Annotated in this window: 51 protein-coding genes and 1 pseudogene (2 of these 52 cut by a window edge); 20 read left to right on the forward strand and 32 right to left on the reverse strand. The window is 71.8% G+C overall.

The window, feature by feature from the left end:
- A protein-coding gene (locus tag AB0J12_RS25700; RefSeq protein ID WP_363266742.1) for a hypothetical protein crosses the window boundary here: on the reverse strand, nucleotides 1-92 show its start. The gene continues 136 nt to the left of window position 1, outside the view; only the first 92 of its 228 coding nucleotides appear in the window; its start codon is at nucleotides 90-92; the stop codon falls past the left edge of the window.
- Between the two features lie 284 nt (nucleotides 93-376).
- Between AB0J12_RS25700 and AB0J12_RS25705 the strand changes: the two genes are divergently transcribed.
- From AB0J12_RS25705 to AB0J12_RS25720, 4 genes are all read left to right on the forward strand, one after another.
- Nucleotides 377-811, forward strand: coding sequence for an ATP-binding protein (locus AB0J12_RS25705; protein ID WP_363266743.1), 435 nt, complete (start codon nucleotides 377-379; stop codon nucleotides 809-811).
- A 205-nt stretch (nucleotides 812-1016) separates the two neighbouring features.
- Entirely contained in the window at nucleotides 1017-1868 is an 852-nt protein-coding gene (locus tag AB0J12_RS25710) for a SigB/SigF/SigG family RNA polymerase sigma factor (protein ID WP_363266744.1), read from the forward strand.
- Between the two features lie 197 nt (nucleotides 1869-2065).
- Nucleotides 2066-2899 carry a DUF1206 domain-containing protein gene (locus AB0J12_RS25715; protein WP_363266745.1) on the forward strand — a complete coding sequence of 278 codons (834 nt, stop codon included), beginning with the start codon at nucleotides 2066-2068 and terminating at the stop codon, nucleotides 2897-2899.
- A 28-nt stretch (nucleotides 2900-2927) separates the two neighbouring features.
- A complete protein-coding gene (locus AB0J12_RS25720; protein ID WP_363266746.1) occupies nucleotides 2928-3359 on the forward strand; it encodes a hypothetical protein in 432 nt (143 codons plus the stop codon).
- A 73-nt stretch (nucleotides 3360-3432) separates the two neighbouring features.
- On the opposite strand, the gene AB0J12_RS25725 is transcribed toward AB0J12_RS25720, so the two are convergent.
- The 11 genes from AB0J12_RS25725 to AB0J12_RS25775 form a co-directional block, all read right to left on the reverse strand.
- Nucleotides 3433-5691 (reverse strand): FUSC family protein, encoded by a 2259-nt coding sequence (locus AB0J12_RS25725; protein ID WP_363266747.1) that lies wholly within the window; start codon nucleotides 5689-5691, stop codon nucleotides 3433-3435.
- An 80-nt stretch (nucleotides 5692-5771) separates the two neighbouring features.
- Nucleotides 5772-7145, reverse strand: a complete 1374-nt coding sequence (locus AB0J12_RS25730; RefSeq protein WP_363266748.1) for an NAD(P)/FAD-dependent oxidoreductase — start codon at nucleotides 7143-7145, stop codon at nucleotides 5772-5774.
- 234 nt (nucleotides 7146-7379) lie between these two features.
- Entirely contained in the window at nucleotides 7380-9110 is a 1731-nt protein-coding gene (locus tag AB0J12_RS25735) for a SpoIIE family protein phosphatase (RefSeq protein WP_363266749.1), read from the reverse strand.
- Nucleotides 9107-10165 carry an ATP-binding SpoIIE family protein phosphatase gene (locus tag AB0J12_RS25740; RefSeq protein WP_363266751.1) on the reverse strand — a complete coding sequence of 353 codons (1059 nt, stop codon included), beginning with the start codon at nucleotides 10163-10165 and terminating at the stop codon, nucleotides 9107-9109. The genes AB0J12_RS25735 and AB0J12_RS25740 overlap by 4 nt, the downstream gene beginning before the upstream one ends.
- Nucleotides 10165-10605: an anti-sigma regulatory factor gene (locus tag AB0J12_RS25745; RefSeq protein ID WP_363266752.1), complete on the reverse strand. Its 441-nt coding sequence runs from the start codon at nucleotides 10603-10605 to the stop codon at nucleotides 10165-10167. The genes AB0J12_RS25740 and AB0J12_RS25745 overlap by 1 nt, the downstream gene beginning before the upstream one ends.
- Entirely contained in the window at nucleotides 10605-11009 is a 405-nt protein-coding gene (locus AB0J12_RS25750) for an STAS domain-containing protein (RefSeq protein WP_363266753.1), read from the reverse strand. The genes AB0J12_RS25745 and AB0J12_RS25750 overlap by 1 nt, the downstream gene beginning before the upstream one ends.
- Nucleotides 11006-11905, reverse strand: a complete 900-nt coding sequence (locus AB0J12_RS25755) for an STAS domain-containing protein (protein WP_363266754.1) — start codon at nucleotides 11903-11905, stop codon at nucleotides 11006-11008. The genes AB0J12_RS25750 and AB0J12_RS25755 overlap by 4 nt, the downstream gene beginning before the upstream one ends.
- 322 nt (nucleotides 11906-12227) lie before the next feature.
- Nucleotides 12228-12638 (reverse strand): STAS domain-containing protein, encoded by a 411-nt coding sequence (locus tag AB0J12_RS25760; RefSeq protein ID WP_363266755.1) that lies wholly within the window; start codon nucleotides 12636-12638, stop codon nucleotides 12228-12230.
- Between the two features lie 162 nt (nucleotides 12639-12800).
- The gene (locus AB0J12_RS25765; RefSeq protein WP_363266756.1) at nucleotides 12801-15254 is read right to left on the reverse strand and encodes a SpoIIE family protein phosphatase; all 2454 of its coding nucleotides are present in this window, start codon (nucleotides 15252-15254) and stop codon (nucleotides 12801-12803) included.
- Nucleotides 15255-15261: 7 nt separating this feature from the next.
- Nucleotides 15262-19530, reverse strand: a complete 4269-nt coding sequence (locus AB0J12_RS25770; RefSeq protein WP_363266757.1) for a HAMP domain-containing protein — start codon at nucleotides 19528-19530, stop codon at nucleotides 15262-15264.
- A 455-nt stretch (nucleotides 19531-19985) separates the two neighbouring features.
- Entirely contained in the window at nucleotides 19986-20420 is a 435-nt protein-coding gene (locus AB0J12_RS25775) for an ATP-binding protein (RefSeq protein WP_363266758.1), read from the reverse strand.
- 212 nt (nucleotides 20421-20632) lie between these two features.
- On the opposite strand from AB0J12_RS25775, the gene AB0J12_RS25780 reads away from it, so the two are divergent.
- The gene (locus AB0J12_RS25780) at nucleotides 20633-20917 is read left to right on the forward strand and encodes a DUF4190 domain-containing protein (RefSeq protein WP_363266759.1); all 285 of its coding nucleotides are present in this window, start codon (nucleotides 20633-20635) and stop codon (nucleotides 20915-20917) included.
- 60 nt (nucleotides 20918-20977) lie between these two features.
- Here the strand turns inward: AB0J12_RS25780 and AB0J12_RS25785 are convergent, their stop codons facing one another.
- A complete protein-coding gene (locus AB0J12_RS25785; protein WP_363266760.1) occupies nucleotides 20978-22873 on the reverse strand; it encodes an AMP-dependent synthetase/ligase in 1896 nt (631 codons plus the stop codon).
- A 161-nt stretch (nucleotides 22874-23034) separates the two neighbouring features.
- Between AB0J12_RS25785 and AB0J12_RS25790 the strand changes: the two genes are divergently transcribed.
- Complete coding sequence (locus AB0J12_RS25790) at nucleotides 23035-23268, forward strand: DUF6480 family protein (protein ID WP_363266762.1); 234 nt, start codon at nucleotides 23035-23037, stop codon at nucleotides 23266-23268.
- Nucleotides 23269-23311: 43 nt separating this feature from the next.
- Here AB0J12_RS25790 and AB0J12_RS25795 read toward each other — a convergent pair whose 3' ends face one another.
- From AB0J12_RS25795 to AB0J12_RS25820, 6 genes are all read right to left on the reverse strand, one after another.
- Nucleotides 23312-24400 carry a glutamate--cysteine ligase gene (locus tag AB0J12_RS25795; RefSeq protein WP_363266763.1) on the reverse strand — a complete coding sequence of 363 codons (1089 nt, stop codon included), beginning with the start codon at nucleotides 24398-24400 and terminating at the stop codon, nucleotides 23312-23314.
- A gap of 61 nt (nucleotides 24401-24461) precedes the next feature.
- Nucleotides 24462-26675, reverse strand: a complete 2214-nt coding sequence (gene glgB / locus AB0J12_RS25800; RefSeq protein WP_363266764.1) for a 1,4-alpha-glucan branching enzyme — start codon at nucleotides 26673-26675, stop codon at nucleotides 24462-24464.
- A gap of 3 nt (nucleotides 26676-26678) precedes the next feature.
- The gene (locus AB0J12_RS25805; protein ID WP_363266765.1) at nucleotides 26679-28067 is read right to left on the reverse strand and encodes a maltokinase; all 1389 of its coding nucleotides are present in this window, start codon (nucleotides 28065-28067) and stop codon (nucleotides 26679-26681) included.
- 25 nt (nucleotides 28068-28092) lie between these two features.
- Nucleotides 28093-29811 (reverse strand): maltose alpha-D-glucosyltransferase, encoded by a 1719-nt coding sequence (gene treS, locus AB0J12_RS25810; protein ID WP_363266766.1) that lies wholly within the window; start codon nucleotides 29809-29811, stop codon nucleotides 28093-28095.
- Nucleotides 29812-29843: 32 nt separating this feature from the next.
- The gene (locus tag AB0J12_RS25815) at nucleotides 29844-31799 is read right to left on the reverse strand and encodes an alpha-1,4-glucan--maltose-1-phosphate maltosyltransferase (RefSeq protein ID WP_363266768.1); all 1956 of its coding nucleotides are present in this window, start codon (nucleotides 31797-31799) and stop codon (nucleotides 29844-29846) included.
- A 72-nt stretch (nucleotides 31800-31871) separates the two neighbouring features.
- Nucleotides 31872-32171 (reverse strand): DUF5133 domain-containing protein, encoded by a 300-nt coding sequence (locus AB0J12_RS25820; protein WP_363266769.1) that lies wholly within the window; start codon nucleotides 32169-32171, stop codon nucleotides 31872-31874.
- A 292-nt stretch (nucleotides 32172-32463) separates the two neighbouring features.
- On the opposite strand from AB0J12_RS25820, the gene AB0J12_RS25825 reads away from it, so the two are divergent.
- Together AB0J12_RS25825 and glgX are read left to right on the forward strand one after the other, a co-directional pair.
- Complete coding sequence (locus AB0J12_RS25825; RefSeq protein ID WP_363266770.1) at nucleotides 32464-32970, forward strand: pep a2; 507 nt, start codon at nucleotides 32464-32466, stop codon at nucleotides 32968-32970.
- Entirely contained in the window at nucleotides 32967-35144 is a 2178-nt protein-coding gene (gene glgX, locus AB0J12_RS25830) for a glycogen debranching protein GlgX (RefSeq protein ID WP_363266771.1), read from the forward strand. Before AB0J12_RS25825 ends, glgX begins: the two co-directional genes overlap by 4 nt.
- 130 nt (nucleotides 35145-35274) lie before the next feature.
- Here the strand turns inward: glgX and AB0J12_RS25835 are convergent, their stop codons facing one another.
- The gene (locus AB0J12_RS25835; RefSeq protein ID WP_363266772.1) at nucleotides 35275-36084 is read right to left on the reverse strand and encodes a VOC family protein; all 810 of its coding nucleotides are present in this window, start codon (nucleotides 36082-36084) and stop codon (nucleotides 35275-35277) included.
- Nucleotides 36085-36213: 129 nt separating this feature from the next.
- On the opposite strand from AB0J12_RS25835, the gene AB0J12_RS25840 reads away from it, so the two are divergent.
- Entirely contained in the window at nucleotides 36214-36549 is a 336-nt protein-coding gene (locus AB0J12_RS25840) for an ANTAR domain-containing protein (RefSeq protein WP_363266773.1), read from the forward strand.
- Nucleotides 36550-36632: 83 nt separating this feature from the next.
- Here the strand turns inward: AB0J12_RS25840 and AB0J12_RS25845 are convergent, their stop codons facing one another.
- Nucleotides 36633-37424 carry an RNA polymerase sigma factor SigF gene (locus tag AB0J12_RS25845; RefSeq protein WP_363266774.1) on the reverse strand — a complete coding sequence of 264 codons (792 nt, stop codon included), beginning with the start codon at nucleotides 37422-37424 and terminating at the stop codon, nucleotides 36633-36635.
- A gap of 283 nt (nucleotides 37425-37707) precedes the next feature.
- On the opposite strand from AB0J12_RS25845, the gene AB0J12_RS25850 reads away from it, so the two are divergent.
- The 4 genes from AB0J12_RS25850 to AB0J12_RS25865 all read left to right on the forward strand — a co-directional run bounded on the left by AB0J12_RS25850 (nucleotide 37708) and on the right by AB0J12_RS25865 (nucleotide 40680).
- Nucleotides 37708-38163 carry a MarR family transcriptional regulator gene (locus AB0J12_RS25850; protein WP_363266803.1) on the forward strand — a complete coding sequence of 152 codons (456 nt, stop codon included), beginning with the start codon at nucleotides 37708-37710 and terminating at the stop codon, nucleotides 38161-38163.
- Entirely contained in the window at nucleotides 38160-39134 is a 975-nt protein-coding gene (locus AB0J12_RS25855) for an ATP-binding cassette domain-containing protein (protein ID WP_363266775.1), read from the forward strand. Before AB0J12_RS25850 ends, AB0J12_RS25855 begins: the two co-directional genes overlap by 4 nt.
- Nucleotides 39094-39942, forward strand: a complete 849-nt coding sequence (locus AB0J12_RS25860; protein ID WP_363266776.1) for an ABC transporter permease — start codon at nucleotides 39094-39096, stop codon at nucleotides 39940-39942. The genes AB0J12_RS25855 and AB0J12_RS25860 overlap by 41 nt, the downstream gene beginning before the upstream one ends.
- Nucleotides 39943-40158: 216 nt before the next feature.
- Nucleotides 40159-40680, forward strand: coding sequence for a hypothetical protein (locus AB0J12_RS25865; RefSeq protein WP_363266777.1), 522 nt, complete (start codon nucleotides 40159-40161; stop codon nucleotides 40678-40680).
- Between the two features lie 39 nt (nucleotides 40681-40719).
- On the opposite strand, the gene hemC is transcribed toward AB0J12_RS25865, so the two are convergent.
- Together hemC and AB0J12_RS25875 are read right to left on the reverse strand one after the other, a co-directional pair.
- Nucleotides 40720-41655 (reverse strand): hydroxymethylbilane synthase, encoded by a 936-nt coding sequence (gene hemC, locus AB0J12_RS25870; protein ID WP_363266778.1) that lies wholly within the window; start codon nucleotides 41653-41655, stop codon nucleotides 40720-40722.
- A 223-nt stretch (nucleotides 41656-41878) separates the two neighbouring features.
- A pseudogene (locus tag AB0J12_RS25875) lies at nucleotides 41879-42067 on the reverse strand (hypothetical protein); the annotation flags it as partial.
- Nucleotides 42068-42210: 143 nt separating this feature from the next.
- Between AB0J12_RS25875 and AB0J12_RS25880 the strand changes: the two are divergent.
- The gene (locus AB0J12_RS25880) at nucleotides 42211-42504 is read left to right on the forward strand and encodes a YciI family protein (protein ID WP_363266779.1); all 294 of its coding nucleotides are present in this window, start codon (nucleotides 42211-42213) and stop codon (nucleotides 42502-42504) included.
- Nucleotides 42505-42528: 24 nt separating this feature from the next.
- On the opposite strand, the gene AB0J12_RS25885 is transcribed toward AB0J12_RS25880, so the two are convergent.
- Together AB0J12_RS25885 and ligD are read right to left on the reverse strand one after the other, a co-directional pair.
- Nucleotides 42529-43296: an NPP1 family protein gene (locus AB0J12_RS25885; RefSeq protein ID WP_363266780.1), complete on the reverse strand. Its 768-nt coding sequence runs from the start codon at nucleotides 43294-43296 to the stop codon at nucleotides 42529-42531.
- A 124-nt stretch (nucleotides 43297-43420) separates the two neighbouring features.
- Nucleotides 43421-44404: a non-homologous end-joining DNA ligase gene (gene ligD, locus AB0J12_RS25890; RefSeq protein ID WP_363266781.1), complete on the reverse strand. Its 984-nt coding sequence runs from the start codon at nucleotides 44402-44404 to the stop codon at nucleotides 43421-43423.
- A gap of 133 nt (nucleotides 44405-44537) precedes the next feature.
- On the opposite strand from ligD, the gene AB0J12_RS25895 reads away from it, so the two are divergent.
- From AB0J12_RS25895 to AB0J12_RS25905, 3 genes are all read left to right on the forward strand, one after another.
- Entirely contained in the window at nucleotides 44538-45044 is a 507-nt protein-coding gene (locus AB0J12_RS25895; protein ID WP_363266782.1) for a MarR family transcriptional regulator, read from the forward strand.
- 141 nt (nucleotides 45045-45185) lie between these two features.
- The gene (locus AB0J12_RS25900; RefSeq protein ID WP_363266783.1) at nucleotides 45186-45560 is read left to right on the forward strand and encodes a MauE/DoxX family redox-associated membrane protein; all 375 of its coding nucleotides are present in this window, start codon (nucleotides 45186-45188) and stop codon (nucleotides 45558-45560) included.
- A complete protein-coding gene (locus AB0J12_RS25905) occupies nucleotides 45557-46024 on the forward strand; it encodes a peroxiredoxin (RefSeq protein WP_363266784.1) in 468 nt (155 codons plus the stop codon). Before AB0J12_RS25900 ends, AB0J12_RS25905 begins: the two co-directional genes overlap by 4 nt.
- A 4-nt stretch (nucleotides 46025-46028) precedes the next feature.
- Here the strand turns inward: AB0J12_RS25905 and AB0J12_RS25910 are convergent, their stop codons facing one another.
- Both AB0J12_RS25910 and AB0J12_RS25915 read right to left on the reverse strand, forming a co-directional pair.
- The gene (locus tag AB0J12_RS25910) at nucleotides 46029-46607 is read right to left on the reverse strand and encodes a DNA polymerase ligase N-terminal domain-containing protein (RefSeq protein WP_363266785.1); all 579 of its coding nucleotides are present in this window, start codon (nucleotides 46605-46607) and stop codon (nucleotides 46029-46031) included.
- 100 nt (nucleotides 46608-46707) lie between these two features.
- Complete coding sequence (locus AB0J12_RS25915; protein ID WP_363266786.1) at nucleotides 46708-47541, reverse strand: aldo/keto reductase; 834 nt, start codon at nucleotides 47539-47541, stop codon at nucleotides 46708-46710.
- A 97-nt stretch (nucleotides 47542-47638) separates the two neighbouring features.
- On the opposite strand from AB0J12_RS25915, the gene AB0J12_RS25920 reads away from it, so the two are divergent.
- Entirely contained in the window at nucleotides 47639-48700 is a 1062-nt protein-coding gene (locus tag AB0J12_RS25920; protein WP_363266804.1) for a LacI family DNA-binding transcriptional regulator, read from the forward strand.
- Here the strand turns inward: AB0J12_RS25920 and AB0J12_RS25925 are convergent.
- Genes AB0J12_RS25925 through AB0J12_RS25940 form a run of 4 tightly spaced genes read right to left on the reverse strand, consistent with a single transcriptional unit; the run spans nucleotide 48663 to nucleotide 53267 of the window.
- Entirely contained in the window at nucleotides 48663-50042 is a 1380-nt protein-coding gene (locus tag AB0J12_RS25925) for a glycoside hydrolase family 32 protein (protein ID WP_363266787.1), read from the reverse strand. The genes AB0J12_RS25920 and AB0J12_RS25925 overlap by 38 nt on opposite strands.
- Entirely contained in the window at nucleotides 50039-50893 is an 855-nt protein-coding gene (locus tag AB0J12_RS25930; RefSeq protein ID WP_363266788.1) for a carbohydrate ABC transporter permease, read from the reverse strand. Before AB0J12_RS25930 ends, AB0J12_RS25925 begins: the two co-directional genes overlap by 4 nt.
- A gap of 14 nt (nucleotides 50894-50907) precedes the next feature.
- On the reverse strand, nucleotides 50908-51861 hold the full coding sequence (locus AB0J12_RS25935) for a sugar ABC transporter permease (RefSeq protein ID WP_363266789.1): 954 nt from the start codon (nucleotides 51859-51861) through the stop codon (nucleotides 50908-50910).
- Nucleotides 51858-53267 carry an extracellular solute-binding protein gene (locus AB0J12_RS25940; protein WP_363266790.1) on the reverse strand — a complete coding sequence of 470 codons (1410 nt, stop codon included), beginning with the start codon at nucleotides 53265-53267 and terminating at the stop codon, nucleotides 51858-51860. The genes AB0J12_RS25935 and AB0J12_RS25940 overlap by 4 nt, the downstream gene beginning before the upstream one ends.
- Before the next feature lie 159 nt (nucleotides 53268-53426).
- On the opposite strand from AB0J12_RS25940, the gene AB0J12_RS25945 reads away from it, so the two are divergent.
- Nucleotides 53427-54968, forward strand: coding sequence for a glycoside hydrolase family 32 protein (locus AB0J12_RS25945; RefSeq protein ID WP_363266791.1), 1542 nt, complete (start codon nucleotides 53427-53429; stop codon nucleotides 54966-54968).
- A gap of 75 nt (nucleotides 54969-55043) precedes the next feature.
- A complete protein-coding gene (locus tag AB0J12_RS25950; protein WP_363266792.1) occupies nucleotides 55044-56018 on the forward strand; it encodes a TauD/TfdA family dioxygenase in 975 nt (324 codons plus the stop codon).
- Nucleotide 56019: 1 nt separating this feature from the next.
- Here the strand turns inward: AB0J12_RS25950 and AB0J12_RS25955 are convergent, their stop codons facing one another.
- A protein-coding gene (locus AB0J12_RS25955) for an LLM class flavin-dependent oxidoreductase (RefSeq protein ID WP_363266805.1) crosses the window boundary here: on the reverse strand, nucleotides 56020-56861 show its 3' portion. 187 nt of this gene lie beyond the right edge of the window; only the last 842 of its 1029 coding nucleotides appear in the window; its start codon lies beyond the right edge, outside the window; it ends in the stop codon at nucleotides 56020-56022.

Below are 56861 nucleotides of genomic sequence, written 5' to 3' on the forward strand. Positions count from 1 at the left end.
CGGGCCTGCCAGCTGCGCGCCTCCTCGGCGGCGCAGGTGCGGGCACGCTGGATCCGTCGCAACAGCTCGTCTGAGTCCACGACATCGGTCATGCCGTCCGACTACCCCGGCCGCACCCGTCAATGACCGGAGCATGCCCGAAACGCCAGGTTTGCCGCGGCCCGGAGAGGTCAGCCGGACTACAGGGGCCCACGCACCCCGCGGACACCGGGGATCCCGGGCGGTACCGCGGCCCCTGCCGACCCGGCCGACCCGGCCGGCTCGACCCGGTCGGCGCGCGCGGCACCGAGCCGTCGGGCCCCCGACCCGCCCGACCCGGCGAACGCGCCGGTCACTTCTTCGAACGCGCCAGGGACCATTGTGAGGGAGCGAGAGGATGAGCGCGGAGTACGGCATCGACCCCCTGGACACGGGGGGCTGCGACCAGTGCGGCGTCTGCTGCCCGGCCGACGTCCGCGCGGCGGTGCGCAGCGCCGTCGACCGGCGCTGCCGGGCCACCGGGGCACACTGCGACGAGGAGTCGCTCTCCGACGCGCTGCTCGTCGCCTCGGAACTGACGTCCAACGCCATCCTGCACGGCGGCGGAGTCACCGACTACGCCGTGGATCTCGTGTCCGGGGGAGTACGGGTTTCCGTGTGCGACCGCAGCCGGCGGCTGCCGGTGACGACGGGACCGCTCGACACCGAGGGGCGGCGCAGGGTCGGCGGCCGTGGCTGGCCGATCGTGTGCCGGCTGTCCCGTGACGTGCACGTCACCGACCTGCCCGCGGGCGGCAAGCGGATCACCGCCGAGGTGCCCGTCTTCCGATGACGTTCCACCGATGACTTCGCGCAGCTCACCTCGACGGCCGTGTTTGCTGCCGAAGAGGAGGGGCACACGCATTTTCGTGCTTCGGACCGGAGGCGCGTCAGCGGGAGCGGTATGGCTGCCCCGGAGCCTGACGGCGAACCGGACGGCACCACCACCCCTCCCGCGGTAAGTCCCTGAGATCACCTGTCAGGAGCGAATCCGCATCATGCTGAGCGACATGTCGACAAGCCGACCTGGCACGGATGTCCGACCCACCACGTCCCCCGGGCGGTCCCACGACGACGCCCCCGACACCGGGGAGGCGTTCGCCCGCCTCGCCGCGCTCGAGGACGGCCCCGAGCGCGACGCCCTGCGAGACGAGCTCGTCACCGCCTGGCTGCCCATGGCCCACCGCATCGCCGGCCGGTTCCGCGACCGCGGCGAGTCGCTGGAGGACCTGCGCCAGGTGGCCGCGCTGGGTCTGGTGAAGGCCATCGACCGCTACGACCCGAGCCGCGGCGCCTTCGAGAGCTACGCCGTGCCGACCATCACCGGCGAGGTCAAGCGGCACTTCCGCGACCGGATGTGGGCGCTCCGCGTGCCCCGCCGGGTGCAGGAGTTGCGCAACAAGGTACGGCTCGCCCGCCGCAACCTCACCCAGAGCCCCGGATCCCCCGAACCCTCCGTCGCCGACATCGCCGCCCACACCGGACTGACCGAGGACGAGGTCAACGCCGGTCTCGAGGCCCTGGACAGCTTCAGCACGCTGTCCCTGGACGCCGAGGTCTCGGCCGACGACGACGGCTACAGCCTCGCGGACACCCTCGGCGCGCCGGACGGCTCCTACGACATCGTCATCGACCGCGAGTCCGCCAAGGAGGGCCTGCGTCATCTGCCGGAACGTGAACGCGCCATCCTCTACATGCGCTTCTTCGAGGACATGACCCAGAGCCGCATCGCCGACTGCCTCGGCATCTCCCAGATGCACGTCTCCCGGCTGATCAGCCGCAGCTGCGCCCGGGTCCGCGAGGAGGCCATGGGCCGCCGTGCGGGCCGCCCGGGCTCCACCTCCGGCTGAGACACCGCCGCACACCCGACGACGCCGTACGCCTTCCAGGCCCCGCAGGGCACCACGCGGGACCTGGGAGGCGTACGGCGTTTCAGGTGCTCAGGTGCTCAGGTGCTCAGGTGCTCAGGTGCCGTCCACCGGGAGGGGACCGGAACCGCGCGGTGTGTTCCCCGCAGGCCGGGGCATCCGGAGTCGGGGAGGCGACGATGAACACATATGCCATGGGGGAAGGCGGCCGCGCAGAGGCCGTACGGATGGCCCGGGGGACGCTCACCGAGGGCGCGGCCCGCGCCGGACTGGCCGCGCGGGGCGTGATCTATCTGCTGGTCGGCGCACTGGCGCTGCAGATCTCCACCGGCGACGGCGGCCACCAGGCCGACCGCGGCGGCGCCCTCGCCGAGCTGTCACGGCAGCCGCTCGGCGCGGTGCTGCTGTGGGCGCTCGGCGTCGGCCTGGCAGGGATGGCGCTGTGGCGGCTGTCGGAGGCCGTCTTCGGCTCGGCCGGCAAGGAGGGCCGCACCGCGAAGAAGCGGCTCCTCGCGATGGTCCGCTGCGTGTTCTACTGCTCCGTCGCCTTCTCCGTGCTGTCCTTCGCGGCCGGATCGGGCGGCGGCGGCTCCAGCGACCGGCAGTCCCGCGACGTCACCGCGCGGGTGCTCGACCTGCCCGCCGGGCAGTGGCTCGTCGGCACCGTCGGAGCCGGGATCGTCGTGGCCGGCGTATGGATCGCCGTCGCGGCCGTCCGGCGCACCTACCGGGACCAGCTGCGGCTGGTGCTGATGCCGCGCTGGGCCCTACGGCTCACCGACATCACCGGGGTGGCGGGCGGAGCCGCGCGCGGCCTCGTCTTCACCGCCGCCGGCGCGTTCGCCGTCCGCGCGGCCGTCGCCTACGACCCCGCACGCGCCAAGGGGCTCGACGACACGCTGCGCTCCTTCGCCGGCACCCCGCTCGGGCCGTGGCTGCTGGCGCTGGTCGCGGCCGGATTCGTGCTGTTCGGTGTGTTCTCCTTCGCTCTCGCACGCTGGCGGCGCGTCTGAGCGGCGCGGGCCGGGGAACACGGGGGACATGGACGACTCAGACCTCCCGCCGGACGAGCGCCCCGTGGACGTCTACCTCGACCTGCTGCGGTTCCGCTTGGACAGTGAGGACTTCCAGCTGCTGCTCAGCGTCGTGGAGCCGGTGCTGCGGGCCATCGACGAGCAGCGCTTCGGAGGTGTGGAGCTGGTGGTGGACTGCGACCGCGCCGAGGGCCTGCCCCAGATGATCCGCGACGAGGCGGCCCTCGTCATCGCGACCGCCGTGACCGGGCGCCTGGACAACCAGGTCGTCGAGATCGACGTGGAGGGCTCGGGCCCGGTCCGCGTGGTCACCGACGCGGCCACCGCCGCCGACCCCACGAGCCTCGGCCGTATCGCCGGCTACCTCCACGAACGCCGCCGCACCGACGAGGAACTGCGCGGCATCGCCGAGGCCAGCGGCCTCCCCAGCGACTTCTGACCCACGGCCCCGCCCGGCCCGCCCCGCGCCTCGCGCCGGTGCCGGGCGGCTCCGCCGGTTTGCGCCGCACCGCCTACTTCGCCGGCTCCGGCTCGGCCCGGGGTGCCCCGAGCGGGCGGGCCAGACCCACCACCGCCTCGTCCAGGCGCTGCAGATGCCGCAGCACGCGGTCGGTGATGCGGCCGTAGCGGGGCGTGCCGGGGTCGCCGGGCTGGAGCAGCGCGGCGAGACTCGGTCCCGTCGCCACCCGCCCGGCCGCCGGATCGTCCAGGACGTGCGCGGCGATCGTGCGGATGTTGTCCAGGATGCGCTGCCCGGCCCCGCGCAGCCGCGGGTCGGCCGCGATCGCGGGATGCGTCGGCAGCAACTCCGCCATCGCCGCCAGCGACCGCGCGTGATAGGCGCACGTCTCCAGCAGCGCCACCACATAGCGCGCGGTGTCGCGCCGCGAGCGCAGCGGCGTGACCGGATGCGTCAGCGGCTGTGTCGCCGCGCTCAGGTCCGCCAGCGCCTGGTCCAGATCGCGCGCCAGGTCGAGCAGTTCCACCTCGGGCCCGCCGCTGAGCTGGTCCACGGCCCGCTCGGTGACATCGGCCAGCCGCTCCAGCACCGTCCCGAGCAGTTCGTCGGTACGCCGCCCGGTGTGCACCGGCAGCACCAGCGCCGCCGCGATCACCCCGCAGGCCGCGCCCAGCGCCGTCTCCTCCACCCGCAGCACCAGCACCGACGCGCTGTAGGTGTGCAGCAGCGTGTAGAGCAGCCCCAGCGCGGCCGTCACGAAGAACGACATCAGCGTGTACGACAGGGGAGCGGTGTAGAACATCGCGAACACCAACAGCAGCACCAGCGCGAACGCCGTCCACGTGTGGTGACCGACCACCCCCGCGAGCGCGATGCCCGCCACCACGCCGAGCACGGTGCCCAGCAGCCGGCGGTAGCCCTTCACCAGGATCTCCCCGGTGGAGGAGGTGTTGATGAAGACGATCCAGCAGGTGAGCACCGCCCAGTACCAGCGCTGGGCCGACAGGAACTCCCCGCCCACGATGGCCAGCGACGACCCCACCGCCACCTGCACCGCCGCCCGCGTGGTGGGCCGCTTCAGCCCGGCGAGCTGCTTCTCCTCGTCGCGCTCGCTCTCCTCAGCGCCGCCGATCGCGGCGTCCTCGGCGTCCAGCTCCTCGCGGGAACGCGTCGTCGCGGGGGAGTCGTCCGACTCGTCCTGCGGCCCGTCCAGGGCGACCCGCAGGCCCATCACGGCACGCGCGGTCTCGCCGATGCCGCGGAAGACGTCCTGGACGGCACTCGCGCCGGGCGGCAGGTTGTCCTCTTCGCGGTAGCCGAGCAGCCGGTTGCGCACCTGCGCGAGCCCGGTGCCGCGGGCCGCAGCGGCCGGCTGGAGCACCAGTATGCGCAGCGCCTGCAGATCACGGCGCAGCGCCCCCGTCGCCTCGTCGCGTACCGGCAGATGACCGCCGGTGGGCAGCGTCGCGCCCGGCAGATGCAGGGTCAGGGTGTCGGCGCGCTCGGCGCTGCGCGCGGTGAGCAGCAGCAGCCCGAGCCGCTCGGCGGCGATCTCCGCGTCCGCGATGCGCCGCTGCACCAGCCGCGCCACCGCCTCGTCGGAGGTGCCCTCCTCCAGGCGCCCCTGGATCATCAGCGCCGTCTCGTGCAGCCGCGCGGTGCCCTCGCGTACTTCCTCGAGCGCCTTGGCGATGTCATCGGGCCCGGCGTCCAGCAACTCCACCTGCGCGGCCAGCAGCTGCGCCAGCCGGGCCCGGAACGCCTGCCGGAGCCGTTCCAGGATCCAGGTGGGCCCCGTCGGCACCACCGCGAACCGCAGCAGCGCACTCGCGGTGAACGCGATGGCGACGACCCCGCACAGTTGCGGCAGCGTCGCCGAGGTGGCACCCACGAACAGCGACAGGAAGTACACCTGGAAGGCGATCAGGCCGAGCGCGGTGCCCCGGTCCCCGAACCGCCGGGCGTACACCGCGCAGAAGATGAGGACGACGAAGAAGACGTCACCGGCGACTCTGAGCGTGGTCAGCCAAGAGCCCAGCGACAGCGACACCAGCGCCACGGGCAGCCCCAGCGCCAGCGTCACCGCCTGCTGCGTGCGCTGCTTCTCCCGGATGGCGAAGGTCGCCACCATCGCGGCGATCGCCCCGGCGACCAGATGCTTCACCGGGGCGCCCAGCAGGCCGAGCACGGCGAGCGTCAGGGCGATCGCACCCGCCGTCCTCAGACCCGCGACCAGCCGCAGCAGCCCCGGGTCGGACGCTGCCAGAGCGTCCCTCAGCCGTGTCCGGCCCGATCGTCCAGCTGCCCTCACGCCGCCGTGTCACTCCGCTCAGAAGGTCGTTGTCTACGGCCTTCAGCATGCCATGACGTGCGGGAACACCGTGCACCGCCTCACTGACCGGGCACCTCGGCCCCTTCCACCCGCTTGCGCACCTGTTCCGGCGTCAGATACGTGTCGGTGTACTCGAAGTCCTTCAGCTTGGCCGGGCGCCGCGCCTGGAAACCGGTGCGGACGAAGTCGTCGCCGGCGAGCGCGTTCAGCGTCCAGTTGGTCAGCACCCGCGTCTTGGCGACACCGGTGCGCAGCGCCGACCAGTGGTAGCCGCGCGCCACGGCCTGGGCGGGCAGGCCCCGCAGTTCGATGCCGAGCGGCTTGGACACCGCGTCCTTGCCGCCGAGGTCGACGACCAGCCCGAGGTCCTTGTGCTCGTACGGCCGCATCGCCTGCCCGCGCAGCGTGGCGATGACGTTGTCGGCCACGACCCTGCCCTGCCGCATCGCGTGCTGCGCGGTCGGCGGGCAGACCGCGTCGCCGCCCTTGGCGAGGTCGGGTACGGCCGCGGAGTCGCCGAGCGCGAACACCCCGTCGTGGCCGGGGAGGTTCATCTCCGGGTTCACGGCCAGGCGCCCGCGCACGGTCTCCGCGCCGAGCGTGGCGATGAGCGGGCTCGCTACCACACCGGCCGTCCAGATCAGGGTGTGCGTGGGCACCACCCGGCCGTCGGTGAAGGTGACCTCGGTCGGTCCGGCCTTCTCGATGGAGACACCGAGCGAGACCTCGATGCCCCGCTTGCGCAGCACCTCCTGCGCACTGCGGCCGAGCTTGTCGCCCAGCTCGGGCATCAGCTTCGGGGCGATGTCGATGAGGTGCCAGCGGATCAGCTTCGGGTCCAGGCGCGGATAGCGCTTGACCGCGTTGCAGGTCAGCAACTGAAGGCAGGCCGCGGTCTCGGTACCGGCGTAGCCGCCGCCGACCACCACGAACTGCAGCCGCGCGGCCCGCTCGGCCGGGTCGTTGCTGGCGTCGGCGAGATCGAGCTGGGAGATGACGTGGTCGCGGATGTAGGCGGCCTCGGCGAGCGTCTTCATCCCGAACGCGTTGTCCGTCAGGCCCGGGATGTCGAACGTGCGTGTCACGCTGCCCGGAGCCAGCACGATGTAGTCGTACGGCTCGTTGACCATCTCGTCGGTGATCGTGCGGATGACGCACACCTTGGACTTCAGGTCCACGCCGATCGCGCCGCCCGGGATGATCCGGGTGCGGTACTTGCGGCTGCGGCGCAGCGACAACGCGATCGACTGCGGCGTCAGTACACCGGAGGCGACCTGGGGAAGCAGCGGCAGATAGAGCTGGTAGGAGAACGGTGTCACCAGGGTGAGATCGGCCTCGCCGGGGGAGAGCATGCGCTCCAGGCGCCGTACGCACTCCACTCCCGCGAAGCCCGCGCCCACCACCAGGATCCTGGGTCGTGTCACGTTGGTCATCCCTTCTGCGGCTCCGGGCGGTTGGATCGACTCGTGTGCGTGTGCCCGCCGGAGCGCTGCTTCGCACCTCATTGATCCCACCGTGTTCGCGGCCACCGCGCCAGTCGGGTGCGGCAGGCAGACGAACCCATGCCGGTCAGTCTGCCCCTTCACGCCGGTGCGGGCGCCCCGTACGCGGGATTGACCGCAGGTCAGGACGGTGAGCGGGAGCCTGGGCAGGACGCGGGCCCGGGATCAGGACGACCCGGCGAGGTGGCAGAGCAGCAGGCACACGTCGTCGTCGCGCTCCGAATCGCTCAGCAGCGGCGGCAGGATGAGGTCGGCCGCGCTCTCCAGGTCCCGTGCCAGCTCGGCGCCGGGGAAATCCCCGAGCGCGTCGGCCAGGCGGCCGATGCCCGGGTCTATGCCGTGGGCGCGCCGCTCCACCAGGCCGTCGGTGTACAGCGCCAGCGTCGAACCGGGCGCCACCGGCACGGCATGATCGGCGATCTCCTGGCGCAGCGGGATGCCGAGCATCGCGCCGGGCTTGTCGTCCAGGATGCGCACCCGCCCGTCCGGGCCGCGCAGCACCGGCGGCGGATGTCCGGCGGCCGCCCACGTCAGCGTCGCCTCGTCCGGGTGGAAACGGGCGATGACGGCGGTCGCGTACAGGTCGGGCTGCAGATGGTGCAGGAACTCGTGCAGCCGGGTCAGCAGCCGGCCGGGGCTGCTGCCGTCCACGGCGTAGGCGCGCAGGGCGGTGCGCAGTTGGCTCATCATCACCGCCGCGTGCAGCCCGTGCCCTGTGACGTCCCCCACGACGGTGATCAGGCTGCCGTCGGGCTGCAGGAACGCGTCGTACCAGTCACCGCCGATGTTCAGCCCGTACGTCGCCGGCAGGTAGCGCGCGGCCAGCCGCAGCCCCGGCGTGGTGGGCAGGTCGGTGAGCAGGGCCCGCTGCAGGGTCTCGGCGATGTCCCGGTTGTGCTCGAAGCGGCGGGCGTTGTCGATGGCCGTGCTGGCCCGCCGGAACAGCTCGATGAGCATCACCGCGTCGTCGGGGTCCCAGCGCTCGCCGGGCGGCGACAGCGTCACCACGCCCAGCGGCGCCCGCCGTGCCGACAGCGGCACGCACAGCAGCGGCCGCAGCGGATCCAGCGCCGACGGCGGCTGGTCGTCTACCCCGGGCAGAGCGCCGGGATGATCGGCGGCGTACTGCGGCCGGCCGGTGCGGGCCGCGATCACCGCGGCCGCCGGATGCGGCACCGTGGGCGCCCCGTCCGCCCGCTCGCCGCGCTCCCCGTCGCCGTCGAACAGCCACACGTCGACGCTGCGGGCGTACTCCGGCACCAGCAGCTGCGGCAGCCGGCGCACGATCTCGTCATGGTTCAGGGAGGCCGTCAGCTCCGCGCTGGCGTCGGCCAGGAAGGTGAGCCGGCGCCGCGCCCGCTCCGCCTCCTGGCGGGCCGCGCGCTCCGCGGCGAACGCCTCGCGCTGGGCCCGCCCGGCGGCGTCCAGCTCCGCGTGCAGCGCCAGCACGCCCTGGTTGGTCTGGTGCAGCTCCTCCCGGTGGAAGGCGACCAGATCCTCCTGCTCGGCGAGCTTGCCGAGCACCAGCGCAGTGTCCTCGTCGGCGCCCAGCAGCGCCTCGGCGAGCAGCTCGGCGTCGTCCGGCGGGTCGCCCACCGCGACGGTGTCCAAGGGCTGCGGGCAGGGCACCGTCGCGCGCCACGGCCCCTCGCCGGCGGCGTCCGTGCCGGGCGTGCGCTCGACGACGGCGTGCAGCAGGCCCTGGGCCGGATCCGGTTCCAGGGTGAGCCGCCAGGTGCCGCCCTTGGTCAGGCACTGCCGCAGCCGTCCGCTGAGCTGCGCGACCAGCCGGGTGCGGTCCAGCACGGACACACCGTGCGCGGCGGCCAGCTCGGCAGCGGCGATCCGGGCGCGGGCGGCGTCGGTGGCGGTGGCGATCTGCCAGGTACGGGTCATGCTCGCTCCGGCGGGTTCGGCGCCAGCACCGCCACGGAGGTGTCGTCCCGCACCGGGCTGGCGCTGCTGCTCGCGTCACGGATCGTCACGGCGGCGAGGACCGCCGGATCGGCTGCGAGCAGCAGCGGGTCGGACGGCGGGACCCAGCGGCTGGGCAGGCCGTCGCTGTGCAGGATCAGCAGCCGGTCGGCGGACCACGGCAGCAGGGTCTCCGTCAGCGTCGTGGGCCGGTGTACGCCCACGATGCCGGGCCGCGACAGCAGCGAACGCCATGTGCCGCCTTCGCGCAGCCGCGCTCCTATGTTGCCGACGCCCGCGAACCGCAGCCGGTTCACGTCCGTCTCCAGCTGGGCCAGCGCCACGGCCGCGCCCCGGGTGCCGGCCAGCTCCGTGTGCAGCCGGCGCAGCAGCTCGGGCGGCGGCAGATGGGCGGAGCGGTGCAGTTCGCGCACGGCCGCGGCGGACGCCCGGGAGGCCTCCGGGCCGTGCCCGAGCCCGTCGGCCAGCATCAGGGTGAGCCGGTCCCCGGCTCGGGCCCACGCCCAGGCGTCACCGGAGAAGTCGGCCCCGGCGAACGGCACGACGACCCCGCCGGACCGCGCCGCCGCGGCCTGCTGCCGGGCGTGTGCGGGCACCACGGGACCGATGCGGACCAGCGCCACCGTGCCGCGGCCCAGCACGCTGTGCAGGCCGAAGTCGTCGGCGATGCGCCGGCAGGTGCCGAGGCCCGCCCCGAGCGAGCGGGTCGTGGAGAACCCGTCGCGCAGCGCCTCGGTCACGTCCGCGATGCCCGGGCCGTGGTCGACGGCCGCGATCTGCACCACGCCCGCCTCCTCGGCGTTGCCCGGCAGGGCGGGCGGGGCGACCACGTCGACCAGGAGCAGCCCGCCCCCGGCGTGCTTGAGCAGGTTGGTGGCCAGCTCGGTGGCCACCAGCGCCACGGCGGCCGTACGCGGCTCGTCCAGCCCGGCGAACGCCGCCGCGCTCTCCGCGGCCACCCGGGCGTCCCGGACCCGCGTCGAGTCCTGCACCGGCACATGCCACACCCGGGCCATCAGATCTCCTCACGCGGCAGCGGCGGCCGGGCCGCCCACGACGTCACGGTGACCGTGGTGCCGGCGCCCGGGGTGGAGTCGATGGCGAACTCGTGCACCAGGCGACGCGCGCCGCCCAGCCCCATCCCGAGGCCGCCCCCGGAGGTGTAGCCGTCGCTGAGCGCCCGCTCCAGGTCCGGGATGCCCGGCCCCTGGTCGGTGAAGGTCAGCCGCATCCCCCGCGCCCGCCCGCTCACCAGGGGCAGGGTGTGCACCTCGCCGCCGCCGCCGTGCACCAGCGTGTTGCGCGCCAGTTCACTCGCGGCGGTCACCAGCTTGGTCTGCTCGACCAGGCCGAAGCCGAGCTGTGCGGCCGCTTGGCGGATGTGCTGGCGCACCCACACCAGGTCCATGTCCGACCGGATCGGCAGACGGGCCTCGATGCCCGCAGCCGTCTCCATCAATTGCTCCCCGGCCGGGGGCCGTTCGGCCCGGTCAGCAGGTCCAGAGCGGCCTGGGTGGTCAGCGCGGTCCGCAGCCCGGGCAGGGTGAGGCCCAGCTCCACCAGCGTGATGGCGACGGCGGGCCGCATCCCAGCTACGACCGTCTGCGCGGCCAGCAGCCGGGCGTTCGCCGCGATCTCCGCCAGCACCCGCCCGAGGAAGGAGTCGACGATCTCCACGCCGGACAGGTCGATGACGACCCCGGCGACCCGGCTGCTCGAGATCGCCTCCGTGATGTCCTGAAGCAACCGCTGGGCCATGCTGTCGTACAGGTCCCCCTGGAGCGTGACCAGGAGGACGTCACCGAGCCGGAGCACCGGCACGTGCCCGGCGCCCATCGGATGCGAAAAGCCCTCGGTCACCGCGGACCCGCACCGCCGGGAGTGGGACCGGTGATGCCGACGCCCAGTTCGTGCAGGGCGTAGGCCAGCGCGTCGGCGAGGGAGGCGCGCGTCTTCACCGAGCCGAGGTCCAGACCGAGGTGGACGATGGTCTGCGCGATGGCCGGGCGGATACCGGAGACGACGCACTCGGCGCCCATCAGGGCGGCCGCCTGCACCGTCTTCATCAGGTGCTGCGCCACCAGCGAGTCCACGGTCGGCACGCCCGTGATGTCCAGGATGGCGAAGCGCGCCTTCTGCTCGACGACCGCCTCCAGCAGCGTCTCCATCACGACCTGGCTGCGGGCGCTGTCCAGGGTGCCGATCAGCGGCACGGCGACCACGCCGTTCCACAGCTGGATGACGGGCGTCGCCACCTCCAGCAGCTGCAGCCGCTGCCGGTCGATCAGCGCCTGCCCCTCCAGGACCGCCGTCTCCATGACGACCAGGCGGAGCGTGCCGAGGAGCACGGCCAGCGCCTCCGAGCACTCCCGCACCCGCTCGGACGGCGCCTCGGCGAGGTCGGCCAGCAGCAGTTCCACGGTGGGCCGGCGCAGCGAGTCCAGTTCGCCGGAGATCTGCCCGGGGGTCAGTCCGGCGCGGGCCCGGGCGGCGCCCATCCGGCCGAGCTGCTCGCGTACGGCGGCGAAACCGGGCGCGTCCAGCGACGCGACGCGCTCGGACGCGGCCACGTCGGCCAGCGCGTCCGCCACCGCCTTGCCCGCCTCCACTGCCTCGTCGCGCGAGACGGTGAACACCGTACGGAACAGCGGCTCGTCGGCCCACCGTTGGGCGATCTGTTCACGGCGGCGGCGCAGGAACGCCGCGACGTCCCGTGCGGGCGAGCCGTGGTCGGCTGACGCTTCGTGCTCCGGCACGTGTGTCACTCCTCAATCTGCGTTGCATCGCTGCGGCCTGCGGAAGGCGCCGAGAGGCGATGTGATCTCTGCCGGTCGCCCACTGTAACCATGCTCGGACGGCCGATGACACCGGGTCGAGGCCATTGAACCCGAGGGCGGAGGGCCCTTGGGAGTGCCGGTACGACACGCGGTGCAGGCGGGAACCGGTGTTCGGGGCCGGGCCGCGCCGCGTGCGTGCACCACGACGACCCCGGTGACGGTGAGACCCGTCCCGGGGTGAGAACGATCACAAGATGATCATGCGCGGACCCGGCCGGCGCCCGTCCGGGTCCGCGCCGCGTCAGGCTCGGGGCGCCTCCGCGTTCTCGGGGTTCTCGGGGTTCTGCGTGCCCCGGTCGATCAGCGCCAGCGCCTCCTGCACCGAATCCGAGATCGGGACGGTGATGCTCACGCCCGTGAGGTCGAGGACACGCCGCACCGCGGGGGTCGGCGCGATGACGTGCACGGTCCCGGGCAGATCGCGGGCCTCCTGGTACACGCGCAGGATGATGTTCATCCCGGAGGAGTCCATGAACGGCACCTCCGACAGGTCCAGCAGGAAGTGCTTGCGGCCGTGGTGCAGCTGGTTGGCCAGATGGGCCTGGAACTCCGTCGCCGTGTCGAGGTCCAGATGCCCCTCGACCACGACCAGGGCGACATCCTCCCGGGGCAGGGTGACCTCGACGGAGAGCGGGTTCTGGGCAAGGGGCACGGGTACCTCCAACAAGAGCGGGCGGCCGGGTCGGGTCGGTGAGGCGGGTGCCGGTGCACCCGCCCGTCAGGGCTGCCGCCCATGGTCGTTTCACTGCCCACCCGCGGTTACCCCCGAACAGCACAGCCATGCCTCCCCGGATCGTGTGGTTCCGCCGCGCGCTCAGGTGACGTGGATGCCCACGATGCACGTGTCGTCGTCCGTGTCCGACCGGCTGTACGTCAGCAGCCGGTCGAGCTGGTGGTCCAGGGCGGCCGGCGCGCTGCGCGCGGTGGAGAGCAGATGGGCCAGCGAGTCCTCCATGGAACGGTCGCGCCGCTCGATCAGACCGTCCGTGAACATCAGCAGCGTGTCCCCCGGGGACAGGGCGACCTCGTCCTCCTCGTACGGCGCCTCCGGCACGGCGCCCAGCAGTATGCCCTTGACCAGCGGCAGGGGACTGGCCTGCGCCGAGCGCACCAGGACGGGCGGCAGATGCCCGGCCCTGGCCCAGCGCAGGGTGCGCCGATGGGGGTCGTACAGGGCGCACACGGCGGTCGCGGTGACGGCGCCGGTCAGATGGTGCGCGACGATGTTGAGCCAGGACAGCAGCTGGCCGGGGCCGGCTCCGGTGACCGCGAGGCCGCGCAGCGCGTTGCGCAGCACCACCATGCTGGTCGCCGCCTCGATGCCGTGCCCGGCCACGTCGCCGACGCACAGCAGCACCAGCCCGGAGGGCAGCACCACGGCGTCGTACCAGTCGCCGCCCACCAGGTGCTCGGTCTCGGCCGGCCGGTAGCGGACGGCGACCTGCAGCCCCTTCACCGCCAGCGGATCGCGCGTGGGCGGCATGATGGCCTGCTGCAACTGCAGCGCCAGCCGGCTGCGCTCACTGGCCTGCTGCTCGGTGTGGGCGAGCTGGTCCCGGGTGGCGGCGAGGGCCACCTCCGTCCAGTGCTGGGAGGAGATGTCCTGGTACGCCCCGCGTACGGCGACGAGCCGGCCGTCGGTGTCCAGCACCGGCTCGGCCACGATGCGCATGTGGCGCGTCACCCCGTCCCGCCGCTGCAACCGGAACGCCGTCGAGGACGGCCGCCGGTGGTGCAGCACGGTCCGCAGGAACCGGCCCAGGGCGACCGAGTCGTCCGGGTGCGCGTGTGCGGGGACTTCCTCCAGGGGGACCGGGGTGGCCGACGGGGAACGCCCGTACAGGTCGAACAGCTGCCCGTTCCAGGTGATCTCGCCGGTGAGCGCGTTCTCCTCGAAGCCGCCGATCCGGCCGAGTCGCTGGGCGTGCTGCAGCAGGCTGGCCAGCCGCGCGGCCTCGTCCTCGATGCGCCAGATGAGCAGGACGCAGGAGCCGTGACGGCTGATGCTGATGTCCGCGACCGCCGACAGCGGCACCTGGTCGACCAGGGCGGTCAGGCTCATCCGCTGGGCCCGGAACGGCTCCCCGGTGGCGTAGACGCGCTCGATCTGCTGGAACAGCTCGCTCTCGCCCGCGGCCATCGGGAACGCCTCCAGCAGCAGCGCACCGCTGACTACCGCCCTCGGCCGGCCCGCAGGATCGAGGAAGCGGCCGTTGACGTGCTGGATGCGGAAGTCGGCCAGCTGCCCCGAGGCGTCCAGATGCGGCACGAGGACCAGCGCCGGGTCGTGCAGCCCGTCGGCCAGGTCGATCAGCTCCGCCGCGTCCGGCAGTAGCCGCGGCTCGCTGTCGCCGACGGTCTCGGGCGGGTAGCTGTGCAGGGTGTGGGCGCACAGCTCGGCCAGTGCCTCCACCTGCCTCACCACTTGCGGCGACACCGGCGCGAGCGGCTCGGGCCAGGCGATCTCCAGTACGCCGAGCACACGTCCCGCGGTACCGGCGGGCAGCGCCACCCGCCCGCCCTCCGGGTACATCCGGCGGCCGATGGTGGGCAGCCCGGTCGCCGCGAGCGACGTCATCCACTGGCCCTCGGGCTCGGTCAGGCCACGCCGGGCCACGGTCGCCACCTCGGGCGGGATGTATCGCCAGCGGGCGGTTTCCGCGGCGGCGAACCCGGCGCTCCCGGCCAGGGTGAGGGACCCGTCCGGGCCGGCCGACCAGATGGCGACGGCCACCGCACCGAGCGGCTGCAGGGCGTGTTGCAGCAGCGACTGGGCGACGGACTGGGTGTCGCCGGCGGCCAGCGCACCGCTCTCCGCGGCCCGCAGCCGCACGGCCGCCGAACCGTCGCCGGCGCCCCCGCCCGTCTCGACGGTGGCGAGGAAGGACTTCGCGACCTCCGACATCCGGTCCCGGGCGGACTGGTTGATGACGTCGACGGCGAACTCCAGCGGCGCCATACGGGCCTGCTCTGCCAGCTCGGTCAGCTGCCGGGCGGCCTCGGCCGGCCCGCACCCGAGGCGCTCCACGAGGATGCCCTTGGCCAGCTCGATGAGGGCGCGGCCCTCCGCCTCCGCCTGCGCGGCCCGCACCTCACGGCGCAGCCGCTCCACGGTCGCCGCGAGCCGTCCCACCGGAGAGTTCGTGGGCACCCCGGCCCACCGGCCGGGCGAGGCGTCCGGGGCGACCGCGGGCGTACCGCCCGCCGCCGGCCCGGTCGTCTGCTGCGCGCCGCCGACCGGACCGGGGGACTCCTGGGAAGAACTCATGCCGCCCTCACCCGGTCAGCCAGCGCCGGACACAGGACATGAGGTCGTCCGTGTCGACGGGTTTGGTGACGTAGTCACTGGCCCCGGCCGCGATGCTCTTCTCCCGGTCGCCGGGCATCGCCTTGGCGGTGACGGCGATGATCGGCAGATCGGCGAACTGGGGCATGCCGCGGATCTCGGCGGTGGCCGCGTAGCCGTCCATCTCCGGCATCATCACGTCCATCAACACCAGCGCGACGTCCGGATGGGCGAGCAGCGTCTCGATGCCCTCGCGGCCGTTCTCGGCGTGCAGCACCCGCAGACCGTGCAGCTCCAGAATGCCGCTGAGCGCGAAGAGGTTGCGGGCGTCGTCGTCGACGACCAGGACCGTGCGGCCGTCCGTGGCCGCGTCGTGCTCCGAGGAGGGCGTCTCCTCCACCCGTACCAGGGGCACCGCCTCTCCGGGTTCCTCGGCCGACAGATGCAGGGTGATCCGTTCGCGCAGCTCGTCCAGTCCGGCCAGGAACTCCAGCGGGCGTCCCTCGGCGCGCGCGGCGAGCACCTTCTCCTGGGCGGCGCCGGGGCGCCGGCTGCCGTGGTGCACCAGCACGGGCACATTGGCGAGCGCCGAGTCGCCGTGCAGCGCGTCCAGGAACCGGATCGCCTCCTCCTCCGGCATGCCCATGTCCAGAACGACGCAGTGGCACGGCTCGGCCGCCAGCGCACCGGCCGCCTCCTGCGCCCCCATCGCCGTGATGACCTCGATGAAGGGCGCCTCGGTGCCGTCGTCCCGGGTGCGCCCCATGTCGGCGATCACACTCTCGGCGACCAGCGTGAGCAGGCCCCGCGGGCGTTCCTCCAGCACGAGCAGGCGGCGCGGCCGCGGCGCGGCGGTGAGCGGCGAGCCGATCGGGACCGGCCGGCCGGTCACCTCCGCGGGCTCCGCGTTCCCGGTGATCTCCGGCCGGCGGGCGGCCCCGAGCGCCTCCTCGAAGTCGGCCCGGGCCACCGGCAGGAACAGGGTGAAGGTGCTGCCGCGGCCCGGTGCGCTGTCCACCGTGACGGCGCCGCCGAGCAGATGGGCGATCTCCCGCGTGATGGACAGTCCGAGTCCGGTCCCGCCGTACTTGCGGCTGGTGGTGCCGTCGGCCTGCTGGAACGCCCCGAAGATGGACTCCAGTTGCTGCTCCGGGATGCCGATGCCGGTGTCCTTCACGCGGAAGGCCACGATCGTGCCGCCCCGGACGACGGGTGCCGGCACCTCGTCGTCGGCCGCCGGTCCGATGCTCAGCTCCACGCTGCCCTGCTCGGTGAACTTCACCGCGTTGGACAGCAGGTTGCGCAGGATCTGCCGCAGCCGGGAGTCGTCGGTGAGCAGGTCGGCGGGCGCACCGGCCGACGTCGTCACATGGAAGTCGAGGCCCTTCTGGGTGGTCAGCGGACGGAAGGTGGCCTCGACGTAGTCGAGCAGCCGCTGCAGCTCGACGCGCTCGGGCGCCACGTCCATCTTGCCGGCCTCCACCTTCGACAGGTCGAGGATGTCGTTGATGAGCTGGAGCAGGTCAGAGCCGGCGGAGTGGATGATCTGCGCGTACTCCACCTGCTTCGCCGTGAGGTTGCGCGAGGGGTTCTGCGCGAGCAACTGGGCGAGGATCAGCAGGCTGTTGAGCGGGGTGCGCAGCTCGTGGCTCATGTTGGCCAGGAACTCCGACTTGTACTTGGAGGCGAGCGACAGCTGCTGCGCGCGCGTCTCCAGCTCCTGGCGGGCCTGTTCGATCTGCAGGTTCTTCGCCTCGATGTCGCGGTTGCGCTCGGCCAGCAGCGAGGCCTTGTCCTCCAGTTCGGCGTTGGAGCGCTGCAACTCCTCTTGCTGCACCTGCAGTTCGGCGGAGCGGGCCTGCAGCTCCGCGGTCAGGCGCTGCGACTCGCCGAGCAGCTCGTCGGTGCGGGCGTTGGCCACGATGGTGTTGACGTTGACGCCGATGGTCTCCATCAGCTGGGTCAGGAAGTCCTGGTGGATCTGTGTGAACGGCGTCACGGAGGCCAGTTCGAGCACGCCGAGGACCTGGCCCTCCACCACGATCGGCAGGACCACCAGGGCGGTCGGCGGGACCTGCCCGAGCCCGGAGGAGATGCTCACATAGCCCGGCGGCAGCTCGTCCACGGTGATGGCCCGCCGGCTGCGGGCGGCCTGGCCGACCAGGCTGCGTCCGAAGCGGATGCGGGTCGGCCGCGTGTCGTCGTCGGGCCAGCCGTAGGCGCCCACCAGCCGCAGCTCGGGCCCTTCGGTGCCCTCCTCGGCCAGGTAGAAGGCCCCGTACTGGGCGGACACCAGCGGCACCAGCTCGTCCATGATCAGCTCGGCGACCACCGGCAGGTCCCGGTGGCCCTGCATCAGGCCGGAGATCCGCGCGAGGTTCGTCTTGAGCCAGTCCTGCTCCTGGTTGGCCCGGGTGGTCTCGCGCAGGGACTCCACCATGGAGTTGATGTTGTCCTTGAGCTCGGCGACCTCGCCCGAGGCCTCGACGTTGATGGACCGTGTCAGGTCTCCCTCGGCGACGGCGCTGGCGACCTCGGCGATCGCCCGCACCTGCCGGGTCAGGTTGCCGGCCAGCTCGTTGACGTTCTCCGTCAGCCGCTTCCAGGTGCCGGAAACCCCCTCGACCTCGGCCTGGCCGCCGAGGCGGCCCTCGGTGCCGACCTCGCGGGCGACGCGGGTGACTTCGTCGGCGAATGCGGAGAGCTGGTCGACCATCGTGTTGATGGTCGTCTTCAGCTCCAGGATCTCGCCACGGGCGTCGACGTCGATCTTCTTCGACAGATCGCCGCGGGCCACCGCCGTCGTCACCAGCGCGATGTTGCGCACCTGGCCGGTGAGGTTGTTCGCCATCGAGTTGACGTTGTCGGTGAGGTCCTTCCACGTGCCCGCCACATTGGGCACCTGCGCCTGGCCGCCGAGCCTGCCCTCGGTGCCGACCTCGCGGGCGACGCGGGTGACCTCGTCGGCGAACGCCGACAGTGTGTCGACCATCGTGTTGATCACGTCGGCCAGCGCGGCGACCTCGCCCTTGGCCTCCACGGTGATCTTCTGGGACAGGTCGCCCTTGGCGACGGCGGTGGCGACCTGGGCGATGGAGCGCACCTGGCTGGTCAGGTTGGACGCCATCACGTTGACGTTGTCGGTGAGGTCCTTCCAGGTGCCGGAGACCCCGCGCACATGGGCCTGGCCGCCGAGGCGGCCCTCGGTGCCGACCTCGCGGGCGACGCGGGTGACCTCGTCGGCGAAGGCGGAGAGCTGGTCGACCATCGTGTTGATGGTCTCCTTGAGGTCCAGGATCTCGCCGCGCGCGTCCACGGTGATCTTCTGCGAGAGGTCGCCCTGGGCGACGGCGGTGGCGACCTGGGCGACGTTGCGTACCTGTGCGGTCAGGTTGCCGCCCATGAAGTTCACCGAATCGGTGAGATCCCGCCAGGTGCCCTTGACGCCCTTGACGTCCGCCTGGCCGCCGAGGCGGCCCTCGGTGCCGACCTCGCGGGCGACGCGGGTGACCTCGTCGGCGAAGGCGGAGAGCTGGTCGACCATCGTGTTGATGGTGTTCTTCAGCTCCAGGATCTCGCCGCGCGCGTCGACGGTGATCTTCTGCGAGAGGTCGCCCTGCGCGACGGCGGTCGTCACCTGGGCGACGTTGCGCACCTGCGCGGTGAGATTGCCGGCCATCAGGTTGACGGAGTCGGTGAGATCCCGCCAGACACCGGCGACCCCGGGCACCTGGGCCTGGCCGCCGAGACGGCCCTCGCTGCCGACCTCGCGGGCGACGCGGGTGACCTCGTCGGCGAAGGCGGAGAGCTGGTCGACCATCGTGTTGACGGTGTTCTTCAGCTGGAGGATCTCGCCGCGGGCGGCCACGTCGATCTTCTGGGACAGATCACCCTTGGCCACGGCCGTGGCGACCTGCGCGATGTCACGCACCTGTGTGGTCAGGTTGCCCGCCATCGCGTTGACGGAGTCGGTCAGATCGGCCCAGGTGCCGGAGACCCCCGGCACCTCGGCCTGGCCGCCGAGCGTCCCCTCGGTGCCCACCTCCCGCGCCACCCGGGTCACTTCGGAGGTGAAGACCGACAGCTGGTCGACCATGCCGTTGAAGACCTTGGCGATGTCGCCCATCAGTCCGCCGACATCGTCGGGCAGCCGCGTACCGAAGTCGCCGTCCCGGACCGCCGTCAGGCCGACCAGGAGCCTCTTGAGCTCCTGGTCGGCCGGGACCGGGTCCACGGCCTCGGTCGTGTTGCTGGTCATCCGTCCCCTCGTTCCCAGGTCACAGTCGTCCGCCAGGTGGTGTCTTCGCAGTTCACGAGGACTGGCGGTGTGAGAAATACGCCGCAGATTAACCCACGCAGCCGACCGGCGACACGGCATCCCGTCAAAGAACGGTCACACGGAAACTGCACGTCACGCACCGTGTGTGCGAAGCGTGAAACCGGGTACCCGGTTGGATTTCCCGGTGGTCCTGCGAAGGGCAGCGCGCAGCGCACGCGAGCTTGCGCCCGGCCTCACGGAGCGGCCGAAAACCGTCCCTCGCGGGGCGCGGCATGCTGATCGTCCTCGGGTGCGGCACGCTGGTCCGGCGGCCGGGCCGGCGGCCCGCCGTCAGCCCGTGCCCGAGGGGTGGCAGCACGATCGGCGTACCGGTGGCGTGACGTGCCGTTGCCCGGCCCCGCCGAGGGAACGGGGGCCGGGCAACAGGTCCGCGGTCACCAGGGCAGGAAGACGTGCACGTCCTTGCCGTCGTCGTTCGTCACCACACTGACCTGGGTGCACAGGGTCTGCACCAGGTACCAGCCGATGCCCCCGCCCCCGCGGCTGGGGTGGAAGGGGCGCGGAGTGGGCGGAGTGGTGCTGGTGTCGTGCAGGACGACGTGCACACCGTCGAAGGTCCGCCGCAGCTGCAGCTCGAAGGGGCCCGGGGCGTACTGCACCGCGTTGGCGGCCAGCTCTGTGACGATCAACACGATGTCGTGCCAGCACTCGTCCGCAGAGGGCGGCTGGATCCTGGCCAGAGCGCGGAGGAAGTCCTCCGCGGCCAGCCGGGCTCCTGTCACGTCCCGTGGTTCGCCCTCGAAACGTGTCGTGCGGTGCGGCATATCTCGGGTGGTCAGCGCATTGTCCCAACGCGGCTCGGTTGCCATGTCCCATCCACTACCCCGGCGACAGCAGGGCGGTCGTCCCTTCTTGTGAGCATTCCGTTGCCATCTGGAGGGTTCCCAGGGGTCTGGAAGGTACGCGTCTCGATCCGTCAGCACCATCGAAAACGTATTCGTTTCCCGACGGAATGCGGACCCGCCCCGGGGGCACCCGGACGGCCGTAGGAGCCCAACACCCCCTAGACCGGGAGAATCTGATGTCGAGTTACGGCAGTTCCCCTGCCGCCTCCTCCGGTTCGCGCACCAACGGCCTGGCGATCGCCGGCCTCGTCTGCGGCATCGTCGGCGTGTTCTTCGCCGGCGTGATCCTCGGCCCGCTCGCGATCGTGTTCGGAGCCGTCGGCCTGCGCCAGGCGCCCGTGAAGGGCGGCGGCATGGCGAAGGCCGGTGTGGTGCTCGGCATCATCGACCTGATCATCTTCGTGGTGCTGATCTCGCTGGCCGCCTCCCACGGCGGCTTCAGCTGGTACGTCGGCAGCTGACCGGGCCTCGTCACCATCATGGTCGCCGGCCTCGCGTGTCATGCCCGGTGACCTCACACGTCAACGGAACACATCGTCGGAGTCGTCCCAGCCGGGCGGCTCCGACGCATAGTGCCGCACCGGGCGTGAGCGGGCCGCGTACATCGCCTCGATCTCGGCGGCGTACGCCCGCACGATCGCGTCCCGGCGCAGCTTCAGCGACGGGGTCAGCAGCCCGCTCGCCTGGTCGAACGGCTCCGGCAGCACACGGAAGACCCGCACCGACTCCGACCGCGACACCGCACTGTTGGCCGCGGCCACGGCCCGTCCGATCTCCTCACGCAGCGCGTTCTCCTCACGGGCCTCCCGCAGCGGATGGCTCCCCGGCAGCGCCAGCGAGCGCCGCCAGTGCGTCAGGAACTCCGGGTCCAAGGTGATCAGCGCCCCCACGCACGGCCGGTTGTCGCCCACGACGACGGCCTGATGGACGAGGGGATGCATGCGCAGCCGCTGCTCCAGGAAGGCCGGCGCCACGCTCTTGCCGCCGCTGGTGATGATCACGTCCTTCTTCCGGCCGGTGATGGTCAGATACCCCTCCCCGTCCAGGTGCCCGAGGTCACCGGTGGCCAGCCAGCCGCCGCGCAGCACGGCCCGGCTGGCGGCCCGGTTCCCGACGTATCCCTGGAACACCGACGGCCCGCGCACCAGGATCTCCCCGTCCTCGGCGATCCGGATCTCCATCCCGGGCAGGGCCTGCCCGACCGTCCCCGCCTTCTCCCGGCCCAGCGGCTGCATGGTGATCCCGCCGGCGGTCTCCGTCAGCCCGTACCCGTCGTGCACATAGATGCCGATGCCCTCGTAGAACCAGGACAGCTCCCGGTGCAGCGGTGATCCGCCGGACGTCGCCCGCGTCACCCGGCCGCCCAGCGCCGCCCGCAGCCGCCGGTACACCGTCCGCTCGTACACCGCGTGCTGCAGCCGCAGCTCGAACCCGGGCCCCCCGCCACGGCCCGTGCGCTGCCGCTCACAGGCCGCTGCGAAATCCCGCGCCGTCTGCGCCGCCCGCTCGAACAGTGCGCCGCGGCCGGCCCGCTGGGCGGTGCGCAGGAACGTCTTGTACACCTTCTCGAACACCGACGGCACCGCATAGAAGTACGTCGGCCGCAAGGTGCGCAGCGCCGAGGACAGCGCCTCCTCGCTCATGTCCGGCTCGTGCCCCAGCAGTACCCCGCCGCGCAGGCACAGGCCCTGGATCATCAGGCCGTAGACATGGGAGAACGGAAGGAAGGCGAGCACGGACGCCTGCTGCCCGGCCGGTGCCGCCGTGTGCCCCCAGCCCGCCAGCAGGGTGTCGCAGGGATGCGCCAGCGCCCGGTGGCTCAGCGCGCACCCCATCGGCCGGCCCGAAGTGCCGGAGGTGTACGCGACGACCGCCGTCGAGTCGGGCAGCACGAGCCGGCGCAGCGAGTCCACCGTGGTCGGCGCGATGGGCGCACCACGCTCCGCCAGCTGCCCGAGCGCCCCCGCGTCCAGCTGCCACACATGCCGCAGCCGCGGCAGCGAGGCGCACACCGAGCCGACCGTCATCACGCTCGGCTCGTCCTCGACGGCCACCCCCACACACTCGGCGTCCCGCAGGATGAACGCCACCTGGTCCCGGGAGGCCGTCGGATGCACCGGCACCACTTCGGCTCCCACCGCCCACAGCGCATGGCACAGCAGCGTCCACTCGTAGCGGGTGCGCGCCATGATCGCGACGCGGTCGCCCGGCCGGATCCCGGAGGCCACCAGCCCCCGGGCCAGGCCGAGCACCTGATCGCGCACCTCCACGGTCGTGACCTTGTCCCATCCGCCGTCGGCGCGACGGCGCGCCAGCGCGGGCCGCACCGGGTCGCGGTCCGCGGCGGCGAAGACACTGTCGGCCAGCCCACCGGTCAGCGGGGCGACGACCGGGGGAGCGAGGGCGGACTCGGGCATGCGCTGCTCCTGGAGATGCGCGGGCGGCTCCGCCGCTGACCTGCGGGACCACCCGGGTCGGCGGTGGGGGGACTCTAGCCCCGCCGGGCCGCGCGCGGTGCCCGGTTCGCGGAAGTGATGCCGCTTCGTTGATCCCGCCCGCTATGGGGGACTCGGAAGGCATGAGTTACACCAACCCCGACCCCGAACCGGAACGCACCACCGGCCTGGAACCGGGCGGCGGCGTCCCCCCGGGCGAGACCCCGCCCGCGGAGAGCAGCCTGCCCGAGGCCGGCCCCCGCGAGGTGCACAACCCGCCCAAGGGCTGGGCGAAGACCCCGCTGGTGCTGATCATCGTCCTCGTGGTGCTGGTGGCGGCCTTCTTCCTGGCCTACGCCATCTCCCTGGCCCTGTGAGCGACCGCGCGGGTCCCGGCCGGGCAGCGGTCCCGCCTGGACCTCAGGCCTGCGTGTGCCGTACGCACTCCGCGACCACGCCCCGCAGACTGTCGGTGCGCTCCAGCAGCGCGCGCTGGATCCGGGCGCCGTTGCCGTCGCGCAGCAGCCGGGCACACGACTCGCGGGCCCACTCCAGGTCCCCGCTGTCGGCGAGGGCGTCCTCGACATGCCTGAGCAGCGCCTGTACGACCTCCTCGGCGGGCGCCGGCCGCATGGTCGCCGGATGCACCAGCTCGCCGTCGATCCCGGAGCGCGCGGCCCGCCAGGCCGCCAGCCGCAGCATGCTCACGCTGTGCCCGGCCGGCTCCACCCCCGCCCGCCACTGCCGTGCAGCCGTCTCGACAAGACCCCGCACCAGCGTGGCGACGAGCACCGCCGTGTCCGCGTGCAGACACACGTCCGAGACCCGGATCTCCACCGTCGGGTACCGCTCCGAGAGGCGGGCGTCGAAGTAGACCATCGCCTTGTCGAGGATCACCCCGGTGGCGACCATGTCGTCCACCCGCTGCCGGTAGCCCGCCACGGACCCGAACAACTCGGTCGGTCCGGCCGAGGGCCAGCGCCCCCACACCCGGCTGCGGTAACTGCGGTAACCGGAATCCCGGCCCTGCCAGAAGGGCGAGTTGGCGCTCAGCGCGGACAGCACCGGCAGCCAGGGCCGGATCCGGTCGACGACGGCCACGCCCTCCTCGTCGGAGTCCACCGACACATGGACATGGCAGCCGCACACGAGCTGCTCCCGGGTGGCGATGCCGTACTGCTCCGCCATCCACTGATAGCGGTCGTTCATCCCTATCGCCGGGCTGACCGGAAGGGGCGACGTGGCCAGCGCCGCGACGGTGCAGCCGATGCTCTCGGCGTGCCGGGCCGCTTCCTTGCGGCACCGCACGATCTCCTCGTGCAGGTCCGCCATCCCGGACTGCGGCCGGGTGGCGAACTCGAGCATCTGGTCGTACAGCTCCTTCTCGAAGACCTCCTGACCGGCGTCCTCGTGCTCCGCGCGGGCCAGGGCGGCCGCGGACAGAGCCTTGGGATCACCGGTCTCCGGGTCGACGAGGAGCAGCTCCTCCTCCACACCGACTGTGCGCACCTTCAGGCCGCCTTTCCTGGCCGAACCGCTACGGGACGCACAGTCGGGTTCCCCGTGATCGCTACATGGAACGCGAAGGATACGACGACATCCACACCGTCGCCAGCGGAGGCAGCGTGAGCCGGACCTTCCCGTCCTCCGGCTTGACCGGCTCGGGGAGCGTGACGTCGCTGCCGCCGTACTTCGCCGCGTCGGTGTTCAGGACCTCCCGCCAGGCCGTGACGTCGTCACCGACGTGCAGGACGTAGTCGTGGCGGACGACGGGCGAGAAGTTGGACACCGCCAGCAGCGGGCCGCCCTCGGCGTCGTAGCGCACAAACGCGAACACGTTGTCGTCGGCGGCGTCACAGGCCACCCAGCGGAAGCCGGCCGGTTCGGTGTCCCGCTGCCACAGCGCGGGCGTGGCCAGGTACAGGGTGTTCAGATCGCGCACCAGCTCCTGCACCCCGCGGTGGTCGCCCGCCGCCATGTGGCCGGGATCCATCAGCCACCACTCCGGCCCGTGCTCCGCGTTCCACTCGCCGCCCTGCGCGAACTCCTGCCCCATGAAGAGCAGTTGCTTGCCCGGGTGAGCCCACATGAAGCCGAGGTAGGCACGGTGGTTGGCGCGGCGCTGCCACCAGTCGCCCGGCATCTTCGACACCAGGGCCTGCTTGCCGTGCACCACCTCGTCGTGGCTGATCGGCAGGACGTAGTTCTCGCTGTAGGCGTACACCATCGAGAACGTCATCTCGTGGTGGTGGTACTTGCGGTGGATCGGCTCCTTGCTCATGTACTGCAGGGAGTCGTGCATCCAGCCCATGTTCCACTTCAGCCCGAAGCCCAGGCCGCCGCTGTCGGTGGGCCGTGTCACGCCGTCCCAGGCCGTGGACTCCTCCGCGATCGTCACGACCCCCGGGCAGCGACGGTAGACGGTGGCGTTCATCTCCTGCAGGAACGCCTTGGCGGCCAGGTCCTCGTTGCCGCCGAAGATGTTCGGCGTCCACTGGCCGTCCTCGCGCGAGTAGTCCAGGTAGAGCATCGAGGCGACGGCGTCCACGCGCAGGCCGTCGATGTGGAACTCCTCGCACCAGTACACCGCGTTGGCGACCAGGAAGTTGCGCACCTCGGTGCGGCCGTAGTCGAACTCGTACGTGCCCCAGTCGGGGTGCTCCGCCCGCTGGTCGTCCCCGGGTTCGTACAGCGGATCGCCGTCGAAGCGGGCCAGGGCCCAGTCGTCCTTCGGGAAGTGCGCCGGCACCCAGTCCATGATCACGCCGATGCCGGCCCGGTGGCAGGCGTCGACGAAGTAGCGGAAGTCGTCCGGCGTGCCGAGCCGCGGCATCGGCGCGTAGTGGGACGTGACCTGGTAACCCCACGACCCGCTGAAAGGGTGCCCGGCGACCGGCATCAGCTCCACATGCGTGAACCCCATGTCCCTGACGTACGCCGGCAGTTCCTCCGCGAGTTCGCGGTAGGTCAGGCCGGGTCGCCAGGAGGGCAGGTGGACTTCGTAGACCGAGAACGGTGCCCGGTGCACCGGAACATCACCGCGGTGCGCCATCCAGTCCGCGTCGCCCCACTCGTGCGCCGACGCCGTCACGATCGACGCGGTGTCCGGCGGCACCTCCGTGCACCGCGCCATCGGGTCGGCCTTCAGGAAGCGGTGCCCGTAGCGCGAGGTGATCTCGAACTTGTACCGGGTGCCCTCGCCGACCCCGGGCAGGAACAGCTCCCACACCCCGGACGCGCCCAGCGAGCGCATCGGGAACTGGGTGCCGTCCCAGTAGGTGAAGTCCGCGGCGACCCGCACGCCCTGCGCGTTCGGCGCCCACACCGTGAACCGGGTGCCGGCCACGCCCTCGTGGGTCATCGGCTCCGCGCCGAGCGCCTTCCACAGCTGCTCGTGCCGGCCCTCCCGGATCAGGTGCAGATCGAACTCGCCGAGCGCCGGCAGGAACCGGTACGGGTCGTCCACCACGTACTCGGCGTCCTCGTACGACACCGCCAGCTTGTAGCCCGGGATCTTCTTCAGCGGCAGCACGGCCGAGAACAGACCGTCGCCGTCCGAGGTCAGCGGATGCCGCTTGCGGCCGACCACCACGCTGACCGCGCGGGCGAAGGGCCGCAGCGCCCGGAAGAGCACCCCGCCCGGCACCGGGTGAACGCCCAGCAGGGCGTGCGGATCGTGATGGGCACCCGCCAGCAGCCGGCCCCGGTCGGCCGGGTCCAGGTCGGTGGCCGCTGTGCGGGCCGGGCCCGACGGCTCGGGGAGTGAGGTGTCGCGGAGCGCCACGGGTCAGTCTCCTCTCACGGCGAGTCGTTCGATCGCCGCCATGGGTACGGGAAGCCAGGCAGGTCGGTGCTTGGCCTCGTAGAGCACTTCGTACACAGCCCTGTCCGTCTCGTAGGCGCGCAGCAGGGCGTGCTTCTTGCGCGGATCCCAGCCCGCCCGCGCGGCGTAACCCGCGCAGTAGGCCTCGCGGCAGCGGCGCGCCCACTCGGGACGCCACGGCCTGCGCTGCCGGGCCGCGTAGTCGAAGGAGCGCAGCATGCCGGCGATGTCCCGCACCGGCGAATGGGTGCTGCGCCGCTCGGCCAGCGGCCGTGACGGTTCGCCCTCGAAGTCGATGACGAACCACTCCCGTCCGGCGCGCAGCACCTGACCCAGGTGCAGGTCACCGTGGATGCGCTGGGCCGGCGGGCCCGGGTCGCAGGCGCCGAGCGCGCCGAACGCCGCCCGCAGCCCCGGCACGTGCGGGCGCAGCGCCCTGACCTGGTGGGCGGCGGCGTCCAGCCGCTCGGTCATCGCATCCGCCAGCCGCGCGTTCTCCGCGTGGCCGCCGGCCGGGAAGGCCGCGGCGAGCGCGAGGTGCACCTCGGCGGTGGCGGCGCCCAGCGCGCTCGCCTCCGCGGTGAAGTCCTCACCGCGCGAGAGGGCCTGCAGGGCCAGCGTCCAGCCGTCGGAGGCGTTCGGCAGGAACGGCTGCAGCACGCCCAGCGTCGCCTCCTGGGGCCGGCTGGTCCGCATCCACGCCACCGGAGCCGGCACCCGCGCACAGCCTTCCCGGGCGAGCGCGAGCGGTACCTCCAGATCCGGGTTGATACCGGGCTGGATACGCCGGAACAGTTTCAGGATGAAGGCGTCGCCGTACACCAGCGACGTGTTGGACTGCTCGGCGTCCAGCAGCCGGGGCGCGAGACCGGACGGGATCGGCACCGACGGATCGGAGTCGAACAGCAGCGGCCCCAGCGTCCCGGAGTGCCGCATCCGCTCCAGCAGCAGATGCGCCGAGCGCGGGTCCAGCAGCGCGTCGTAGACCGTGAGACCGGCCATCGGGCCGCTCTCCGCCCGCCCGATCAGCGCCTTGCCCAGCCGGGGCGAGAGATGCTCCTGGAAGCCGAGCAGCAACTGGTAGCAGTCGCCGCCCGCCGGGGCCGCCGTCCCGCCGGGCGCGGGCACCCCGGCGTGCGGCGGGGGCGACCCGGCGTGCGCGGCATGGATGAGCACATGCAGACAGCCCGGGAACAGCTCGGTCATCGACAGCAGACGCAGATCCGTGACCGGTCGGTCCTTCCCGGCGAACCAGCGTTGCCGTGGCAGCCACTCGCGCAGCAGACCCGCGAGCGAGTCCAGATGCAGAGCGATGCCGGAAGTGCTCGGCTGGAGGGATGCGGTCTTCGGCATGGTGACGCGTCCTTTCCTCGGCGCGCTACTGTCGGCGGCCGATGCGGGATGCGACTCGGGCGAGCCGGAACCAGTAGAAGCCGTGGCCTGCGATGGTGAGCAGGTAGGGCAGCTCTCCGATGGCGGGGAAGCGCACGCCACCGAAGAGTTCGACCGGATGGCGGCCGTCGTAGGCCCGCAGGTCCAGCTCGGTGGGCTGGGCGAAGCGGGAGAAGTTGTGCACGCACAGCACCAGGTCGTCCTCGTACTCGCGCAGGAACGCCAGCACCGCCGGGTTCGACGACGGCAGCTCGGTGTAGGACCCCAGTCCGAAGGCTGTGTTCTGCTTGCGGATCTCGATCATCCGGCGGGTCCAGTGCAGCAGCGACGACGGCGACGCCATGGACGCCTCGACATTGGTGACCTGGTAGCCGTGGACCGGGTCCATGATCGTGGGCAGATAGAGCCGCCCGGGGTCGGCCGTGGAGAATCCGGCGTTGCGGTCCGGCGTCCACTGCATGGGGGTGCGCACCGCGTCGCGGTCGCCGAGCCAGATGTTGTCGCCCATGCCGATCTCGTCGCCGTAGTAGATGATCGGCGAGCCGGGCAGGGACAGCAGCAGCGCGGTGAACAGCTCGATCGTGTTGCGGTCGTTGTCGAGCAGGGGCGCGAGGCGCCGCCGGATGCCGATGTTGGCGCGCATCCGCGGATCCTTGGCGTACTCCGCCCACATGTAGTCGCGCTCTTCGTCCGTCACCATCTCGAGCGTCAGCTCGTCGTGGTTGCGCAGGAAGATGCCCCACTGGCAACCGTCCGGGATCGGCGGGGTCTTCGCCAGGATTTCCGACACCGGGTACCGGGACTCGCGGCGCACGGCCATGAAGATGCGCGGCATGACCGGGAAGTGGAAGGCCATGTGGCACTCGTCGCCGCCCGCGGAGTAGTCGCCGAAGTAGTCGACCACGTCCTCCGGCCACTGGTTGGCCTCCGCCAGCAGCACCGTGTCCGGGTACATCAGGTCGATCTCCCGGCGCACCCGCTTCAGGAACTGATGGGTTGCCGGAAGGTTTTCGCAGTTGCTGCCTTCCTCCGCGTACAGGTACGGCACCGCGTCCAGCCGGAAGCCGTCGATCCCCAGGTCGAGCCAGAACCGCAGCGCGGCCAGGATCTCCTCCTGCACGGCCGGGTTCTCGTAGTTCAGGTCCGGCTGGTGGGAGAAGAAGCGGTGGAAGAAGTACTGCCCCCGCACCGGGTCGTACGTCCAGTTGGAGGACTCGGTGTCGACGAAGATGATCCGGGCGTCCGGGTAGCCCTTGTCGTCGTCGGCCCACATGTAGTAGTCGCCGTACGGGCCGTCCGGGTTCTTGCGCGACTCCTGGAACCACGGGTGCTGGTCGCTGGTGTGGTTCATCACGAAGTCGATGATCACGCGCATGCCGCGCTGGTGGGCGGCGTCCACGAACTCCACGAAGTCGGCCAGGTCACCGAACTCGGGCAGGACCGAGGTGTAGTCGGCGACGTCGTAGCCGCCGTCCCGCAGCGGTGACTTGAAGAAGGGCGGCAGCCACAGGCAGTCCACGCCCAGCCACTGCAGATAGTCGAGTTTGGCGGTCAGGCCCTTGAGGTCGCCGACGCCGTCGCCGTTGCTGTCCTGGAAGGAGCGGACGAGGACCTCGTAGAAGACAGCACGCTTGAACCAGTCGGGGTCCCGGTCCTTCGCCGGGGTGTCCTCGAATGTGTCCGGGACGGGCTCGTTGACGGACATGGGGCTGATCGACCTCCGTTTCGTGGGGTGGCTCACCGGACGTGGAACACGTGGGCCGGCGTCCGACCGGGTTCGAGGCGCACGTAGTTGGCGCCGCCCCAGCGGTAGGTCGCACCGGTCAGTTCGTCGTGCACGGTCGTCTCGGCGTGCCGGTCCAGGCCGAGGTGCGGCATGTCCAACGAGACCGTGGCCTCCTGGGTGTGGTGGGGATCGAGGTTCACCACCACGAGCACCGTGTCGTCACCCTCGCGCTTGCTGTAGGCGATGACCGCGTCGTTGTCGGTGGCGTGGAAACGGAGGTTGCGCAGCCGGCGGAGCGCCGGGTGGCCGCGCCGGATGTCGTTCAGGCGGGCGATCAGCGGGGCGATGGTGCGGCCCTCGCGCTCGGCGGCCTCCCAGTCACGGGGCCTGAGCTGGTACTTCTCGGAGTCCAGATACTCCTCGCTGCCCTCCTTCAGCGGGGTGTTCTCGCACAGCTCGTAACCGGAGTAGATGCCCCAGGTGGGGGAGAGGGTCGCCGCGAGCACCGCACGCACCTCGAAGGCGGGCCGTCCGCCGTGCTGGAGGTAGCCCGGCAGGATGTCCGGGGTGTTGGCGAAGAAGTTCGGCCGCATGTAGGAGGCGGCCTCACCGGACAGCTCGGTGAGGTACTCCGTCAGCTCCTGCTTGCCGTTGCGCCAGGTGAAGTACGTGTACGACTGCTGGAAGCCGATCTGGGCCAGGGTGTGCATCATCGCCGGGCGGGTGAACGCCTCGGCCAGGAAGATCACGTCCGGGTCGGAGGCGTTGATGTCCGCGATCACCCGCTCCCAGAAGACCACCGGCTTGGTGTGCGGGTTGTCCACGCGGAAGATCCGCACCCCGTGGTCCATCCAGTGCCGCAGGACGCGGACCGTCTCCTTGACCAGGCCGTCCATGTCCTGGTCGAAGGCGATCGGATAGATGTCCTGGTACTTCTTCGGCGGGTTCTCGGCGTAGGCGATCGTCCCGTCGGCGCGGTGGTGGAACCACTCGGGGTGCTTGTGCACCCACGGGTGGTCGGGTGAGCACTGGAGCGCGAAGTCGAGGGCGATCTCCAGACCGTGCGAGCGGGCCTGCTTCACGAACCAGTCGAAGTCCTCGATCGTGCCCAGCTGAGGGTGCACGGCGTCGTGGCCGCCCTCCGGGGAGCCGATCGCCCACGGCACGCCCACGTCGTCCGGCCCGGCGGTGAGGGTGTTGTTCTTCCCCTTGCGGAAGGTCGTGCCGATCGGATGGATGGGCGGCAGGTAGACGACGTCGAAGCCCATCGCGGCGATCTTCGGCAGCCGCCGGGCGGCGGTGCGGAACGTGCCGTGCGGCTGCTCGGGCGTGCCCTCCGAGCGCGGGAAGAACTCGTACCAGGACCCGAACAGCGCCCGCTCCCGCTCCACCAGCAGGGGCATGGCCTTGGACGCGGTGACCAGGTCGCGCAGCGGATGGCGGGCCAGGACCTCGTCCACCTCCGGCGCCAGCGCGGCGGCGTAACGGTCCTGCACCGGCAACGAGTCGTCGAGCAGCCTCTTCGCGGTCTCCCGCAGCAGGGTGCGCGCCGGGCCGCGCGGCGCCCGGGCCGCCGCCCGCTCGTACAGCTGGCCGCCCTCCTCCAGCACCAGGCCCGCGTCGATGTCCGCCGGGATCTTGATGGCGGCGTGCCGGCGCCAGGTGGTGACCGGGTCGCTCCACGCCTCCACGGTGTACGTCCAGTGGCCCTCCGCGTCCGGGGTCACCTCGGCGCCCCAGCGGTCGCTGCCCTCGGCCAGTTCACGCAGAGGAGTCCACGGCCCCTTGCGGCCGCCCGGGCCGCGCAGGACGACATTCGCGCCCACCGCGTCGTGCCCCTCGCGGAACACGGTCGCGGTGACCATGAACGTCTCGCCCACGACGGCCTTCGCCGGTCGCCTGCCGCACTCCACGCGCGGATGGACATCCCGCACAGGGACACGGCCGATGGGCCTGGTGGACTTCATCGTGAACCTCCTGCGTGCTCGAAGCCGGGCCGTGGCCGGGCTGGTGGATGTCCAAGCTGCACCGGAGGAGGGCTAGTGCTCCGCCGGGAAACGCCGGGCGGAGCGTGTTCCACTCCTGCGCGCCACGTTTTTCGTCCGCCGCCGCGGAGCGCCCTGCCACAGGGAGGTGGCCGCGTCCGACCGCAGATAGCGTTCCGCGGCGTCGGCGGCCTCCCGTGCGCAACGCTTGCCCATCAGCACGCACAGGGTGTATCCCGTGTCCTCGAAGGTGGCCCGCACCGCGCTGTCGGCGGGCGAGGCGAGCATGGCCCGCTCCCAGGCGCGGTAACGCTGCAGATGCCTGGCGACTTCGGCTTTCGCGGGTAGCAGCATGGCGCTGTTCACCTTCCGGGAGTGCGAGAGGTACGACGCCCGACGGACGGGCCGGCCGCGTACGCAGAGGGGCATCAGCCGGAAAACCTCTCGTGGCCTTCACTTATGGTGCACGTGCGATGACCTACCGTCCTGTTGGATCTTGGCCGTGGTGTGCTCGTGTTGCACGAATGGCGTATCACCCTCAGTGTTGGGGGTGACTCAGAAGCGAACATCGCTCACGCTTCGTGTTCGGGGTACCGCCCGCCAGGGCGTTAGGAGCCTGAGCGTCGCCGGTGAGGAGCCAACGACGATGAAGACCGCAGTGCCCTGCTACTACCACCTCGACGTGGAAGTCAGCCCGGAGCGGGTCGGACAGGTCAGGCGCATCATGGCCGCGCACCTGAAGTACTGGGACCTGGAGAACCTGGTCGAGCCCGTGTGCCGCAGCACCGAGATGCTGCTGCGGGCCATCGACGAACACGCCACCGACAAGAACACCTCCATCGAGATGTGGTGGAACGGTCAGCACCTGATCACCGCCATCGGGGAGAACGACTGCGAGCTGCGCCCGGACCAGGACCTGCGCAGCTGCCTGGAGCGCATCGCGGCGAGCAGCGACGGGTGGGGGTGCTGCGCCACCGACACCGGCAGCAAAGTCATCTGGTTCTCGCAGCGCGCCCGGGTCGGCGACCGCGAGCCGCTCATCCCCACCACTCCGTTCCCGGCCCTGCGCGAGATGCTCCAGGTGCCGCGCGCGCTCCGGACTGTCGCACTGGCCGGCGAGACGGTGGGCGACGTACTGGAGGCGAGCCGGTGACGACCACCGACCCGAAGAAGAAGGCAGGGGTGCCCGTGTGGAGCGGGCACCCCTACCCGCTGGGTGCCGTCTACGACGGCCAGGGCACCAACTTCGCGCTGTTCAGCGAGGTGGCCGAGCGCGTCGAACTGATCCTCGTCGACGATCGCGGCGCCCACCGCACCGTCCCGCTGACCGAGGCGGACGGTTTCGTCTGGCACGGCTACCTGCCGGGCGTCGGACCCGGCCAGCGCTACGGCTACCGGGTCCACGGGCCGTGGGCGCCCGCCATGGGGCACCGCTGCAACCCGGCGAAACTGCTGCTGGACCCCTACGCACGGGCCGTCGACGGGCAGATCGACAACCACCCCTCGCTGTACGAGCGCAACGCCCACGGCCCCGACCCGGCCGACAGCGCCGGGCACACCATGCTCGGTGTGGTCACCGACCCGTACTTCGACTGGGGCGACGACCGGCCGCCGCGCACACCTTACGCGGACAGCGTGATCTACGAGGCGCACGTGCGCGGCCTGACCCGCACCCACCCCGACGTGCCGCCCGAACTGCGCGGCACCTACGCCGGCCTCGCCCACCCGGCGATCCTCGAACACCTGACCTCGCTCGGGGTCACCGCCGTGGAGCTGATGCCCGTCCACCAGTTCGTCCAGGACGGCGTCCTGCAGGACAAGGGCCTGGTCAACTACTGGGGCTACAACACCATCGGCTTCTTCGCCCCGCACAACGCCTACGCCGCCCACGGCAGCCGGGGCCAGCAGGTCGCGGAGTTCAAGTCGATGGTCAAGGCGCTGCACGCGGCCGGCCTCGAGGTCATCCTCGACGTCGTCTACAACCACACCGCCGAGGGCAACGAGAAGGGCCCGACGCTGTCCTTCCGCGGCATCGACAACGCCTCGTACTACCGCCTGGTGGACGGCGACTTCGCGCACTACTACGACACCACCGGCACCGGCAACAGCCTGCTGATGCGCCACCCCTACGTGCTGCAGCTGATCATGGACTCGCTGCGGTACTGGGTGACGGAGATGCACGTCGACGGGTTCCGCTTCGATCTCGCGGCCACCCTGGCCCGGCAGTTCCACGAGGTGGACCGGCTGTCGGCGTTCTTCGACCTGATCCAGCAGGATCCGGTGATCAGCCGGGTGAAGCTGATCGCCGAGCCGTGGGACGTGGGGGAGGGCGGCTACCAGGTGGGCAACTTCCCGCCGCTGTGGTCGGAGTGGAACGGCAAGTACCGCGACACGGTACGCGACTTCTGGCGCACCGAGCCCGGTTCGCTCGGCGAGTTCGCCTCCCGCCTGACCGGCTCCTCCGACCTCTACCAGCACAACCGGCGCCGGCCGCGCGCCAGCGTCAACTTCGTCACCGCCCACGACGGTTTCACCCTGCGTGACCTGGTCTCCTACAACGACAAGCACAACGAGGACAACGGCGAGAACAACCGCGACGGCGAGAGCCACAACCGGTCCTGGAACTGCGGCACCGAGGGCGAGACCGCCAACCCCGCGGTCCTGGAACTGCGCGCCCGCCAGCAACGCAACCTGCTGGCCACCCTGCTGCTGTCCCAGGGCATCCCGATGCTGTGCCACGGTGATGAGCTCGGGCGCACCCAGCGCGGCAACAACAACGCCTACTGCCAGGACAACGACATCTCCTGGATCGACTGGCGGCTGACCGAAGAACAGCGCGACCTGGCCGGCTTCACCCGCCGCCTCATCCGCCTGCGCGCCGAGCACCCCGTACTGCGCCGCCGCCGTTTCTTCCGCGGCGACACGGTCACCAACGCCGACCAGCCGCTGCCCGACCTCGTCTGGCTGCTGCCGGACGCGCAGGAGATGACCGACGAGGAGTGGCAGCGCTCCGACGCCCACTGCATCGGCGTGTTCCTCAACGGCGACGCCATCGCCGAACCGGACCGCTACGGCCGCCCGGTCGTCGACGACTCCTTCCTCCTCCTGCTCAACAGCTACTGGGAACCCGTCGTCTTCACGCTCCCCGACGCCCTGTACGGCACCCGCTGGACGGTCCGCATCGACACCGCGGAGCCGGACGGCCTCCCCGACGAGACCGAGTACAAGGCGGCGACGGACGTCACGGTCGCCCCGCGCAGCCTGGTCGTCCTCTCCCGCCCGGCCCGAGGCCGCAGAAACCCGACCCCGCCCCCGGAACGCAGCTGACGAAGAAGGCGCCGCCGCCCCTCCGGGTGGCGGCGCCTTTCAGCAGGGACGCCGCAGGCGTTCAAGGGGTGCGGGGAACTGCGCGACCAGTCACAACGCAACGCGGAGGCGAACAACGCCCCCGCCCCCCTCAGCGGCGCGTCACCGTACGCGAGGTGATCGTGAACTGCGCCCCGTCCGGATCCCGCAGCACAGCCTCATCCGCCCCCTTGCCCAGCACGCTGCCCCCATGCTGTTCCGCCGCCAACGCGCACGCCGTCACGTCGGCCACGGCGAAGTGGACCTGCCAGTGCGGCCGGATCGTCGGATCGGGCGCCGCCTCCAGCGCGCCCGACTCGATCCGGGCCACGACCTCGCCCTCGCTGCGCAGCACGACCTCGTTGCCCTCGTAGCCCACCTCGCAGCAGCCGGGCAGCCGCGAGGCCCAGTCGAGGATCTCGCCATAGAAGATCGCCGCGTCGAAGGCGTTGCGGGTGTGCAGCCGGATGAAGGCCGGCGCGGCCTGCCGCCAGTTCTCCCAGTTCGTGAAGAGCTCGCCCTCCCATATGCCGAACGTCGCCCCGTCGCGGTCCGCGATCAGCGCGGCCCGCCCCGGCGGGAGCGAGATCGGGCCCACGGCCACCGTCCCCCCGCGCTCGCGCGCCCGCGAGACGGCCTCGTCCGCGCTCGGCACCGCGAAGTACGGCGTCCACGCCACCGCCATCTGCCACATCGTGGCGACCGCGGCGATCCCGGCGACCGGCACGTCGTCGGCCAGCGCGATCCGGAACCGGTCACCCAGCTTCCCTTTGCGCCACTTCCATCCGAGCACCGCCGAATAGAAGTCCTGGGTCGCCTCCAGATCGCGACTGGTCAGGCTCACCCAGCAGGGTGCGCCGAAGACGTGGTGGGACGAGACGACCTCTGTCGCTCGTGGGGAGGGTGGCGTGTCGTGGTTCATGGCGCTCGCGTCCTGATCTCTTCGGCCGGTCGGCCGCCGGTCCACCTCCAGTGTCCGACCGGATCCCTGCGGGCCGCCTGTCGAATACCCCCGGTGGCGGCGGGTGGCCCCCGGGGGCAACGTGGGAGGGTGGGACGAGTACCGCGGGACCAGGACGACGAAACCGGTCGGCTCTTCGAGCTCCAGGAAGAAGTGGATCAGCTCAAGGAAGCGGTCACCTCGCACGCCGTGGTGGACCAGGCGATCGGAATGATCGTGGCGCTCGGCCGGATGTCACCTGATCAGGGCTGGCGCGTCCTGAAGGAAGTCTCCCAGCACACCAACATCAAACTGCGCAATGTCGCGGAGCTGATACTGATCTGGGCGCGCAACGGCGAGATGCCGCAGCAGATCCGTGCGGAGCTGGAGGACGCCCTGGACCGCCACGGCCCCACCCAGATCCCGGGGACGCCACCGATCGGGTGACGCCCCCGCATCTGGACCACTGTCTGGATCACTGCCTGGACCACTGCGGGGATCAGCGCCCGGATCGAAGACCACTGCGTGGATCACGGGCGATCGGCGAGGATCTCCTCGCGCAGCTGGGCGAAGCAGCCGCTGAGCAGCCGGGAGACGTGCATCTGCGAGATGCCCAGCTGCTCGGCGATCCCGCTCTGCGTCATGCCCTTGAAGAACCGCAGGTAGAGGATGGTGCGCTCGCGCTCCGGGAGCGCCTGCAGGCACGGCTTCACGGCCTCGCGGTCCACGACGGTGTCGTAGCCCGGGTCCGGGCCGCCGAGCGCGTCCCCGAGGGCGTAGCCGTCGGTGCCGGGCATCTCCGCCTCCAGCGACAGCGCGGAGAAGCACTCCAGCGCCTCCATGCCGGTGCGCACCTCCTGCTCGGTGAGCTGCGCGAACGCGGCGATCTCGGCGACGGTGGGGGCCCGGCCCGGGATGGTCTGACCGAGTTCCTTGACCGCGCGCCGCACGCGGTTGCGCAGGTCCTGGACCCGGCGCGGCACGTGCAGCGTCCACATGTGGTCGCGGAAGTGCCGTTTGATCTCACCGGTGATCGTCGGCACGGCGTACGCCTCGAAGGCGCCGCCGCGGTCCGGGTCGAAGTGGTCGACGGCCTTCACGAGTCCGAGCGCCGCGACCTGGTACAGGTCCTCGAGGGACTCCCCGCGCCCCCGGAACCGTACGGCGATCCGCTCGGCCATCGGCAGCCAGAGGCGGACCAGCTCGTCTCGCAGCGCCCTGCGTTCGGTGCCGTCGGGCAGAGTCGCCAGCCGGGCGAAGTCGGCGGCGGTGTCGGGGGCGTCGTCGTGCGGATGCTGCTGCGTCCTGATGGCGGTACGCATCGATGCGCGCCTCCCTCAGCGGATGCTGGGTGGACAGACACCGTGGGACGAGCACGCGGACCGGACATGGAGGGCGTCGGGCCCGGCACACCGGCCCCACGGAGGTGCCTCCTGTCCGAAGCACTGAGAAGCAGATTCCCCTCTTCCATACGAGTGAAACCCCATTCGCGAAGAACGTGGTGATTTGCGAAAGGCCACCGACACTGCGTGAGCGCGGCGTCTCTTGACCGGCCCTTGGTCGGGATGCCTCTGACTCAGAGCTAACCTCGGCGTTGTGGACGTTGTGGGCCAGGACGCCCTCCCGGAAGAGCTCGCCGGTGCCCTCGTCGGCGTGCACCGGCTGACCCGGCGCCGGCTGCGCGCCGGGCTGACCGCGCCACGGCTGCGCGGCGCCGAGGTCGAGCTGCTGCGGCTGGTCGAGGCGCGGCCCGGCATCGGGATCTCCGAGGCGGCCAAGGAGCTGTACCTCGCGGGCAATTCCGTCTCCACCCTGGTCAATCACCTGGTCCGGGACGGCTACCTGATTCGCGAGACGGATCCCGCCGACCGGCGCGCCGCCCGCCTGCTGCCGACCGACGCCGCCCTCAAGCGGCTGCGCGACTGGCAGGAGCGCCGCGCCGAACTGCTGGACCGCCACCTCGCCGAGCTGCCCGAGGCCGACCGGGAGGCCCTGCGCGCCGCGGTACCCGCGCTGCGCCGGCTGGCCGAGAGCCTGAGGCAGGAGGGGGAGACGCCATGACCGATCCCATGACCGATCCCAAGCCCGATCCCACGACCGATCTCATGGCCGGCTCCGACACCGACACCGACACCGACACCGAGACCGGTCCGGGGTCCAGCCCCGTGACCGATCCCGCGACCGGCCCGGTGGACGGCCCCCCGACCGACCCAGTTTCCGATGCCGTGTCGTGCACCGGCCTGGTGTACGCCTTCGGTGCGACCAAGGCCGTCGACGGACTCGATCTGACCGTCCGGCGAGGCGAGGTCTTCGGACTGCTCGGGCCGAACGGCGCCGGCAAGACCACCGCGATCCGCTGCCTGACCACCCTGCTCCCGGTCCCGCCGGGCACGGTCGGAGTCTTCGGCCACGACGCGGCCCGCGAGCGCATGGCCGTACGGCGGCTGCTCGGGTACGTCCCGCAGCAGTTGTCCGCCGACGCGAGCCTGACCGGCCGGGAGAACGTCGCCCTCTTCGCCCGCGTCTTCGACGTGCCGCGCCGCGAGCGCGCCGCCCGGGTCTCCCAGGCGCTGACGGCCGTCGACCTCGCCGACGCCGCCGACCGGCTCGCCGGCACCTACTCCGGCGGTATGGTCCGCCGCCTCGAACTCGCCCAGGCGCTGGTCAGCGCGCCCCGTCTGCTGATCCTCGACGAGCCGACCATCGGCCTGGACCCCATCGCCCGCACCGGCGTGTGGGAGCACATCAACGCCGTGCGCGCCGCCACCGGCATGACGGTCCTGGTGACCACGCACTACATGGACGAGGCCGACCAGTACTGCGACCGGGTCGGCCTGATGCACCGCGGCCGTATCCGGGCCCTCGGCACCCCCGCAGCACTGCGCGAGCGGCTCGCCGAGCGGCGCGGCACGGCGACCCCGGCCACGCTGGAGGACGTCTTCCGCGACGTCGCCGGCAGCGGCCTCGACGACACCTCAGGAGACTTCCGCGATGTCCGATCAACCCGTCGCACCGCACGCCGCGTCGGCTGACCCGGCGCTCGGCCTCCTGCTCCGCCCGCCCGAGCCGAGGGCGCCGTGGCGGCTGGTGCCCGCCCGGGTGTTCGCGATGTGCGCGGTCGAACTGCAGAAGCTGCGCCACGACCGCACCGAGCTGTACACCCGTGCCGTACAGCCCGCCCTCTGGCTCCTGATCTTCGGTCAGACCTTCACCCGCATCCGGGCGATCCCGACCGGCGGAATCCCGTACGTCGACTACCTGGCGCCCGGCATCATCGCGCAGTCCGCGATGTTCATCGCCATCTTCTACGGCATCCAGATCATCTGGGAGCGCGACGCCGGAGTCCTCAACAAGCTGCTGGTCACGCCCACTCCACGTGCCGCGCTCATCACCGGCAAGGCATTCGCCGCCGGGGCCAAGGCACTTGTGCAGGCGGTCGTCGTCCTCGTCATCGCCGCGGCGCTCGGCGTCGCGCTGACCTGGAACCCGCTGAAGCTGCTCGCCGTCGCGGCGGCCGTGGTCCTCGGATCGGCCTTCTTCTCCTGCCTGTCGATGACCATCGCCGGCATCGTGCTCAGCCGCGACCGGCTGATGGGCTTCGGACAGGCGATCACCATGCCGCTGTTCTTCGGCTCCAACGCGCTCTACCCGGTCTCCGTCATGCCCGGCTGGCTCCAGGCCGTGAGCCGGGCCAATCCGCTCAGCTACCAGGTCGACGCCCTGCGCGGGCTGCTGCTGGGCACCCCGGCACACCTCGGCGCGGACTTCGCGGTGCTCCTGGTGGCCGCCGCGCTCGGCATCGCCGCCGCCTCCTCGCTGCTGGGCCGGCTGGCCCGCTGATCATGACTCACCGTCAAGATCGGTGATCATGGCCGCGGACGTGATGTGCGGCACGCCCCCGAAAACCGGCCGAACGACCGGAAACCGATTGTCCCTGCGCACGGCTTGATCATCGATCACCTGCGCCGAATCCGCTGGCCACAGCGCATGAGGCGCATTTGACAGTGCCCTGACCGCCTGGATAGGAAGCAGCTCTCAGAAGTCGAGAGGTGGACTGTGTACGAGCCGAACGTGGTCGGGGACTGGCACGAGTACGAGGAGCATGCCGGTCTGCGCGTCCGCGTCCACCGTCTGGAGCAGGCGGAGCCGCCGCGCGGACGGGACGACGCGGCCGAGGGGCTGACGTACTTCGCGCTGCGGGTCACGGTCGAGAACCGCGGACCCGAGCGGTTCGGCGTCCACCTCGAGGACGGCCAGATCGACGTGCGCATCGGGCCCGACGGCGAGGGCGCCTTCATCGACTGGCGCAACTCGCAGTTCATCGAGGGCTTCGACGTGTATCCGCTGCGCCGGGTCACGGCCGTGCTGTTCGCCGCCGGACCCGAGGACGCCCTGCGTCAGGTGGACGTCCAGGTCCAGCTGCGCGTCGACGAGGAGTGGGCGGAGCGCCGGATGTGGACCGGCGGCCTGGGCGTGAAGGCGCAGCCCTCCCACGTCCCGGCCGGCGCGGGCCGGGACTGCCTGGCCCACCAGGTCAGCACCTTCCTGCGCGACCAGGCCGAAGAGGGCACCGCCTGACACTCAGGCCACCGGCCGCGAAGCCGCGACGTTGTCCGCTCAGTGCGCGATGCCGTCGATGATCTCGCGGGCGCCCTGCCGCAGCAGCGCCACCGCCACCGACGTGCCCAGCGTCGCCGGATCCAGCCGCCCGGCCCACTCGTGGGCGTTCAGGCGGGTCTTGCCGTCCGGGGTGAAGACGCAGGCGCGCAGCGAGAGTTCTCCGCCGCGGTCCACGCGGGCGAAGCCGGCGATCGGGCTGTTGCAGTGGCCCTGGAGCACATGCAGGAACATCCGCTCCGCCGTGGCCTCCCGATGCGTGTCGGGATCGCCGAGCGCGCTGACGGCGTCGATGAGGTCGCCGTCGTCCTCCCGGCACTGCAGGGCGAGGATGCCCGCGCCGATCGGCGGCATCATCACGTCGGGGGAGAGGACCTCGCTGATGACGTCCGGCCGCCCGATGCGCTCCAGACCCGACATGGCCAGCAGCAGCGCGTCGGCCTCCCCGGCCGCCAGCTTCTCCAGCCGCCGGTTGGCGTTGCCGCGGAACGGGACGCACGTCAGATGCGGGTGGGTGGCCGCCAGTTGGGCGATCCGGCGCACCGACGAGGTGCCGACGCGGGTGCCGGCGGGGAGCTCGTCCAGGGTGAGCCCGCCCGGGTGCACGAGGGCGTCCCGGATGTCGTCCCGCTTCAGGAACGCGGCGAAGACCGTCCCGGCCGGCAGCGGCCGGTCGGCGGGCACGTCCTTGACGCAGTGCACCGCGAGGTCGGCCTCCCCGGCCAGCAGGGCCGCGTCGACCTCCTTGGTGAAGGCCCCCTTGCCCTCGACCTGGGACAGATCGCCGAGCCACTTGTCGCCGGTGGTCTTCACCGGTACGACCTCGGTGCGCACCCCTGGATGGACGGCGGCCAACTCGGCGCGGACACGCTCCACTTGAGCCAGAGCCATCGGTGAGTCACGCGAGACGATGCGGATCAGTTCCGGAGCGGACATGCGGGTCACGATAGACCCTTCCCACCGATCCGCGCGCCACGGCCGGGCCGTCCAGGCCGGGGTCTGCCGTCGCACCTCGGTCAGGCCCGCCTCACGGGCGCGTCACACCAGCGGTTCGCTGAGTTCGGCTGCGCGCAGCGCGGCGGCCAAGGCCTGTTCGTCACCGACGTCCAGGGCGGTGTCGGTCAGCTTGATCACGTGCTCGTCGCCGTGCGCGAGCGCCGGGGAAGTCCTCCAGCTTGCGGCGGTACAGATCCAGCCGGCGGTGCACGGCGCCGGCCCGGCCGTGCGGGGCGAGCGCCTCGACCACCATGGGGGCGTGGTTGGTGAGCCGCCCCAGCCGTTCCGTACCGGTGGCGTGCAGGCGCTCGAACGCCTCGTCGAGTTCTCCCGTGCTGTCGTTCGCGGTCATGATGCGGACGCTACGCCGAGTCCCCCGACCGCGGATCGGCCTGCGGTCCGAAGCCGTCCCACGGCGGGAGCCCTGGGCCTGTCGGTCTCGGCCGACGGGAAACCCGGTCGCTGTGCGGCCGGGGGTCGGCTACGGTCCGCGGCATGTTCGTCGTCACCGTGACTTATACCGTGCCGCTGCCCGAAGTGGATCCGTACCGACCCGCCCACGGCGACTGGCTGAACGACCTCGTCGCGCAGGGACTGCTGCTGGCAGCCGGGCGGCAAGTGCCGTTGACGGGTGGTGTCTACCTCGCCGCCTCGATGCCCGCCGAGGAGCTCTACCGGATCCTGGCCACCGATCCGTACCTGCTCAACGGCGTCGCCGCGCACCATGTCGTGGAGTTCGTTCCCTTGCTGGTCACACCCGGTCTGGAGGGCCTCAAGGCCGAGGCGTGAGCGGAACGCGGCGGCGGCCGGTGGTCAGGCGTTCGGGTCGAAGGGGATGCCGGCGGGCTTGGCCGAGGCCAGGTGGGAGGCGAAGCTCGCGTCCTTCAGGCCGAAGTTCGCGCTGCCGAAGTCGTAGGCGCTCAGCTTCTCGCGGATGCCCGGCGGGTAGCCGTTCCAGCCGACGAGCGGCGGGTACTGCCAGGTGTGTTTGTGGTTCTCCGGCGGCTCGTCGTTCGCGCCCGCCAGCCGGAAGCAGTGCGTGCTGATGCCGTCCTTGTGATAGACGACCTTCGGGTGGGTGCCCTCGAAGCGGACCTCGGACGCCGCGTGCACGGTGAACGAGCCGTGGTTGGACGTGGAGACGTACTTGACCTGGTTGTCCTGCACCCACACCGCCACGTGTTCCCAGTCGTGGCGGTGTCCGCCGAGGCTGCTGCCGGGCAGGGCCTGGTCCTTCTCGAAGTACAGGCCGTAGAGGATGACGCACCAGCCGTTGTTGCACCGGGAGCGTGAGTAGCCGTTGGTGTTGTCCAGGTCCGCGGCGTCGTGGCAGTTGCCGTTGAGGGCGCCGGTCGGGTTGAGCCCGCCGTTGACGGTGCCGTCCGGGCCGATGGCCGGGGTGGGATAGCAGCCGTCGGTGTCGTAGTCGAAGGCGGGCTGGTAGGTGCGCTCCAGGCTGTCGGCGTCGGCCGGCAGAGCCTGCGGCGGGGCGGCGAAGGCGGTGGTGGGGACGGCGACGACAAGCGCGAGCGCGGCGCCGAGTCCGGTGAGCCATCTCCTGCTGTGGGCCTTGAACGTCACTGCGTCCTCCTCCTGGCACGGGTGCGGCCGGGCGGCTGTGGGGGCGTTCAGCGTCCCGCGTTTTGCATGTCCGCGCCAAGAGGGTCGGAGCGTATCTCCGGTGAAGTCCCGTCGAACAGAAGGATCATGACGAGGTGTCGGGCAGTTCGGCGGCCGACTCCTCGGGTGTGAGGTCCTGCCGCAGCCGCAGCCAGGACGGCTGACGCAGCATCCCCGCCCGGGTCCGGGTGCTGTACCGCACCTCGCCGACGAGCCGGGGCAGCACCCACTGGGCGCCCGGCACCCGCGGGCCGGGCGTGAACGGGCAGGTGCCGGTCGCCAACTCCCCCAGCAGGTGCGCCAGATGGGTCCTTTCCTGCTCGCTCCAGCCGGTGCCGACGCCGCCCACGTACCGCAGTGCGCCGGCCGCGTCACGCTGGCCGACCAGCACCGCGCCCGGCAGCCCCGACAGCCGCCCCTTGCCCGGCAGCCAGCCGCCGACGATCACGTCGACGCCGTGCATGTTGCGGATCTTGATCCAGGCGCGGGAGCGCACCCCCGGCTCGTACACGGAGTCCAGGCGCTTGCACACCAGGCCCTCCAGGCCGTGTTCGCGGGTTGCCGCCAGCGCCTGGGCGCCATGACCGACGAGTGCCGCGGGGGTCGACCAGTACGGCCCGTGCAGGCCGAGCGCCTCCAGCTGGGCGCGCCGTTGCCGGTACGGCAGGGCCAGCAGCGAGCGGCCGGCGAGGTGCAGGACGTCGAACAGGACGAGATGGACGGGCTGCTCGGCCGCCTTGCGCGCCGCGCGGGCCGGGGCGTGGGCGAGCCCCATCCGGGACTGCAGCAACTGGAAGTCGGCCCGTCCCCGCGCGTCCAGCGCCAGCACCTCGCCGTCCAGAACGGCCGCAGTGCCGCCGAGAGCGTCGCCCAGCGCGTGCAGCTCCGGGTAGGCGGCGGTGATCACTTCCCCGGAGCGGGCCCGCAGCACCACGGTGCCGTCCCCGGCCAGATACGCCACGACCCGCTGCCCGTCCTGCTTCGTTTCATAGGCCCAGCGGGAGTCCTGAGAGGCGGGCGGCAGGGTGCCGGGTGTGGCGAGCATGGGAACGATCAGTGGCAGGGTCACGTCCTGAAAGGTGGACGGAAGAGGTCGGGGTCACGCGCGGTGGACGCGGGATTCGCCTGAACGGGGCGGCGTGCGGCGCAGGCCCGGAAACGCATTTACTTGAGTTACGCAACTATATGGTACCGTGGGTTCCATGGCAACATCACCGCTTCCCGCCGCCCCCGCTGCCTCCCCGGAAGTCGCCGAGATCGAGCGCGCCCTGAACCGCATCACCTATCTCAGCACCCGGGCGCGGCAGCACGAGCGGCTGATGACCCTGGCGGGCGTTCCGCTGGACCGGGCCGCCGTGGCGTTGCTGCGCCAGGTCGCCGACTCCGAGCCGCTGCGCTCCGGGGAGCTGGCCAACCGGCTCGGTGTGGAGGCCTCGCACGTGACGCGTACCGTGCAGCAGCTGCAGAAGTCCGGATACGTCACGCGGGTGCCCGATCCGGACGACGGGCGCGCCCAGCGCATCCAGCTCACGGATGCGGGGCGCCGTGCGGTGGACGCCGTCCGGGACGCGGGGGCGCGCGGCATGCAGCTCGCGTTGGCCGAGTGGTCCACGGAGGACCTGCGGCAACTCGCCACGCTGTTCCATCGCATGGTCGACGACTTCTTGGCCCGGGCCGCGGCGGTGGAGGAGGAGGAGGACGACGTCTGATCGTCGCCTGCGGCGGCCCCTCGCGGCACGTCGCGGCGTGCGTCGCCCCTGCTGTCGCTGTGAGCCGGGGCCCCGGTGGGGGTGTCCGCGTGGTCCTACTCTCCAGTAATATCGCGCGCCTGGCCACCTTCAGGAGGAACCGTGTCCCAACGCTCGCCCCTGCTGCTCGCCGGTCTGCTGGCCACGGCCGGTGTCGCCCACTTCGCCGCGCCCCGTTCGTTCGACGCGACCATCCCGCGGGCTCTGCCCGGGCGGCCGCGCGCCTGGACGTACGGCAGTGGCGCCGCCGAACTGGCCCTCGCGGCGGGCCTGGCGGTTCCGCGCACCCGGCGGACCGCCGCGCTGGCGGCTGCCGCGTTCTTCGTAGGGGTGTTCCCGGCCAACGTGAAGATGGCCGTCGACTGGCGTGACCGTCCCACCCCGCAGAGGACAGCGGCCGTCGCGCGGCTGCCCCTCCAGGTGCCGCTCGTGCTGTGGGCGCGTGGCGTCGCCCGCGCCGCGGGGGTGCGGCCGTGAGCGATGCGCCCACCGTCGGGGAACGGGTCGAGGACTTCGTGCTGCCCGATGAGACGGGCCGTACCCGGCGGCTCACCGAACTGCTTGCCGACGGGCCGGTCGTGCTCTTCTTCTACCCGGCCGCTCTCACACCCGGCTGCACGGCCGAGGCCTGCCACTTCCGTGACCTGGCCGCCGAGTTCGCCGCCGTGGGGGCCCGCGCGGTCGGCATCAGCGCTGACGCCGTGGACCGCCAGCAGGAGTTCGCCGCGCGTCATGCGCTGGGAGTGCCGCTGCTCTCCGACGTCGACGGCGCCGTGCGTGAGCGGTTCGGTGTGAAGCGCGGATTCTCCCTCGCGCCCACCAAACGGGTCACTTTCGTCATCGCCGAGGACCGCACGGTCCTGGAGGTCGTCCGCAGCGAACTGCGCATGAACACGCACGCGGACCGGGCGCTGGCCGCGCTGCGCAAGCACCGCGAGTGACGGCTCACCCGCCGGCGTCGGCCGCGACCTGGGCCAGCGTCCGGCCGGTGCGCACCGAGCGGGCACGGCGCGGGTCGGGCGTGCCGCGCCCGTGTGCGCCGTGCCCGGCCTTGACCAGCAGCCAGTCGCCGTCCCTGAACCGGGTGAGCGCGTAGTCGCCGCGCAGCTTGCTCCCCTTCAGCCGGAACGTGGCGTGCCCGCGCTCCAGCGACTCGGCGAAGTCGACGGGACGGCCCCGGCGGTCGTGGCTCAGCGGCTCGTAGGTCCCGGCATCCCAGACGATCACCGTGCCGCCGCCGTACTCGCCCTTGGGGATCACGCCCTCGAAGTCCTCGTACTCCAGCGGGTGGTCCTCGGTCGGCACCGCCAGCCGCTTGTCGTGCGGGTCGCCGGACGGCCCCTTCGGCACCGACCAGGACTTCAGCACGTCGCCGACCTGCAACCGGAAGTCGAAATGCATCCGGCGCGCGTCGTGGATCTGGACCACGAAACGCGGCTCGTCGCTCGCGGCCGTCGTGTCACCCTGTGGCTCCGCCGTGCGGTCGAAGTCCCGTTTGGCGTGGTACTCCCGCAAGCGCTCCACCGATTCCTCCTTCCGACGCCAGCCTTCCGACGCGAGTCTTCCGACGCGAGTCTTCCGACGCGAGCCTTCCGACGCGAGCGACGGGTACCCGCGCGGCGGCTCAGAACTCCTCGTGGGTCTCCGGGTCGCCGCCCAGCCGGTGCGGGCTGTGGTGGTGTCCGACGGCCTCCATCTCCTCGGCGTCCAGTGCGAAGCCGAAGACGTCCAGGTTGTCCCGCCGGCGCTCGTGGTCGGCGGACTTGGGGATCGGCAGCGCGCCCAGCTGGACATGCCAGCGCAGCACGACCTGCCCGGGCGACACCCCGTACCTGCGGGCGATGCCGGCGATCCTTGGGTCGTCCAGCAGATGGCTGCCCCGGCCCAGCGGACTCCAGCTCTCCGTCACGATGCCCTTGTCCGCGTGGAAGGCGCGCAGCTCCGGCTGCGGGAACAGCGGGTGCAGCTCGATCTGGTTCACGCTCGGCAGGACCCCGGTCTCCTTCTGAAGGCGCGTGATGTGCTCCGCGGTGAAGTTGGAGACGCCGATCGAGCGGACCAGGCCCTCCTCCCGCAGTTTGATCATCGCCCTCCAGGAGTCGACGTACTTGTCGAGGCGGGGGAGCGGCCAGTGGATCAGGTAGAGATCCACGTGGTCGAGGCCGAGGCGCCGGCGGGACTCCTCGAAGGAGGCGAGGGTCTCCTCGTAGCCGTGGTGGCGGCCCGGCAGCTTGGTGGTCACCACCACGTCCTCGCGGGGTACGCCGCTGCCCGCGATGCCCCGGCCGACGCCGGTCTCGTTGCCGTAGTTCGCCGCGGTGTCCACCAGGCGGTAGCCCAGGCCGAGGGCGCCGCGCACGGCCTGCTCGGCGAGGGCGTCGTCCATCGGCCAGGTGCCGAGCCCCAGGGCGGGGATCACCAGGCCGTCGTTGAGGGTGTACGTCGGGATGTCGCTCACGGGTCGGACCTTCCCTCGGCTGTGTCGTCCTACCAGCGTCACGGATAGGGTGAGCAGTGATCAACCGGACCGGGTGGGGATGAGGGCAGCGGACGGCATGGGCGGCACCGAGGAACAGCGCACCACGGGCACCCGTGCCACGTCACGTGACGTGGCACGGCTCGCCGGGGTGTCGCACACCGCGGTCTCCTTCGTCTTCAACGGCCGGGCCGAGGGCAACCTCTCGCCCGCCACCCAGGAACGCATCCGGCAGGCCGCCGCCCAGCTCGGCTACCGCCCCGACCCGGTCGCGCGCGGCCTGCGCCGCCGTCGTACGGCCGTGATCGGGCTGGTCACCGACGAGATCGCGTCCTCGCCGTTCGCCGGGCGGCTGCTGCGCGGCGCCATGGAGACCGCGTGGGGCAGGGAGCACCTGGTCCTCACCGTCGACTCCGGCGGCGACCCGGCCAAGGAGGACGCGGCCGTCGCCGAGCTGCTCGACCGGCGCGTGGACGGCATCATCTACGCGGCGATGTCCCTGCGCCGCGTCCGGGTCCCCGAGGGCCTGCACCGCACCCACTCCGTGCTGGCCAACTGCCTGCCCGAGGACGACTCCCTGCCCGCCGTCATCCCCGCCGAACGCGCCGGCGGTCGTACGGCTGCCCGGCTGCTGCTCGACCAGGGCCACCGGCGCCTCGCGCACATCGGCGGCCTCGACGACATCGCGTCCGTGGAGCGGCTGCGCGGCTTCCGCGACACGCTGCGCGCCGAGGGCATCACGGTGCCCAAGGAGTGGGTGGTGCGCACCGGCGGGGAGATCGCCGGCGGTTACGAGGGTGCGGTGCGGCTGCTCGAGGGTGTTCCGGCCGACCGCCGCCCCACCGGGATCTTCGCCTACAACGACCGGGTCGCGGCGGGCATCCTGCACGCCGCGACCCGGCTCGGGATCGACGTCCCCGGTGACCTGTCCGTCGTCGGTTACGACGACCAGGAGCACATGGCCGCCTTCCTCACCCCCGCCCTGACGAGCGTGGCGCTGCCGCACCGGGAGATGGGCGAGGCCGCCGCCGTGCTGCTGCTGGACGCGATCGATACGGGCCGTACGCCGGCCGCGACGGTCCGGCGGATCGCGTGCCCGGTGGTCAGCCGTGCGTCGGTGGGACCAGCGCCCACCCGGTGACGGCGACCCCCTCGCCGGTGACGGTCAGCTCGGCGACGTCGGACGGGCTCCGGTAGACACGCTCGGTGACCATGGACCGGTCGTCGGCGAACAGCTCCAGCAGGGAGCCGTCGACCAGGAGCCGTACGCTGCGGGCCGGGGTCCGCAGCACAAGCGGGGCCGAGCCCTCCCGGCCCACCCGGGGCCAGGCGGAGCGGTCCACGGTTACCGTGCCCGCTTCGGGGTCCAGCCGGACGGTCAGCTCGTCACCGGACTCCGACCGCAGCAGAGACAGGTTGACCGGCGCGCTCGCGGTGACCTCCAGGTCGTACGCCTCGGGCAGCGGTGTCCGGACCGGCGCCGTCACGAACGGCTCGGGTGCGCGCAGGAGGGCCAGTTCCGGGGCGGGGGAGAGGCACAGGGAGCCGTCCGCGGTCACGTCGAGGACCCGGGGGGCGGTGAGCACGCCGGCCCAGCCCGCACGCTCCACCTCGGCCGGGTCCCGCGCCTCCCAGGACCAGCCCCACAGCAGGGCGCGGTCCGGTTCCTGGAGCACGGCGGGCGCGTAGAAGTCGCGGCCGTGGTCGAGGCGGCCCCCCGCGCCGGCCTCGAAGCGCAGGCCGCCTTCGGCGTCGTCCGCCAAAAGCCCCGTCAGGTAGCCGGTGCTGCACGGGTCGCCGTCCCACAGCGACAGCACCAGCACCCACGCACCGCCCGGTGTGAGGGCGAGCTGAGGGCACTCCCAGCCCACCGCCTTGTCGCCGAACGCGTCCGCCGCGACCGGGTCGTTGCCGTCCAGCAGCACCCCGGCGAACCGCCATGCCGCCAGGTCGTCGCAGTCGTACAGCAGGACCGACGGCGTACCGTCGGCGTGGCCCGCGCCGACCAGCGCCCACCGGTGGCCGGCGTGGCGGAAGACGAACGGGTCGCGGAACATCACCACGTCCAGTCCCTCGGGCGGGCCGGACAGCACGGGCTCCGGCAGCGCCTTCCACTCGGTGAGCGTGGCGTCGTCCGGGTCGGCGGCGCGGGCCAGGCAGACGGCACCGAGGCCGCTGTGGTGATGGTCGATCCCGGTGTACACGGCGGTCGGCACGCCGTCGTCGTCGACCACGCACCCCGACCAGCAGCCCGCCTCGTCGGGGCCGCCGGGGGCGGGCGTCAGCGCGATCGGGTGGTGGGTCCAGTGGGCCAGGTCAGGGCTGGAGGCATGCCCCCAGTGGATGTTGCCGTGCACCGGAGCCTCGGGGTTGTGCTGGTAGAAGAGGTGGTACCGGCCGCGCCAACGGAAGGGCCCGTTGGGGTCGTTGACCCAGTGGGCGGGCGGACGGACCCGGAAGCGCGGGGCGTGGGCGAGGCTCAACGGTTGACTCCTGCGGAGGTGATGCCCTCACGGAGAGGGCGCTGGCCGACGAGGAAGACGGCGACGGCCGGGATCATGGACAGCACGACTCCGGCGAGGACGACGGAGATCGAACCGGTGCCGAGGTTGCCCTGCAGGGAGACCAGGCCGAGCGGCAGCGTGTAGTTCTGGTTGGAGGTCTCCAGGATCAGCGGCCGGAAGAACTCGTTCCAGTGGTAGTTGAAGGCGAGGACGCCGACGATGGCGAGGCCGGGCGCGGCCAGCGGCGCGTACACGGACCGGAAGATCCGCCACGGGCCCGCGCCGTCCAGCATCGCCGCCTCGCCGAGGTCCTTCGGCATGCCGAGGAAGTACTGGCGCATCAGGAAGGTGCCGAACGCGGTGGGGAAGGCGGGGACGATCAGCCCGAGCAGGGTGTCGGTCAGCCCCATCGTCTTCAGGACCAGGAAGACCGGCACGATCGTCACCTGCAACGGCACCATCATCGTCGCCAGGACCAGGCCGAACAGGGGCTTTTTGAAGCGGAACTCGAGACGGGCGAAGGCGTAGCCCGCCAGGCCCGCGGTGATCATCTGGCCGGTCGCGATCAGCGCGGTCACCAGCGTGGAGTTCAGCGCCAGCAGCCACACGTCGATCTGGTCGAACACCCCGCGGTACGCCTCCGTCGTGGGGTGCGCCGGGATGATCCGCGGCGGCAGGTCGAAGGACTCGGCGGGAGTGCGCAGCGAGGTGGACAGGGTCCAGATCACCGGACCGAGGGTCAGCAGCGCGCAGACCGTGAGACCGGCGATGCGCGCCCACGGCGCGAGGGAGTTCCGGGTACGGCTCAGGGTCGGGGTCGCTTGGCTCATGTCGCTCACCGGGCTCACTGGTAGTGGACGAAACGCCGGCTGAGCCGGAACTGGAGGGCGGTGACGGCCATGATCAGCACGAACAGCAGCACGCCGACCGCGGACGCCTCACCGAAGCGCAGCTGCTCGAACGCGGTCTCGTAGATGACCATCACCACCGTGCGGGTGGAGTCGCCGGGCCCGCCGTTCGTCAGCACGTACGGCTGCTCGAAGACCTGGAGGGCGTTGATGATGCCCACCACGGACGCCACCAGCAGCGTCGGAGACAGCAACGGCAGGGTGATGGACAGGTGCTTGCGCAGGCCGGTCGCCCCGTCGAGGGAGGCCGCCTCGTGGACCTCCTTCGGGATGTTGTTCAGACCGCCCACGAACAGCAGGAACGAGAACCCGAACTGCTGCCAGACATAGACCAGGATCACCGCCGCCATCGCCGCGTGCTCCGACGTCAGCCACGGCACCGGGGCGATCCCGATCAGCCCGAGCGCCCAGTTCACGACACCGAAGTCCTGGTTGAACAGGTACTTCATCACCACCGAGATCGACGCCGCCGACAGCACCAGCGGAAAGAAGAACGCCGAGCGGAACACCGAGCGCAGCCACACCGGCATCCGCCCGTTCACCACGATCGCCAGCACCAGCGCGATCAGCAGTTGCAGCACGACGGCCAGCACCATGAACACCAGCGTGTTGCGGAAGGAGACCAGCACGGTGGAGTCGCCGAACACCTCGCGATAGTTGGCCACCCCGGCGAAGGCGGGGGAGTCGATCACGTTCCAGTGGAACAGGCTCAGCACCACCGAGCCGACGATCGGCACGACCGTGAAGACGACGATGCCGACGATCGTGGGCGCGAGGAACAGCGTGGCTAGCAGCCGTGTGCCCCGCTCGCGCGGGCCCGGCCGGGACGCTGCGGCCGCCTGCGCTTTCGGGCGCGTGGTGCGCGCCGGCGGGACCTGGGTGTTCGTCATATCTCACGCTCCATGGCCTTCTCCAGGTCGCCCTGCATCCGGCGCAGCGCGGGACGCACGGCGCGCGGGGCGGACAGCGCGGTGCCGGTGTGCTTCAGCAGCACCTGCTCCACCTCGGCGACCTGCGGCGGCGCCGGGATCGGTCCCGTGTCGGGGAACCGGTCGAGGGTGTCGTAGAAGACCCGCCAGTGCGCCGGGCCGGTCTCCCGGTAGCGGTCGGCCGTCAGCATCGAGCGGCGGGCCGGGGTCGTCTGGTTGGTGCTGAACAGCTGGGACAGGGTGTCGCGGCGTGCGGAGTACTTGATGAACTCCCATGCCTCGTCCTGCCGCTTCGAGGTGCGCAGCATGGCGTAGCCGGCCGCGCCGTACTGCATACGGTGGGTGCGCCAGCGCGGGAAGTACTGCGTGTCGAAGCCGTCCGGCCGCACCCCCGCCAGATGCAGGCCGCCGGCCCAGAAGCCGCCCGCGGGTGTGACGCCGACCCGGCCGGTGGAGAACACACCGATCAGGTTCTGCCCGTTGCCGCCCTCGGGGCGGCTGCACAGCCCGTCCCGCACCAGGGAGGCGAGGTAGTCGTACGTCTCCTCGACCCGGTCGGAGGTGGCCTGCGGGGTCCTCCAGCGGAAGCCGCCGCCGCGGCCGTGCCGCTGATCGGCCGGGTAGAAGGCGTTCCACAGCCAGTCGCCGCCCGGTGCCTTGGACTCGGCCAGCAGGTTGGTGTCGTTCGCGAACAGCCAGGGCACCACGCCGCCCCACAGCCGGTTGGTCCAGAAGTACGGCGTGAAGTGGGAGTCGCTCGCCTGCTTCATCCGGCGCAGCAGCGCGGTGAAGTCGTCCCGGGTCCACTCCGCGTCCGGGAAGTCGGCACCGGCCCGCCGCAGCACCTGCGTGCTGAGGTACATGTCGGCCGCGTTGAACTCGATCGGCAGCTGGTACAGGCTCCCCTCGTACATCATCGACTCGACCAGCGAGGGGTGGACGTCGGCGAAGTACTCGCGCAGCTCGGCCGCGTCGCGCTTCACCCAGCGGTCCAGCGCCACGCCGAGCCGCTGCGCGAACAGCTGCACGCCCTCGGTCGCCACATAGACCAGGTCGGGCGCGGTGCCCGCGGCGATCTGGGTGAGGATCTTGGCGAAGAAGTCCGACCAGTCCACGGCCTGCACGGCGTTGATACGGACCTTGATGTCGGGATGCAGCCTGCGGAAGCCGTCCAGCAGGGTGCGCACGCCGTCCGGGGAGAACGCGGAGCCGAGGGTCGCGACGACGAGGGAGCCGTCGTCGCGGCCGGGGATGTCGGCTCCGGTGAGCCGGTCCCAGCTCGCGGCGGTACCGGCGACGGCAGCGGCGGCCGTGCCGTAGGCGCCGTACCGCAGCAGTGTGCGGCGCGGGAGGTGCGGGTCGGTCATCGAGGGGCCTAACTCGTGTTAGTCGAGCACTGATGCCCCAGATGATGAGAACTGCGTTACGCCCCTGTCAAGACTGTTGCACGCCTTGACCTTTAACGAGTTAGGTCTACAGTCCTGGTCCACATGAGTCGCCGTTTCCGACGAGAGGAACGATGTGTGATGCGTGGAATGTCCCGGAGAGCGTTGTTCGCCGGCTCGGCCGTGGGCGCGACGGCGGCGCTGCTGCCGGCCCTACCGGCAGCGGCACAGCCGAAGGCTTCCGCGGGCTGCGCCAGCTACCGTGCCCGCTATCACCTCACCGTGCCCGACCAGTGGAAGAACGACCCGCAGCGCCCGGTCTGGATCGACGGCGAGTACCGGTACTACTACCTGTACAACGCGGACTACACGACCGGCGCCGTCGGCACCGCCTGGCGCCTGGCCACCAGCTCCGACCTGGTCTCCTTCACCGACCGCGGCATCGCCGTGCCCAAGGACACCACCCCCAACGGCGACGTCTGGTCGGGCTCGGCGGTCGTGGACACCGACGGCACGGCGGGCTTCGGCAAGGGCGCGGTCGTCGTCCTGGTGACCATGTCGCCCGACGACGGCCCCACCTCCCAGGCCCAGTTCCTGTACTACTCCACCGACGGCGGCCGCACCTTCGCCCCCTACGGCACCGCTCCCGTCCTGCCCAACCCGGGCGTGCGCGACTTCCGCGACCCGAAGGTGATCCGCGACGACGAGCGCGGCCGCTGGGTGATGGCCCTCGCCGAGGGGAACAAGCTCGGCTTCTACCACTCGCCGAACCTGCGCACCTGGACCTCCGCCGGATCCTTCACGCACGACGGCATCGGCGTCCTGGAGTGCCCCGACCTGTTCCGTATCACCGCCGACGACGGCACGCCGAAGTGGGTCCTGGGCGCGAGCGCCAACGGCAAGGGCGCGGGCCTGCCGAACACCTACGCCTACTGGACGGGCTCCTTCGACGGCACGCACTTCACCCCCGACGCGCCCGAACCGCAGTGGCTCGACCACGGCTGGGACTGGTACGCGGCGGTCACCTTCGACAAGCGGGACGCCCGCGGCACCCTCGACGAGCGGGCGCGTTACGCGCTGGGCTGGCTGAACAACTGGGACTACGCGAACACCACCCCCACCATCGACTGCGACGGCTTCAACGGCACCGACTCGATCGTCCGCGAGATCCGCCTGGTGCGCGCGTCGGACGGTTACCACCTGGCCTCCCGCCCGGTGGCCGCGCTGGACCGGTACGTCTCCCGGACCGTGCGGCTGGGCGATGTGACGGTCGACGGCACCCGCGTCCTGGACTACCGGGGCATCGCCTACGAGGTCAGCTGCGAGATCACCTGGGACCAGCTCACCGGCGCCGGCCTGCAACTGCGCCGCTCACCCGACGGCGGCCGGCACATCGACGCCGGGATCTACGGCGACTACGCCTTCCTCAACCGCCGTCCCACCGTGAACCCCGACGCGTCCGCCCGCTGGCAGGAGAGCCACAGCCCCTTCGACCCGGCGGCGCGCTCGGTGCGACTGCGGATCCTGGTGGACCGCACCAGCGTCGAGATGTTCGTCGACGACGGCCGCCATGTGCACTCCTCGGAGGTCTTCCCGTACCTCGTCGACACGGGTCTGGCCCTGTTCACGATCGGCGGCAGCGCGGTGTTCCGGAACGTGGTCATCCGGGAGTTCACGGTGTGAGGCGTTCTCGCCCCGGTGGGCGTTCCCTGTCACGATCTTTGCGGTAGGTGAACGCCCACGAGCACCGGAGTGCGTATGACGACCGACAGCGCTGGGACGGACGGGACGACGCCGGTGGACGGTGTGGAGGTGCGGCCGGTCGCCGGGTACATCGGGGCCGAGATCAGCGGCGTCGATCTGGCCGGGGAGCTGGACGACGCGGTGGTCGCGGTCATCCGCGCGGCCGTGCTGCGCTGGAAGGTGGTGTTCTTCCGCGGGCAGGACCTCGACCACGCCGCCCATGTCGCGTTCGCGCGCCGGTTCGGCGAGCCGGTGGTGCTGCCCAGGCGCGGCAGCGCCTCCCCGGCAGGCGTACCGGAGGTCGAGACCACCGCCGACCGGCTGGAACTGGGCGGCCGGTTCGGCATGGAGCACGACGAGTGGCTGCAGCGCCGCCGCCACACCCTGCTGCGCGGCTGGCACTGCGACCACGGCGCCCGCGTCGACCCGCCGGCCGCGACGATCCTGCGCGCCGAGACCGTCCCGCCGTACGGCGGCGACACCACGTGGTCCAACCTGGCCGCCGCGTACGCCGGACTGTCCGCGCCCGTGCGGGAGTTCGTGGACGGGCTGCGGGCCGAGCACCGGCTCGGCGTCGGCTACCAGTCGCGGCCCGGCGACGACGCCTACGTCCGCCACCTGCTCGACCACCAGACCGCCACCGTCCATCCGCTGGTGCGGGTCCACCCGGAAACGGAGGAGCGGGTCCTCTTCGTCAACGGCTACTACCTCGAGCAGATCACCGGGCTCTCCCGCCACGAGAGCCGGGCCGTCCTCGACATGCTCCTGGAACAGGCGGTCCGCCCCGAGTACACCGTGCGCCTGCGCTGGGAGCCCGGCACCGTCGCCTTCTGGGACAACCGGGCCACCATCCACCTGGCGCCCGGCGACAACGCCCACCTCGGCTTCCCGCGGATCATGCACCGGGTGATGCTCGCCGGGGACGTGCCCACCGGGGTGGACGGCCGGCCCTCGGAGGCGATCACCGGGAGCGCGCCCGGGCGCTGGTAGCTCAGCCGGCGGGCCGCCACCCCAGTGCCGGTCCCAGCCTGGTCGCCGTGTCGGTGAGGATCTGCACGTAGTCCTCGTGCCCGAAGGTGAACGGCAGCGCGAACGCCACCTCGTCCACCTCACGGAACGCGGGGTCGGCGTGCAGGCGTGCGGCGATCTCCTCCGACGTGCCGACCAGGTCCGGGGCGAACAGCAGCCGCCCGGGACCCTGCGGGGACGCCGTGCGCGGCAGCCGCGCGGCCGCGTACGCCTCGTACCGGGCGCGCTGCCCGGGCGTGGCGGAGTCCGTCGGGACGACGACCAGCCCCTGGGAGACGCGGGCGGCCGCGCCGTCCGGGTGGGAGTCCCGGAAGGCGCGGATCAGATCCCGCTGGATCCGCGCGAAGTCCCACGGACCGTCCTTCTCCTCGGCCTTGACGACGCTGCTGGTCAGCAGGTTCATCCCGTGCTCACCGGCCCACCCGGCCGAGCGCAGGCTGCCGCCGCCGTACCAGAGGCGGCCTCCGAGGCCGGGGGAGTGCGGCTGGACCCGGTCGGAGAAGAATTCGAACCCCTCCCTCCCGCTGAAGTCCGTGACCGGCTTGCCCCGCACCGCGTCCAGCAGCCGTTCCAGCCGCCCGTAGCCGAAGTCCTCGGCCTCGGCACTGTCCGGGTGCAGGGCGTCCTTGACCTGGTCGTAGTGCGTCGGCGGGCCCACGCTGACGCCCGGGTTGAGGCGGCCGCCGGACAGGACGTCCACCGTCGCCAGATCCTCCGCCAGCCGCAGCGGGTTCTCCCAGCCCAGCGGGATCACCGCGGTGCCCAGCTCGATGCGCCGGGTGCGCTGCGAGGCCGCCGCCAGTA

The sequence above is a fragment of the Streptomyces sp. NPDC049915 genome (assembly GCF_040656475.1).
Lineage (GTDB): Bacteria > Actinomycetota > Actinomycetes > Streptomycetales > Streptomycetaceae > Streptomyces.

Coding starts and splice junctions, on each gene's coding strand:
- AB0J12_RS25705 (WP_363266743.1), top strand. CDS start 377: ATGAGCGCGGAGTACGGCATCGACCCCCTGGACACGGGGGGCTGCGAC.
- AB0J12_RS25710 (WP_363266744.1), top strand. CDS start 1,017: ATGCTGAGCGACATGTCGACAAGCCGACCTGGCACGGATGTCCGACCC.
- AB0J12_RS25715 (WP_363266745.1), top strand. CDS start 2,066: ATGAACACATATGCCATGGGGGAAGGCGGCCGCGCAGAGGCCGTACGG.
- AB0J12_RS25720 (WP_363266746.1), top strand. CDS start 2,928: ATGGACGACTCAGACCTCCCGCCGGACGAGCGCCCCGTGGACGTCTAC.
- AB0J12_RS25730 (WP_363266748.1), bottom strand. CDS start 7,145: ATGACCAACGTGACACGACCCAGGATCCTGGTGGTGGGCGCGGGCTTC.
- AB0J12_RS25735 (WP_363266749.1), bottom strand. CDS start 9,110: ATGACCCGTACCTGGCAGATCGCCACCGCCACCGACGCCGCCCGCGCC.
- AB0J12_RS25740 (WP_363266751.1), bottom strand. CDS start 10,165: ATGGCCCGGGTGTGGCATGTGCCGGTGCAGGACTCGACGCGGGTCCGG.
- AB0J12_RS25745 (WP_363266752.1), bottom strand. CDS start 10,605: ATGGAGACGGCTGCGGGCATCGAGGCCCGTCTGCCGATCCGGTCGGAC.
- AB0J12_RS25765 (WP_363266756.1), bottom strand. CDS start 15,254: ATGAGTTCTTCCCAGGAGTCCCCCGGTCCGGTCGGCGGCGCGCAGCAG.
- AB0J12_RS25770 (WP_363266757.1), bottom strand. CDS start 19,530: ATGACCAGCAACACGACCGAGGCCGTGGACCCGGTCCCGGCCGACCAG.
- AB0J12_RS25775 (WP_363266758.1), bottom strand. CDS start 20,420: ATGGCAACCGAGCCGCGTTGGGACAATGCGCTGACCACCCGAGATATG.
- AB0J12_RS25780 (WP_363266759.1), top strand. CDS start 20,633: ATGTCGAGTTACGGCAGTTCCCCTGCCGCCTCCTCCGGTTCGCGCACC.
- AB0J12_RS25785 (WP_363266760.1), bottom strand. CDS start 22,873: ATGCCCGAGTCCGCCCTCGCTCCCCCGGTCGTCGCCCCGCTGACCGGT.
- AB0J12_RS25790 (WP_363266762.1), top strand. CDS start 23,035: ATGAGTTACACCAACCCCGACCCCGAACCGGAACGCACCACCGGCCTG.
- AB0J12_RS25805 (WP_363266765.1), bottom strand. CDS start 28,067: ATGCCGAAGACCGCATCCCTCCAGCCGAGCACTTCCGGCATCGCTCTG.
- treS (WP_363266766.1), bottom strand. CDS start 29,811: ATGTCCGTCAACGAGCCCGTCCCGGACACATTCGAGGACACCCCGGCG.
- AB0J12_RS25815 (WP_363266768.1), bottom strand. CDS start 31,799: ATGAAGTCCACCAGGCCCATCGGCCGTGTCCCTGTGCGGGATGTCCAT.
- AB0J12_RS25820 (WP_363266769.1), bottom strand. CDS start 32,171: ATGCTGCTACCCGCGAAAGCCGAAGTCGCCAGGCATCTGCAGCGTTAC.
- AB0J12_RS25825 (WP_363266770.1), top strand. CDS start 32,464: ATGAAGACCGCAGTGCCCTGCTACTACCACCTCGACGTGGAAGTCAGC.
- AB0J12_RS25835 (WP_363266772.1), bottom strand. CDS start 36,084: ATGAACCACGACACGCCACCCTCCCCACGAGCGACAGAGGTCGTCTCG.
- AB0J12_RS25845 (WP_363266774.1), bottom strand. CDS start 37,424: ATGCGTACCGCCATCAGGACGCAGCAGCATCCGCACGACGACGCCCCC.
- AB0J12_RS25855 (WP_363266775.1), top strand. CDS start 38,160: ATGACCGATCCCATGACCGATCCCAAGCCCGATCCCACGACCGATCTC.
- AB0J12_RS25860 (WP_363266776.1), top strand. CDS start 39,094: ATGTCCGATCAACCCGTCGCACCGCACGCCGCGTCGGCTGACCCGGCG.
- hemC (WP_363266778.1), bottom strand. CDS start 41,655: ATGTCCGCTCCGGAACTGATCCGCATCGTCTCGCGTGACTCACCGATG.
- AB0J12_RS25880 (WP_363266779.1), top strand. CDS start 42,211: ATGTTCGTCGTCACCGTGACTTATACCGTGCCGCTGCCCGAAGTGGAT.
- AB0J12_RS25895 (WP_363266782.1), top strand. CDS start 44,538: ATGGCAACATCACCGCTTCCCGCCGCCCCCGCTGCCTCCCCGGAAGTC.
- AB0J12_RS25920 (WP_363266804.1), top strand. CDS start 47,639: ATGGGCGGCACCGAGGAACAGCGCACCACGGGCACCCGTGCCACGTCA.
- AB0J12_RS25930 (WP_363266788.1), bottom strand. CDS start 50,893: ATGAGCCAAGCGACCCCGACCCTGAGCCGTACCCGGAACTCCCTCGCG.
- AB0J12_RS25935 (WP_363266789.1), bottom strand. CDS start 51,861: ATGACGAACACCCAGGTCCCGCCGGCGCGCACCACGCGCCCGAAAGCG.
- AB0J12_RS25940 (WP_363266790.1), bottom strand. CDS start 53,267: ATGACCGACCCGCACCTCCCGCGCCGCACACTGCTGCGGTACGGCGCC.
- AB0J12_RS25945 (WP_363266791.1), top strand. CDS start 53,427: ATGCGTGGAATGTCCCGGAGAGCGTTGTTCGCCGGCTCGGCCGTGGGC.
- AB0J12_RS25950 (WP_363266792.1), top strand. CDS start 55,044: ATGACGACCGACAGCGCTGGGACGGACGGGACGACGCCGGTGGACGGT.